Below are 56,103 nucleotides of genomic sequence, written 5' to 3'. Positions count from 1 at the left end.
CGAGCGAACTGGACCCCGGTACTGCTCGAGAAACATCTGGTCGGGTTTGGTGTCGATCGAGATACCGATCGTCTGATCGGCACCAGCTTCCAACTGCTCCAGAGCCTCATCGAGTGCGTTCGCTTCCTCGTAGTTTCGCCGCAGCACGGTCAAGAGCGCCTCGTCCGACAGCTGGCCACTGACGTGGGCGCTCACTGCCTCGTGCTCACGGCTCTCGAGGGCGTCGACTCGAGTCTGGATTCGATCGTACGCCGCTTCGATCGCCTCCTGTCGTTCGACGGTCGAGCCGTCGGTGATCGCTCGGTCGACTACAAAGCGTTCGTTATCGATCCGTACCGCGTCGTCCTGTGCTGCGAGCGTCGCTCCGAGGTTAGGTGACGTCTCGACGTAGCTGCTTCGGACGTCACCTTCGAGAACGAGTCGGTTCGTCGTCGCATCTGCTTCGACGACCCCTCGCATCGATGCGTCGTCGACGGTTACGGGGGTCAGTTCTCGGAGCACCCCCGGCTCGCTCGTCGACCGGGACTCGTACCCAAGCCAGTCCACGGCGGTCGGTTCACCGTGATCGATGTCGGCAGCTGGCAGCGTCTCGTCTCCCGCTGGATCGACCGTGGCGAGGGCGATCGCAGGGAGAGAACAGACCAGAAGCAACGCGAGGAGGGCAGCGGAAACCGCGTTCTTCATCTTTCGATACTCTACGTTCCAGGTATAAAAACTGGTCGACAAACGATCCAGTTCCCGCTACGGCGATCGTGACGTGCAGTGACGATCGTCGCTGCGTCGACAGCCCAGACGTCGCTAGCCTGTCTCCCCTATTGCAGACAGGGATCTGGAAAATCTGTTACCGGTTGTTTTAGGATGGAAAGGGTTTTTTCCACAGAGGATACACCCTTGAGACGTATGCGGTTATCAGCCGCCATCGTCCTCGCCCTCGCAGTCCTCCTCGTCGTTGCCCCCATGGGTGTGGTCGCCGCCACACCGTCGGCCCCTCTACCGACTGGTTCGGCGTACACGCAAGTAGACACCGAAACCGCTTCGGGAGCACCCCTCGAGCCTGCCGAGCCTCGGCAGGTGATCCGAATCGCCGTCACCGACGACGGCGATGCGATCTGGACGATCGAGAGTCGATTCCACCTCCAGAGCGAAACCGACCGCGATGAGTTCGAGGCGTACGCCGACGCGATCACCGCTGGTGATCGGGACGCCGGATACGACACGGAAACGCTCGAGCAGTTCCGGCAGCTCGCAGCGGCGTCGACGGATCGGGAGATGCACCTCGAAGACGCCGGCTGGGACGATCCTCGAATCGAATCCGTCGACGACGGCGACCACGAACTCGGCGTCATCTCCTACTCCGCGACGTGGTCGAACTTCACCGTCGTCGACGGGGGGTACGTCTATCTCGGTGACGCGTTCCAGTCCGGGGACGGGACGTGGTTTCCGGAGTTGACCGAGGAGCAACGGCTCGTGATCGAACGGCCGGCGAACTCCACGTTCGAAGACGTTCCACGCGGTCTCGAGGACGGTGCACTCGTCTGGATCGGACCGTACGAATTCGACGAGAACGAACTTCAGGTCACGTTCCAGATCGGCAACAACGGAGCCGGAGGCGGCGACGGCAACGGGTCGGAGACGCCACCGACTAGCTTCTTCGACGGACTCCTGTCTCCGACGTCGATCGTCGCCGGGTTCGGTCTGCTCGTGCTCCTCGCCGTCGTCGGGATCGGTGGTTACCTTCTCGCCTCCCGTGAACGGCTAGCCGACCTGATCCGACGCGCCGGTCTCGACACAACCGCATCCGAACCGACGTCGGACGAGCCACCGACCGGCGAGGCAGCCGCTTCGTCGGTCGAGTTCGACGACTCGAGCGTCAAGGAGGCGGAGGAAGTCGACGTCGAACTCCTGAGCGACGAAGAGCGCGTCCTCCGACTGCTCCATCAGAACGGTGGCCGGATGAAACAGGCGATGATCGTCAAAGAGACCGGCTGGTCGAACGCCAAGGTGTCCCAACTGCTCTCGAAGATGGACGAAGACGACGAGATCGAAAAACTCCGGATCGGCCGCGAGAACCTCATCACGCTCCCCGAGATCGACCTGACCGAGATCGAGTGAGCGGTACGCGGTCTGTACGGCTCATATGGATTTCGATCGTCACACCCGATAATCTGGACAGTTCTCCGTCCGATCGCGAGTCGGGCTACGCGAGCGGCGTCCGCTCGACGACCTGCCACACGTACCTTTTTCTCGTCGGGTTCGCTCGCTTCACTCGCTCACCCCTCCTCGAAAAATCTACGCCAAAAAGCCGCTCGTTCGCTACGCTCACTCGCGGTTATGCCAGCGGCGTCCGCTCGACGACCTGCCCGTCATACGTCGGATACTGCTCGACGATCTCGCCGTCCGCGACGTCGCCCTCTTCGATCATCTCCTCGAGTAGCCACCAGGCAACCTCGACGTGGTTCGCCTTGACGGTGTAGAACTCCTCGGGAACGCCGAGTTCCTCGAACCGCACGGGGTCGGCGTACGTCTTTCCGTAGACGAGTGTGCCGTCGTCGGTGACGTCGTCGAACTCTCGGCGGACGATCCGGGCCATCCGCTTGAGCCGGCGACGGTGCTGGGCGGCGTCTTTGAACACCGACGTGCAAAAGTACACCCTCGGATGGTCGCCCATTACGTCGAGGAGCTCTTCGCGATCGGTCTCGACGGCGCTCATGTGGCCCTCCTTGAGTTCGTAGCCTTTCTCTTGCATCCGCCGGAAGTTGCCGTGGCTCATCTCGAACTCGTTCACGTTGCAGAAGTCCGCGGCCCCCTCGTCGAGAAAGTCGAGGAACTCGGGTTCGGGGCGGATGCCGGGGATCTCGAACGCCGGGGTGAGCCCCTCCTCACGGGCAATGTAGAGGATCTCCTCCCACTCGGTGCCGTGGAGCTCGCCCCACTGCTCGAGTGGCGGGTGGAAGCGAATTTCGTCGAGGCCGGCTTCCGAGAGCCGGCGCATGTTCTCCCGACCGCCCGTAATTCCCGTGTAGAGGTGGGTGTGGTGATCCTCGCCGAACTCGTCTTTCAACAGCGAAAGGTAGTGACAGGTCCGCTCGAGGGCCTCCTGGGGTTCGCCGCCCGTGATCGAGGTCCCGAGAGCGTCCATTCGGTGAGCTTCCGCTAAGACGTCGGCGTCGGATTCGACGAGCCGCTCGTTGGCGTAGACGTCGGTGACGTTCTTGCGAGTCTCGCCGAGCGGGCAGTAGAAGCAGTCGCGCTGGTCACAGTAACCGTAGACGAACAGGACCATCTTGCCGCCTTCCGCGCACTGCTCACAGCCCTTCGAGATCATTCGAACGTAGGTACCGGCCCGAGACCCAAAAGGCGTGCGAAAGCGATCGGCGCTACCAGGTTTCGATCCGCCCCTCGTGGACGTCCTCGACGCAACCCTCGCAGTCGGGGTGGTCGGCCTCGTAGCACGCCGGCCGATACGCCTCGTCCAGCCGCGCCGCCCGCCGTTCGGCGAACCGACGACAGACGATCTTCGCGCGATCCGCCTCGTCGGTCGGGAGCGCACGAGCGTTGCGCGCCGCCTCGTAGGCCTCGCGGGCTTCCTCGAACTGTTCGCCCGACGAGTGACGAAGCTCCTCGTACCGCTCACCGGCCTCCTGAAACTTCGATCGGAGGAAGCGCTCGAGTCGACGTCGGTCAGCCATTCGTGTCTGTCCCGTGTTCGATGGCGGCCCACATAGTCCCGTCGCCGCGAGCCGTTCGGGCTACTGTTTCGTCAGGCCGGCGAGTGTCACCAGACCCGCGGTTTCAGTCTCACCTGCGCGCGTGCGCCGGAACCCCGGTACAGCTGGCGGTTTCGACGCGATCGACGGCCGTTCACTTTCACCCCGGTTACGGCAGTTTAAATACTATCGAGCGCGAACCACGGTATGCCTCCCAGTGAAACCCAGGAGGAGGCGTGACACCATGAGCGACGTACGACAGCACGCGGAAGACATACACGACCAGTTTTCAGAGCACGTCGACGTCTCAGTCGACGACGTCGAGGAGCGCCTGACCACGCTCGTCGACGAGTACAAGGTACCGATGGGAGAGGCCCGGCGGAGCGTCACCAACCACTACCTCGAGGAGGCCGGCTTAGAGCGCGAGGACATCGCTTCGAGTTCGAGCGAAACCGTCGAGATCGAGGAGATCGACGAAGACGAACAGTGGGTTGACCTCACGGCGAAAGTGATCGAACTCTGGGAGCCCCGAAGCGACTCCATCGCACAGGTCGGGCTCCTCGGCGATCCGACGGGCACGATCAAGTTCACCAAGTGGGCGAAATCCGAACTCCCCACGCTCGACGAAGGCGGCGTCTACCGGCTTCGCAACGTCGTCACCGATGAGTACGAGGGACGGTACTCGGTCAAGCTCAACAGCACGACCGTCATCGAGGAGCTCGAGGAGGACATCGAGGTCGGCGACGACACCTCCGAAATCGAAGGCGCGATGGTCGACATGCAAAGCGGCAGCGGGCTGATCAAGCGCTGCCCGCACGAGGACTGCACCTACGTCCTCCAGAACGGTCGCTGTCCCGAGCACGGTGAGGTCGAGGGCGAGTTCGACCTCCGGATCAAGGGCGTCGTCGACGACGGGCTCGACGCCCACGAGGTCATCTTCGACGCCGAGGCGACCGAGGAACTGACGGGCATCAGCCTCGAGGAGGCCAAGGAGATGGCGATGGACGCCCTCGACACGACGGTGGTTGCGGACGAGATCGCGGATCAGGTCATCGGCACCTACTACCGCGTCGAGGGACCGACGTTCGGTCGCTACGTGCTGGCCGACGACATCGAGGAACTCGAGGCGCCGGCCGATCCGGAAGAACTGCTGATCAAAGCGAGGTCGATGTGACATGAGTCAGGCACAACTCACCCGCGAGGTCGCCCGCCGCGTCTTCGCTTCGGAATTCAACGACTCGACGTACGCGTTCAAGGAGTCCGACGACGAACGCGCACCGAACTACGCACTGCTCCCGACGGGCGACCGCGCGAACCGCGTGTACTTCGTCGGCACCCTCACCGAAACCGAGGACGTCGGTGAGGAGAGCGAGTACTGGCGCGGCCGGGTCGTCGACCCGACGGGGACCTTTTTCGTCTACGCCGGCCAGTACCAGCCCGAGGCCGCCTCGGTTCTCCGGGACACGGAACCCCCAGCGTACGTCGCCGTGGTCGGCAAGCCCCGCACCTACGAGCCCGAGGAAGGCACGATCAACGTCTCCGTTCGACCGGAGTCGATCGCCGTCGTCGACGAGGCCACCCGCGACCGCTGGGTGGTCGAGACCGCCGAACGCACCCTCGAGCGCATCGAGTCCTTCCGCGAGTGGGAGGCCGAGCAAGAAGCGCCCGAGAGCGGATCGACGGCCCCCAGCAACGAGTACGCTCAGATGGCTCACGAGCGCTACGACGCCCCCGTGGAGAACTACCGCCGGGACGTGATCCAGGCGCTCGAGAGTCTCGAGGAGATCGAAGCGGCACCGTAATCACACCGCCTCCACCGGGCACACCACCGACCGATTTTCGACGATCGTTTCTGGAGGCGAGCGACGGTTGCGCCTCACCGGGCGAACACTCGAGGCCAACCGTCTGACGAATTGTTAAGTGTCTCGGACACCGACTAGAGGCGACATGGGCAACAAGAACAAGACGATCTCCTTCCGGGTGAACGAGGACGCGTTCGAGGCACTCCAGGAGATCGCCGAGGAACGCGACATCTCGTTGTCCGCGGTCTTCCGGGACTACGTCGACATGCTCGTCGACCACGACGGCCAGGTGTCGGTCGTCCCCGAGTCCGAACTCGAGAAACTCGACCGAGCCGACGCCGACCACGCGTTCCCCCCGACCGTGGAGGTGCCAAAGAGTTTCGTCCGCGAGCACGAACGACTCGAACTCGAGGCCGAACACCTCCGCGAGCAACTCGAGGAGTACAAGGCGTACGCCACCGACCTCAGGGACCGACTCGAGGAAGATGGAGAAGAGGTGTTGCTCCTCGACGACCTCGACGAGGCCGACGAACCACGACAGTTGCGGTGAGTCGTCGCGACTCCCGGCCGGTCACCGCGAAAGATTCTGCTTCGTTCGACTGATCTCCTCACGTTTTGCCTCGGCGCCGTCGACTCGTGCCAGCCCTTCGGCCGCCTCGAGCGTCCGGACGGCATCGTCGAGAAACGAGAGGACGTCCCCGGGGTAAGCGTAGAGCATGTAGTCGTCGCTCATCACGTCCACGATGGCGTCGGGGCCGAGCCCCTGAGCACGCAACTCGAGGAGGTAGCGCATGAACTTCCGTTCTGGACAGCCACAGTAGGGGTTGTCCTGACAGTCACAGTCGAGAAAGTCCGACGCGAAGTCGAGTACTCGCTCGCGGGTGGCGTCGTCGAGTTTCTCGAGCCCGTCGCCCTGGAACAGGACGTCGAGCGTCGCGCCCTTGAACGCTCCCTTCGGGATGTTCGTCTCGAGCTGGGAGCTGATCTGGCGGTGGTTTTTGAGGTAGATCTTGTCGGTGATGGCCACGCGTTGGCAACCGTAGTCGGGCCGGTGACAAAAGCGCCACGGATAGGGACGGGCTGGCCGAACGACCGGCACAGCGTCGCACACCGGACTCGAGAACGTAACGTATTTCAGGCGTACCGATTTAGATATCCTTGCAAGCGTGTCCGGGTTGGGGTAGTGGACTATCCTTCAGCCTTGTGGAGGCTGAGACGCGGGTTCAATTCTCGCACCCGGACCTTCTGTGGCGAACAACTCCGTGAGCCACAGCAGTCCGCAGAGAATTGAACCACGCGAGACGAGCGAACGCGAGTCTCGCAGTCGGGTTCAATTCTCGCACCCGGACCTTTTCGCGACGTCATCGCTCACTCCGTTCGCGGTGGCTCGGCGCTACCTCGCTGTGCCGACGACGATACCGCGATCGCTCGATACCGGACCGGATACCGCTACAGTACTCGTTTCAACGGTTACTATAGACGCGATGGAGTCACCGCTATCGAAACAACCTGAAACAGGTGAGACACTGCCGTTCAGTGACTCCGAGAACAGTCCTCGGACAGCAGCGTCCACAGCCGGTCGCAGTCACCCTCGAGTCGCTCGAGCAGTTCCCGAACGTCGGTTCGGACGGGCGCTGCGACGCGTACGAGCACCATCCCCTCGTCGGGTTGGCCGTAGACGACGCTCGCGCCCTCGGGGGCAGCGACGATCGCCGGCAGTGCGGCGAGGTCCTCTTCCCCGTCGACGAGGATCGTCGTGGGTTCGTCGGCCTCGAGCGCGGTACAGAGTGCACGGACGAGGGCTTCGGTGATCGTCGCGGGCGGGTTTTCGACCTCGAGGCTCGCGCCCGTGGTTACGGCCTCGCGGATCTCGGCATCGACGGCCTGGCGTTTGGTTCGGCCGTCGACGACGGCGACGTCCGGTGGGTAGTCGGCCTGGAGCAGGTGATAGGTGACGACGTCGCCGACGGCAACGATCGGCGGGTCGGCGCGCTCGAGGAGCGTTTCGGCGTCGGTCTCGATAGGGCCGAATGGCTCTTTCAGCTCGCTTCGAAGCTCGTCGGGAAGAACCAGCAGCGGCTCGTCGTCCCTGCCGGCGTCGTCGGCTACGTCTCGGGACACGTCAGCGGACTTTGAGCGCGTACGCGCCCGGTTCCGTGACCTGCATCTCGGTAGCGATCTCGCTCTCTTCGGGGTGAGCGATGACGACGTAGCCGGCCCAGTCCTCGGTGAGCGACGAGGAGCCACACGACACGCAGATATCGGCGTCCGCGTCGTTCACCCGGTGACACTCGCGACAGACGAGGCGCTTTGCGGCCATCGTTACTCACCTGCGGTGGCTTCTTCGGGCTCGTCGCGCTCTTCTCGCAGCCAGCCGTGTTTGCCGAGCCCGGGCTGTTTGGCCGTGAGACCGATCTTCGAGTCGCGAGGGTTGCGCTCGTCGATGCTCTTGGTGACGATTCGCGCGCGAACGGCGTCGTCGACGTCGAGCGATCGGTCGGACTCGTTCGAGGCCAGTCGCTGGTTCTCGCCGTCGAAGGCGAGGTACTCGTTCGAGATCTGGGAGACGTGCAACAGCCCGTCGACGGGGCCGATGCCGACGAAGGCGCCGAACTCGACGACTTCGACGACGGTGCCGTCGACGACCTCCTGCATCTGGGGGTCGAACGTCACCGCGTCGAACTCCGCTTCGTAGTAGACGCCCGGCCGATTCGGCAGGACCGTCCCCTCACCGATGTCGTGGACCTCGGTGACGGAGACGACGCTTCCCACCTCCTCGTCCATCCGTCCTTCGAGTTTGTCCTGGAGCAGTCGCTTGACGAGGTCGGGCGAGACGTCGCCCAGCTCCCGCGGCGGTACTTCCACCGTGTCTTTCAATCTAACCCGTTTGTACATCTATGGTCGAGTAATCCCTAGTTTGTTTCTCCCGCGTAATGCAATTACCGGTACGTTCTCCGCGAGCACCCGGTCTCGTAGCCCGACGTCGTTGGTGGCGACGTAGTCGACGACGCCCTCGTAGGCGAGTTCGACCAGCGCATCGTCGGCGTAGGAGGCTTCGGTGTCGACGGCGAGACAGCGCTCGGTCGCCAGGTCGTGGCCGACCGACGCCGCCGTTCCCTCGGTACCGCCCTTCTCGGAGAGTCGCCGAAGCTCCTCGACGACCGGCTGTGGCGTAACCAGCTCGAGTGCACCGTCGAGTACGCGATCGAGTTCGTCGAACAGTCGCACGTCGAGTTCGACCGGCATCATGAGTGCGCTCGTATCGAGGGCTACGCGCCGCGTCATCTATTCGTTGAGCTGTCCGACGCCGATCAGTCGCCAGCGTGCGCCGATGCGGCGGTTGATCGCGATCTTCGCGCCCGGCTCGGCACAGATGGGGCGTTTGAGCCGGACCTCACACTCGTCGGCACGTGCTGACGTCACCGCGCCGACGGTCGTCGCCGTCCCGACGGTCATCATCAGCGGCTCGCCCGTGCTGATCTCGTCGACCTCGGTGGTGCCGTCAGCGCCGACGACGCGTTCGAGTAAGTCGACGTCCATGGTGAACTCCTCCCAGGTCGGGGGGAGCGTTCCCGGTGGGCCAGCCACGCGGCCGGCGAGGGCGTCACCTTTCGTGAGTGATGGATCGAGCGCCGTACCAACGCCCAGCAGTCCGCCGGGCGTGGCCGTCTCGACGCCTTCACCGCCGGCCTGGAGCGAGCGAACCGACGTCTGGATCGGCTCGTACTGGGTCTGGCCACCCGTTTCGACCTCACGGCCGGGGCGGATCTCGAGGTCGTCGCCGACCTCGAGTTGGCCCTCGACCAGGCTCCCGCCGAGGACGCCGCCGTGGAGGTTCTCCCACGTGGTGCCCGGCTTGTTGATGTCGAAGCTGCGGGCGACGTGCATCCGTGGATCGGCGTCTGAGTCGCGCTCGGGGGTCGGGATGTGCTCTTCGATCGCCGCGATGAGCAGGTCGATATTGACGTTCTGCCCCGCGCTGATCGGGACGACGGGTGCGTCTTCGGCGACGGTCCCCTCCACGAACGCCTGGATCTCTTCGTAGTTCTCCCGGGCCGTCTCGGCGTCGACTAAGTCGACTTTGTTCTGGGCGATGACGATGTTCTCGATGCCGATGATGTCGAGCGCCATCAGGTGCTCTTCGGTCTGGGGCTGGGGAACGGATTCGCTCGCGCTGACGACCAGCACGGCGCCGTCCATCAGTGCAGCCCCCGACAGCATCGTCGCCATCAAGGTCTCGTGCCCCGGCGCGTCGACGAACGAAACGGTTCGGAGCGGTTCGCTTTCGGAACCGTCCGGACACTCCTCCTCGACGGTGTAACACTCGGGCTCGTCCACGTCGGGACAGCGACGGAACGCTGCGTCAGCATAGCCCAGCCTGATGGAGATACCGCGTTTCATCTCCTCTGAGTGCTGGTCTGTCCACGAACCGCTCAGTGCCTGGACCAGCGTCGTCTTGCCGTGGTCGACGTGGCCGACGAGTCCGATGTTCACCTCCGGTTGTTGAGTTCCTGCCATAAGACGATGAGTAATCTTAGGTGATTCTTCCGCCGTGCGCTTGATAAACCTACTGTTCTGTCATCGACCCACCGGCCGGAATTCACACGGAGACGAAATGGTCGCCCGACCCGAACGATTGGCACCCACGGACGGCCGTTAGACGCGACCACCCTCGAACGTCACCCGTCGACGATTTCGGAGCCGCTTCCCGTCAGTGGCCACCTGCTCGCGGTGTGTACCCCGTTTCAGCTGGGGCGGGCGAGCAGTGACCACAATATGGTCGTTCGTGTTACAAAAATCCAGTTCTGCGAACGTTTTAGCCGGGGGGCGTGGTACATGCTTCCATGAGCAGATCCGACGTCTCGAGCGACTCGGACGGACTCTTCGAGTGCTCCGACTGTCTCGCTCCCGCCGAAGCGTTCGCGTTGATCGGCAACGAGACGCGGCTGGCGATCCTCGAGGCGCTGTGGGCGGCCGAGGAACGCCCCGTCTCGTTCTCCGACCTCCGTCGCGAGGTCGGGATGCGCGACTCCGCGCAGTTCAACTACCACCTCCAGAAGCTTTCGGGCCACTTCGTGGCCCAGGTCGAGGGCGGCTACGACTTCAAACACGCCGGGGAGAAGGTCGTCCGCTCGGTGATCGCCGGCTCGTTCAACGAGCATCCGACGCTCGAGCCTTTCCCCGTCCAGGGCGCGTGTTACTCCTGTGGGGGGCCGCTGCAGGCGGTCTACGAGGACGAGCGCCTCGCTATCGAGTGTACCGACTGCCGGGCCGGCCACGGCGAGTACTCGTTCCCACCCGGCGGGTTAAACGACCGCACGCACGAGGAGGTCGCCGAGGCGTTCGACCACCGAGTGCGCCACCTGCACTGTCTCGCCGCCGACGGCGTCTGTCCCGAGTGTGGCGGGCGCATGGAGACCCACGTCCGCGAGGAGGGCGAGTGTTGTCTCGGCGTCGCCGTCAGACTCGACCACGAGTGCCAACAGTGCGGACACACCCTCTGTTCGACCGCCAGCCTACGGCTGCTCGACCACTCCGAGACCGTGAGTTTTCACCGCGAGCGCGGCGTCCACCTCGACGAACGGCCCTACTGGACGCTCCCGTGGTGCGTCAGCGACGAATACGCGCGCGTGCTCGAGCGCGATCCGTACGTCCTCGACGTCCGCATCCCGCTCGCCGGTGACGAACTCCGCGTGACCCTCGACGACGACCTCGACGTCCTCGAGACGGCCGTCGAGCGGTCCTGATCGAGCTCGTCCTCGGTCGATCGCGGCCGACCCACCAGCCGAAACGTTCAGGCAACTCCCACCACTAGACACCGACATGTCTCCATATGACGCCATCTACTTCGATCTCGACAGTACCCTCTGCGAGCCGATCCAGGGTCGCGAGCAGCTGCTCGAGACGACGTTCGAGCGCGCCGGAATCGAGCAGTTCTGCACCGTCGGCGGCCTCCGGGTCGCCGCTCGAGAGGTGAACGACGCCGAAACCGACGAGGAGTTCTTCGAGGCGCTGTTCACCGAGGCCGCCCGCAACGCCGACGTCGATCCCACGGTCGCGCCCGACCTCGCCGAGGCGTACCTCTCGACGGTCGACCCGGCCCGCGTTCGGTTTCGCGCCGGTGCGGAGGCCGCCCTCGAGGTCGCCCGCGAGGTCGCCCCGATCGGCCTCATCACGAATGGCACCCGTGAGACACAGACCCAGAAACTCGAGGCGCTCGAGATCGTCGACGACTTCGACGTCTCCGTCTTCGTCGATCCTCGAAACGGCGTCCCGCCGAAGCCCCACGCCAAGCCGTTCGAACTGGCGCTCTCGGGACTCGGGGTCGAACCCGAGAACACGGTCCACATCGGCGACAACCTCTACGCCGACGTCGCCGGCGCGAACGCCATGGGGATGGACTCGGCCTGGATCACCCTCGGTTACGAGAACTCCTCCGAACACGAGCCGACGTACGAACTCGCCTCGCTCGAGGAGTTCGATGTCGTGGTCTGACCTTCGACGCCGTGGTCTGACCAGGGGGCCAGTGTCGTCTCCCGCCGGTCAGCGCGCAGCCGCGACGGCCTCCCGGACCTCCTCGACGAACGCCTCGAAGTCGGGGTTCTCACCCTCACGAACCCAGCGGTAGGTGACCGTCCCCTCGGCGTCGAGGACGAAGACGCTCCGCTGGGCGACCTCGATCGAGCCGTACATGTCCTCGAGGACGACGTCGTAGGCGTGGATCACCTCGTGGTCCCAGTCCGAGAGCATCGGGAACGAAAGCTCGTGGTCGTCGATCCAGACGTTCTGGGCGAACGGCAGGTCGACGCTGACGCCGTACACCTGCGCGTCGAGTTCCTCGAACGCGTCCATCGAGTCGCGAAACGCGCACATCTCCGCCGTACAGCCACTCGTGAACGCCGCGGGGAAAAAGGCGAGGACGATCGGACCGTCGCCGAGCGCGTCGGAGAGGGTGAACGCCTCGAGGTCGTTGTACGCCTCACCGCCCGCTTTCGGTACCGTGAAGTCGGGTGCTGGATCGCCAGCTCGAACCATACACCGACCCAGTGGTTCCGTGAGGAAAACGTTCCCGGCGAACGCTCGAGTCGACGCCTCCGAACGGGCGGCGACCCCTCCTGCGAGACAGGTTCGTCTCTCGTGGGCCCAGGTGGGTTCGTCGTTCCAGGGCGGTGGGGACTGACGCCAACATTTTACTGCGCGATGCCCGTGCGTTACGGGAGGTATCTTCACGTGATCGATCTCGACTACTACGACGTGGTGCTCGTAGGAATCGCGGCGAGCATGCTCGCCGGCGTTCTGATCGGGCTCGTCACGCCGGTGTCGACGGAAGCCGGCATCGTCGCCGGGACGGTCGCCGCGACCCTCTTCGTCTACGCCGGCACGTTCCGAAACCCGCCGTTGCCGGAAGCGTCTCCGAGCACCAAGACGGCGGTCGTGGCCTGGCACGCAGTTGCACTGCTCGTGATCGTCGCTCAGTACACCTGACGTCGGCCGTCCGAATCGGGCACACAGCACAAAACCCTATCTCACTGGCAGTCCACGTGCGACCATGGCCCAGGAGAACGCAGCCGCGTCGTTCGAACAGCTCTGTGAAGTCGACGCCGACGCCCCGACGCTCATCGAGGGCCTCCCCGGACACGGCCTGGTCGCGGCGATCGCCGTCGACCAGCTCACCGAACAGCTCGGGCTCACCCACTGTGGGAATATCGCGTCCGAGGAGTTTCCACCCGTCGTCACGTTCGAAGACGGACTCGTCCAGGACCTCGTGCGCGTCTACGCGGGAGGCGACTCGGGGATAATGACCCTCGAGAGCGATCTTGCCCTCCCACAGCAGGCGTTCGAACCGCTCTCCCGGTGCGTGCTCGAGGAACTCGCCGACGACTTCAGCCGAGCGATCTTCCTTGCAGGCGCGCCCGCCGAGTCCGAAGACCAGATCGGTGAGGTGACCGGCGTCGCGACGACCGAGGCGATCAGGGCAGACCTCGAGGAAGCCGGCATCGACGTGCCCGAGGAAACCGGACTCGTCGGCGGCGTCACCGGCGCACTCGTCAGGCGCTGTTACCAGCACGACGTCCCGGCGGCACTGTTGATCGTTCGCGCACACCCGTTCCTCCCCGACCCGCGGGCGGCCCAGTCGGTGATCGAGAACGCGCTGGAGCCGCTAGTCGACTTCGACATCGACACGGCGCCGCTCGAAGAACAGGCGGACGAGATCCAACAGCGGATGCACCAGATCGCCGAGCAGTACCAGCAGATGGCCGAAGGACAGCAGGCCCAACAACAGCAACAGCCGCCGGCGACGGGGATGTTCCAGTAACCGTCGGGCCAGCTCAGCTCCCGGCGATGCCGACGCCAGATACCCGACATCGCGAGCTGTAGCTCGCGGTCGACGACCGATCCGTTATAGTGGCCCGTCTTCGAACGTCGGCTATGGACGGTCAGGCGGACGAACGACGAACGACTCGTGCAGGCGGCGTCGACCGAGTGCTCGTCTGCAACCCCGCGAGCGGATCGGGCGACCACGCCGAGGAGATCCGCGCACGGGCGCTCGAGCGGGAGTTCGACGTCCGCGAAACCGAGACGGCGGGCGACGCCAGGCGACTCGCACGCGAGGCCGCGGCCGACGGCGCCTCACTGGTGGCCGTCGCTGGCGGCGACGGAACGGTCAACGAGGTCGTTCACGGACTCGTCGACGCGGACGCGCTCGAGGCGGTCGACGTCGCGGTGATCCCGACGGGTACCGCCAACCTCTTCGCGCGGCAGCTCGGGATCGACGACGTCGACCGAGGGTTCGACCTCCTCGACCAGGGACGTCGACGGCGCATCGACGTCGGGTTCGCAGACGATCGCCCGTTCGTGAACACCTGTCTGGCCGGCATCTCGGCCGAGGCGAACACGTCGACGCCGGGCGAGTTGAAACGCCGGCTGGGGCCGCTCGCGTACGTGTTGACGACGCTCCGGCTGCTCCCGGAGTACGACGGAATCCCGCTCCGAGTGACGCTCGAGCCCGGCGTGCCCGAAAGCGAGACGTGGCGTGGCGACGCCCTGCTCGTCCTGATCGGAAACGCGTTCCGGCTGCCGAGCGTCCGCCGCCGGGACCGGCCGAGTACCGAGGACGGCCTGCTCGAGGTGACGATCCTCGAGGAACGACCCGACCCCGAGACGCTCGAGGAGGGACGGCTGTCACGACTCCTCGAAGGCGACCTGACGCCTGTCACCCGACTCGAGGTGTCGTCGCTGTCGATCGAAGGACTCGAGGAAGAGCCGGTGACGTTCAGCCTCGACGGCGAACTGGTCTCGGCGACGGCACTCGAGATCGACGTCCGCGAACGGTGTCTGTCGCTGTACGTCGAGTCGACCACAGACGCCGGGGAGCTATCGTAGCCACTGAACGTCTGCCGTCGGTGATTCCCGACGATCGGGCGTTCGTCGACGTACTCGACGGGCCGGCAGGCCAGGTTCCCAACGCACCCAGCACAGTGTCGAGAGCCTTTAGTGACGCCGGTCGAATCTAGTCGATGGAATGGGAACGGACGACGCCGGGCACCCCGACGCGCGCGACGCGCCCGGGGACGCACCGATCTCGACGACGAGGGAGTACGCGGGGGTCGACGCGCACACGCTCCGCCGGGCTGTAGCACGCGCGCTGGCGGCGTTCGCCGACGGGGACGAATCGTCCTCGAAGACGACCGAGAACGCGAGCGAAGCCGATGCCACCGTCGTTACCCGCCGCGCGGCGGTCGACGCCGGGGCGATCCCCTACCGGCCCTACGGCCCGCACAGTGCGATGGTCATCGTCGTCAGCTTCGTCTTCATGATCCCCACGATTTTTCTCTCCTTGCTCGTCGCGGGGCTCGCGCTGTACTTCTACTACCGGGAGAAGCCAATGGACCTCCCGCTCGAGCGCCGTGACGTCGTTCGCGTTCTCGTGACCGACGAGGCGACCGACGAAACGCGAACGCAATCCGACGCCGACGGAGCGGGCGTCACTGTCACGTACACTGCCGACACCGTCCTGTCGGTCGACGCCGACCGGGTCGCCGACCTCTCCTGGTCGCGACGCATCGCGACGATGAACTACGTGAACTACTGGTACAACCTGGTCGCCGACGACCCGGTCGAGCGCGACGTCGACGACACCGTCATGGGCTACCTGACCGCGTGGGCGAACCGCGATCCGCAGTCCCACGCCGACACCGTTCGCTCGTTCCAGCAGTCCTTCGAGGACGACCTCGACCGCCGCCGTGAGTACACCGAACTCCTGGCAGACCAGCTCCCCGGCGTCGACGACGACCTCGAGGCAGGTCGCGAGTCGCTCCGGGCCGACCTCGAGGCGCTGGCCGACGAGGTAGCCGTCGTCGTCGAACGGGAAGAGGCGTGACGCCCGTCGAGTGACTCGAGTCGAGGCTGGTCGAGAGCTATCGTTCCTTCATTGCTGGCGGTTCGACCGATTACACAAGGGCTTAAATGGTCGTACCACCTATCATATCGGCGATGCAGGTACGCCGGCTCCCGGCTGACGACGCCGTGTCCCCCGTCGTGGGGGTTATCCTCCTCGTTGGAATTGTGGTCGCCTCGATGGCGATCATCTCGACTATGGTCCTCGGCACTCCGTTCGAGCGCACGCCGGACGCCGATCTGGTGTACAGCGAGGACGACAGTGGGAGCGATCTCGAGGTCACGATCGCCGTCGCCTCGGCAGAGGGGCTCACCGAAGCGAACACCGAAATCCGCGTCGACGGTCAGACCTGCGACGCCTGGGATGGGCGCGACGACATCGAGGCCGGCGACACTGTGACAGTTACTCGTGGCGGTTGTGGCGGAATCAGCCTGGAAGGGGAGACGATCCAGGTGATCTGGTCCAGCGGGTCACAGTCGGCGCTGGTCGATAGCTACGACGTGTCCGGCTAAGTACTCCACCAAGCGTCGACTGCAGGGTCGAACCGGCCTTCGGCGACGAATTCGACCCTGCAGACTAGGCTTGGCAAAGCACTAGGTCGTCCCAGCAGCGCCGCTCGAGTAACCGCTCTGGAGAGTTCCGGGCCACACTCGCCGAAGTCGGGTCTGAATGATCAACCATGCACGTCACGGAACGTATTTTTACCCTCAGCGGATATAGGAGTCCATGTCCCAGGGAGAGTTCGAAGGCTACGGCGGGCGATACGTCCCCGAACCGTTGCAGGACCCACTCGAGCAACTGGCCAACTCCTACGACGAGGTGAGCCAAACTGACGAGTTCCAGACCGAGTTCCGACAGTTACTCGAGGAGTACGCCGGGCGGCCGACGCCGATCACCCACGCGAAGACGCTCAGCGAGCGCTACGGGGCGGACATCTACCTCAAACGCGAGGACTTACTCCACGGCGGCGCGCACAAGATCAACAACGTGCTCGGCCAGGGCCTGCTGGCGAAAAAGGCCGGCAGGCCCCGCCTGATCGCCGAAACCGGGGCGGGCCAGCACGGCGTCGCAACGTCGATGATCGGCGCGCTGCTCGACCTCGAGACGGAGATTTACATGGGGAGAAAGGACGTCGAACGCCAGCAGATGAACGTCTTCCGCATGCGGTTGCTGGGCGCGACGGTCAACGAGGTCACCCGCGGCGGAGAGGGGCTGGCCGACGCCGTCGACGCCGCCTTAGAGGACTTCGCTCAGAACGTCGATCACACCCACTATCTGGTGGGCAGCGTCGTCGGCCCGGACCCGTTCCCGCGGATGGTCCGGGACTTCCAGAGCGTCATCGGCGAGGAAGCCCGCGAGCAGTTCAGAGCGCGGACGGGCGGGTTGCCGGACGCGGCGGTCGCCTGCGTCGGCGGCGGCTCGAACGCCATCGGGCTGTTCCACGCCTTCCGCGACGACGACGTTGCCCTGTACGGTGCCGAGGGCGGCGGGAAGGGTGCAGACTCGAGCAAACACGCCGCCCCGCTCGCGAGCGGCGAGGACGAGGTCATCCACGGGATGAAGACGCGCGTGATCGACGAGGACGTCGAGGTCCACTCGGTGTCGGCAGGCCTCGACTACCCCGGCGTCGGACCCGAGCACGCCATGTTCCGCGCCGTCGGCCGCTGTGAGTACACCGGTATTACCGACGACGAGGCGCTTGCGGCGTTCCGTGAACTCTCCGAAGCCGAGGGGATCATCCCCGCCCTCGAGTCCAGCCACGCCGTCGCGCGAGCGATCCAGCTCGCCGAGGAAGGCGAACACGAGACGATTCTCGTGAACCTCTCCGGCCGGGGCGACAAGGACATGGAGACCGCAGCCGAGAAGTTCGACCTCGCCTCGCAGTGAATCCCGGTCGCGGTCGACGCCAGCTCCCGATCGACCCCGAGCGTGCGTCGAAAGGTCGTCGTTAACTAAGGGTGGTCACTCTCGAGCGTACTCGTATGGCGAGTGACGACACAGACGCCTCGAGCGCTCCGGTCACCCCACCGAGTGCGGACGACGCGAGCGGCTACGGACTCACGCTCACGCTGGTCGCCGCCGTCCTGCTCGCGCTCGCGTACTACGGCGTCGTCGCCATCGAAGGGACCCACGAACTCGGTGGTGCGATCCCCGACCCGTTTTACTTCCTCGCGTTTGCGTTCCTGTTCGTTCTCGAGTTGCTCAACAGCCGCCGACTCGGCGCGCTCGGCGTCGCCCGCGCGCTCGCGTTCACCGCGATCTACGGCGCGCTGTTCGTCTTCGCGGTCGAGGGCGGCGCCTACCTCTGGGAGAACCCCGACGCCGCGCTCGAGGCCTACGTCGGCGTCACCGTCTTCGCCGTCGCGCTCGTGGTCTCGGCGCTCGGCTACGTGGGCTACCTGGCCGTGGTCGAAGCCGACCGGGGTGGATGAGTCCTACGCGTCCCCGCCCGGGCTCGGCGTCTGGACGTGTGAGAGGTACGCCGCGAGATCCGTCGTCGTGAGCATTCCGACGACGCGATCGTCCTCGTCGACGACGGGAACGTGGTGGAAGCCGTGTTCCATCATCACGTCCGCGACGTCCCGGATCGAGGCCCCAGCATCCGTCGTGATCACGTCTTCAGTCATGTACCGCGAGACCGTCGTCTGGGCTTTCGGCTGGCTCTTCGCGACGATTTCGACAAAGTCCGTCCGCGTGAGGATTCCCTCGAGCCCACCCTCGTCGTCGACGACGAGCACCGAGCCGACGTCGTTCTCGAGCAGCACCTGTGCAGCGTCCTCGACGAGCGTGTCGGGCGATGCGGTGTGGAGGTCCGTGGACATGAGCCGTCCCACAAAAATGTCTTCCATACGGAACCCTTCTCGAGCAGTTGCTATAATAATTGCCGCGATCTGGCGCGTCCGGTGACGATTCGACGTGAGGTCCCCTCGTGGAATCGTCCCCGTTCGAATCGCTCGGCGCACCGTTCGTGACACGGCGTTCGAACCGACTGCAGAACCCGACGGGGACCGAACGGTGGGGCGAACGGACTCGACACTGCTCGAACGGCAGAAGGGGACGGACTCGACACTGCTCGCACGAAACACGAATGCGTCCGCCCGTTCTCGTGCGGCCCTCGCGGGCGCACGGCTCCTCACGGAGCCGTCCGCGTCGCTCGAGCCCCACTCGAGGAGGGCCACCACGCCTCCCCGGCGACGCAGTGCGTGCGCGACGCGCCGGCGCGAGACGCCGGCACGTCTCGCGATGGCGTCGCCGCGACCCGTGGTCGGGTCAGATCGCAACGGTCCGTAGTTGGATCAGACCGCAACAGTGTCCCCAAGTCGGGTTGCAACGGTTCGTGGTCCCCGTGCTCGCCGTCGCGGCCGGACCCCGAACAATCACGCGAGCCACACCGTCCAGCTTCGCCACAGGTTTAAATACAGGATCGTCACATACTCTACGACATCCCGATGACCGCCGCCCCGGACCTCGAGGGGACCCTCAAACTCCTCCCCGAGCCCAGCCCCGACCTCCTCGAGGTCGTCGCCGCCGAGTACGCCACCCTCGTCGACGAGTACGATCCGCGGAACGTGCTCGTCCTGAAACGCCACCCGGCCGGTCTCGAGCGGGTTCGCGAGGCACTCGCCGGCTGTGAATCCACGAACGGAACCCCGCTCTCGCCGCGGCTCGAGTCCCTGCCCGAACACGCCTCGAAGGTGCTCGAGGAGTACGATCCGACGCTCGATCGACTGGCCTACGAGGAACGGATCGAGCTGCTCTCGCTGGTGATCGCGGGAGCGAAACGCGATATCCCGCCCTACCTCGAGCGGGCGCGCGAGCACGACAGCTTCGCCCGCGACGTGGGTCAGCTGTTGCTCGAGGCGACGCGCCAGGCGATCCGTCACGAGGATCTCGAGGATCCCCACGAGTGTCTCGACTTCCTCTACGCGATGAACGACCGATTCCACGAGGAACTCAGAACGCGGGGACTCCTCGAGCGCGCCGACGTGATCCCGCGAGCGACGGCGCTGCTCGAGGCCGACGCCGACGGCCTCCGCTCGCGCGTCTGTTCGTCGTTCGACGCCGTCTTCGTCCTCGAGTTCGAGGAGTGTCGCCGGCTCGACCGGCGCTACCTCGCCGCGCTGACCGCCGACGCGGAACTGGTCTGTCTCGGCGAGCGCCACGCCAGCGTCGAGCGAACCCGCGTCGAACCCGGATCGGTCGACGACCTCGCAGCGGGCCTCGAAATGACGGTCCTCGAAGGCCCCCACCCGGCTTCCGACCGGGACGTCGACCGCACGGCCCCCAACTCCGACCACCGGGCGATCACCCGGTGGCTCGCGACCGGCGAACCGGCCGAGGAGTCGTCCACCGAGACTGCGACCGCACGTCGCATCCGCTCGACGACGACCCGCGAGCAGGAACGGCAGGTCGCGACGGAGATCCAGGCGTTACTCGACCGGAACGAGGGGTGGCGATACGACGACGTTGCGGTCGCCGTCCCGACCGTCGAGCGCGTTCCCACCGTTCGAGACCGCCTCCGCAACGCGGGCGTGCCCACGGCGACGATCGGAACCGCCGCGCTCGCAGACGACCCCGCGGTCGCCGAACTCTACGCGTTCGTCGCCTACAACGGCGATGGGGACCACGAGGTCGCCCGCAACCGGCTGGCCGCTCGCGTTCCCGACTTCTCCCCCGCCCTCGTCGAATCGTGTACCGGCTCGAGCGTCCGGCGCTCGCTCGAGCGCTGGATCCTTCGAACCGACCTCAAGAGTCGGATCGTCACCGAGCAAGCGCCCGTCGACGCCCGCGAGAGCTTCGACGGCGTCCGGCGCGTGCTCGAGATCGCCCGGTTCGTCGAGGAGACCGACGTCGTCGCCCCCAACTGGGAGGGACTGGCCAGAATGCTCCGCCGGACGATCGAATACGACGCACCGTACGTCCACGAGGTCGAGACCCGGCCCGAGCGCGGCGGCGTGACGGTCTGTGCGATCGCGGACCTGAAGTACGACAGCCGCGAAGCCGTCTTCCTGCTCGATCTGGTCGAGCGACAGTACCCCGGAGAGCACCACCTCACCCGACTCTTTCCGGAAACGTGGCTCGAGTCGATGCCGAACTATCCGGCCGTCACCGACCCTTCGCCGGTCGACGTCGAACGGACGTTCGCGCCCGCGCCACCGGCGGCCGAACTCGGAACCGCCTTCGAGGCCTACCACGCCGAGCGGGCCCGCCGGAAACTCGCCATCGGAACTCGGGCGGCCCGCTCGCGGTTGTACTGCTGTTCGTACGAGCGCGAGGCAGGCGGGCTCCGGCGCACGCACGCGGAGTCACGGTATCTGAAGGGACTCGAGCGACGGCGGGACGTGAGCCTCGAGGACGTCGATGCGCGCGGTCGGGACGCGAGGATCTACGGCGAAGCGAACGCACTCGAGGCAGCCCTCGCCCAGCCGTGGGGCGAACTCGAGCGCGTCCTCGGGGAGGCAAGCACCGGCGGCGAGGTCGACCTCGTCGAGACGGAAGCGCTGTTCGAGGAGCTCGCCGTCGTCCTCGACGGTGACGTCGACGAGGACCTGCGCGAGGCCGTCAGGTCGCAGTTCGAGTTCGCCGCCGGGGAGGTTCGCCGATGACCGGACGTCGACTCCCGGTCGACGGCCTCGGGGCCTACCTGCACTGCCCCCGGCAGTACGAGTTCGCCCACGTCCACGGTCTCGCAGGCGACGACGAGGAGGCCGTCGAGACCCGTCAGGTCGAACTCCTCCGAACAGTGATCTGTGACGCGCTCCGAACCGGCGAGACGGAGCCACGCCCCCTCGCGAACGCGGCCATCGCCCGCCTCGCGGAGCGGTGGCCCGAACGCGACGACCGATTCCACTCGATGGCCCAGCGACGACACGAGCGACGCGCGCTCGAGGCGACGATCCGGGCGTACGTCGAGGCGGTCGGGCCAACCCACGCGAGGGGCGTCACGCAACTCCGGAACGCGGCCGACGGAGACGTGATCGGGCCGGCACTTTCGCTCTCGGCGACGGTTTCGCTGCCTGACGCAGGTGAGGACGAGAACGCCGCGGTCACGGTCGACGCCACGGTGGACTACGTCTTCGAGGACGGCCCGTCGATCACGGGGGTTCGGTTCGTGCCGACGCTCGCGCCGCTTGGCCCCCTCCGATACCGCTCGAAGTGGGATGGCGACGTGGCCGAACTGTTCGTCGACCACTTCGACCCCGACGCAGACCGGTTCGAGCCCGACGCCGTCGCCTCCCTCCTCGAGACGGCGGTCGTCCTCGAGGGGTTGCGCGACCTCCGCGACCGGCTGGAACTCGAGGCGTCGACCTGTCGGTACGTTCTCGCCCCCCTCGCAGACCGGTCGAACGACGCGGTCGACTGGGTCCGGGAGACCGTCGAGACGAGCCTCGAGGTCGTCGACCTGACGGACGTCTTCCTCGACCACCACACCTTCGGCCTGACTCACGAGCACCGAAACCGGACGGTCGAACGACGACTACGTGAGGTGCTCGCCGCGATCGTCCCGGGCGAGTTCGATCCGGGCCCGGCCTGGGATCGAATTTCGGCTCGGAGCTGTCCGGGCTGTGCGTACGCCGTCGGCTGTGCGGACCACGTGGCCGCGGAGGTGCGGTTCGATGGCTGACGACGGGGACCGAGACCCGATCGAGCCGCGAGGAAACCAGCCGGCCGCCCTCGAGAGCCGGGCCGCCTGCATCTCCGTCGACGCCGGGGCGGGGACGGGAAAGACGACGACGATGATCCTGCGGATCGAGCGCGCCATCGAGCGCGGCGACGTCGACCCCGAGGACGTGCTCGTGTTGACGTTCGCGAACGAGGCGGCGTCAAACGTCCGCGAGGCGATCGCCGACCGCCTCGGACCCGACGAGGCTGCCGAGATCGACGTCCACACCTACCACTCCTTCTGTCACCGGCTCGTCCGCGAGTACGCCTACTATCTCGGCCGCTCCCCCGAGTTCGACGTCGTCACCGAACGGGCCCGCCGACGGCTCGTCCGCCGACTGCTCGAGGAGAACGACTACGGCTTCGCCTCGACACAGGGCGACGGCACCGCGGCCGACCTCGCCGCCGACGTCGACCGATTCGTCGCCACGATGAGTCGAACGGACGTCGACCCCGAGACGCTCGACGACCGGCTCCCCGACGCGCGAACGCTCGAACTCCTCGGTGGGCTCGTCCTCCGGCTCAGGCGGCGGGCGGACGAGCAGCTGTCGTTCGACAACGAGGCCCTCCGATACTTCAACCGGCCCGAACACCTCAAGTCGGCCCGCGAGTCGCTCGTCGAGTACGGAAAACTGCTCACCTACTGCCGAGAGAAAGTCGCCGAGGCACCCGACGAGTTCCACGACGACCCCGTCGTCCGGGACGTCTCGAGCTACTTCCGGACGCTGCAACGGTGTGTGACGAACGTCCACGAGGCGCTCTCGCTCGAGGAACCGACGACGAAACACCTCCCACGGGCGCTCTTTTGCAACGAGATCCGGGGCGGCGCGACCGGACGGATCGAGCAGACGCCCGTTGGCCGGCTCGATCACTCCCTCGAGTTTCTCCGGCTGGCGCGCCACTACACCGACGTCTACGCCGACTACCGGGCGATGCTCGAGCGCGACCGGACCGTCGACTTCGACGAACTCGTGCGGACGGCGACCCGGTTGCTCGAGGACGACCGCGTCGCCGACGAACTCACGGGCCGCTGGGAGCAGGTCTACTGCGACGAGTTCCAGGACACCGATCCGACGCAGTTTTCCCTCGTGACGCGCCTGACCGCGGGCCCGGACCGCCCGGACCTGTTCGCGATCGGCGACACCGACCAGGCGATCTACGGCTGGCGTGGCACCGACCACGAGGGACTCGAGCGCCTCGCCAGATACGATGACCACGAATCGGTCGCGCTCGAGCTGAACTTCCGATCCCGCCAGGAGATCCTCGATCTCACCAATCACTGTGCGTACGCCGGCCAGTCGTCGAAGACGCTCCGAGAGTTCGACCGATCCCCGAACGTGTCCGATGGGGACGAGACACCGCTGCGTGTCGGGAAGGTAGAGACCGACGAGGTCGGCTTCTCGACTGCCGAAGCGGTCGCAACGACCGTCTCGCGGCTCGTCAACGGCGAACTCGAGGGAGTCCCCGCCAGGTCGCTCTCCGATCTGGCGGTGATCGTCCGCACGAATCGCCACGCAGCGGCGGTCGCCGCCGAGCTCGAGCGCGCGCAGATCCCCTACGAACGCTCCGGGTCGACCCACGGCGAGCTCTCGCCGGGGATCCAGACGGTACTCTCGTATCTGCGAGTGCTGGTCGATCCGGAGGCCGACGTCCACCTCAGACGAGTGCTCGTCTACCGGTACCGACTGTCGGAATCGGACCTCGAACGTCTCCACGTTCGGGATCGATCGCTGTACGGCGTGCTGGTCGCCGCCGACGCGAACGACTTCGACGACCCCGACCGGCTCGAACGAGCTCGAACCCACCTCGAGACGCTCACGTCGGTGTACAATGGGCTCCCGCTCTCGGTGTTCGTCCGTCGATTCCTCGAGGTCACGCGCCTCGAGTGGTTCCTGACGGGCGAGGAGCGCTCGACGCTCGAACGGGTCGAACGATTCGCTGACTCCTACGACGCCAATTCGGTCCTGACGGCACTCACCACCGAGTTCGTCGACGCGCTCGAGCACGCACTCGCGGGCAGTTCGACCACGGACGGACGCGGGACGCAGTCGACCGGTCGCGTCGACGTGATGACGGTCCATCAGGCGAAGGGGCTGCAGTTCGACACGGTGCTCGTCCCGTACCTCTCCGACGAGGAGTGGTGTGTCGAAACCGATTACGTCGAGCGCGTTCGGTACCGACTGCTCGCGGCGACGATCGACGACGAGGTCGACTCGCCGCTGCTCGCCGACCTCGCTGCAGAGACCGTCGCCGAGGAGTGGCGGGTGTTACACGTCGCACTCACCCGCGCCGAGAACCACCTCCTCCTGTTCGGGTCGGCGTACGACTACGACGGTGCCGACGGAGAATTGTCGACGTCGACCGCTGAGGCGTGCCTGGCGTCGGAGATCGACTGGTGCGTCGCTGGCCGACGGATGGATCTCTGGGAGACGCTCACCGACGCGTTCGACCGCGTTCAAGACGACTACCCCGACGCCGTCGCCGACTGTACCGAGGAGATTGCACGCTCTGCGAGCCGGACCCCGGGAACGATCACCTACTACGGCGGCTACGAGGACCGCTCACTCGAGCCGCTCGAGACGCGGGCGGCGATCGAGACGGTCCACCGACTCGGCCGCCAGCTCCGGCGCAGAACCCTCCTCCCCGCGGCGGACGCAGCCGACCACGCTGACGAAGGCATCCACACGCCTGCTGGACGAAGCCCCAGCGCACTCTCGAGCGACACCGTCCGGTTTCCCGTCGAGACGCTCTCGGCCGTGACTCCGCTCCCGGTGGCAGTTCGCCACAGCTACACCGCGATGCGTACCCACGAGGAGTGTGCCAGGAAACACTACCTCGACCACGCCGTGGGTGCAGTCGACGATCCGATCACGAACGGCGGCGATCCGGGCGCGCGGATCGTCGGGACGATCTTCCACGACGTCGCCGAGGAGGCGTTTTACCGGGAGTACCGCACACGAGCAGCGTGGCGAGAGGCCGCGACCAGACACCTGACCGCCCGTGGTCACACCGCCTACCGCGAGCCAGTCCTCGACTGCGTCGGCCGCTACTTCGAGGCCTGCGCGCCGGGGATCGACGCGCCAGTCCACGAGTGGGAGCCCCTGGCCGCGGAACTCCCGTTCGTCCTCGACTCCCTCGAGGGCGTCGACGGCGAGGTCGTCGGCTCCATCGACTCGATCCGACGGACGCCCCGCGGCGAGCTCGTCGTCCTCGACTACAAGACGACGGCCAACCGGATCGATCCCGCCGACGCGACCCAGCTCCTGCTCTACGTCGAGGCCGCCGCGCGCCGGTTCGACGAACCGATCTCGAGCGCCGGCTACGTCTACGTCGGCGACGCCGGACCGCGGGTCGAGCTGCTGTCTCGCGAGGCGCTCCCCTCGTGGGGGTCGGCCCGCGAGACGCTCCTGGCTGTCGACGACCCGTCCTTCGAGGACGTCACCCCTGGTGATCACTGTCGGTACTGTCCGCACCGCTCGCTCGGCTGTGCGCCGGGCCCAGCGGCCGTCGAGGGCGCGACCCTCGACGACGACTGACCTCCGCTCGAGCGTCGCCGCCTCGAGCTCGCGAGCCCGTCGGTACAAAATTAGATTATCGCGCTCGAGGTCGACGATGGCCGACTGCGGTGTGCGCGTTGCAACCGCCAATACGTTGTTACCGAACGCGCAGTCCCAGCGCTGTCGCTCGAGCAGACCGGTTTATGACTTATGTGTGATAAGAACGGACGGCGGAGAGACGTCTCTCGAGGGTGGGCGGGGACGACAGGACGGCCCTGATCGGGCCGTCCGTAAATACAGCCACCCCCCGGAGCGGTTGCTCTCGGGGGGTGATGATAGTATGAGTGGAGGCGACGAACCGACGTTCCCAGAGGGTCTCCCACTCCAGTACTGGCCGGTACGCAGGCGGGCTTATCTGCCGTGTTCGGGATGGGTACGGGAGGAACCCCGCCGCTGTGGCCGCCTTAACGCCGACTCGCGGACTCGAACCGCGATTTCGTCCAACGTCGGTGGTCTGAAACCGTATGTTACGTGTAGTCCAGTTTGCGCCTGGACCCGTTCAAACGGGTCACAGTGCAGATCCATGAATATGATTAGTGGCTCGATCGGTTAGTGCTCGCGGGCTCAACACCTCGTTGCCTCGGTGCGTACACCCCGAGTCTATCGAACTCGTCTTCTACGAGTGATCTCGGTGGCTCCTCTTTTCCAGGTGGGTTTCGAGCTTAGATGCGTTCAGCTCTTACCCCGTGGTGCGTAGCTGCCCGGCACGTGCTCTTTCGAACAACCGGTACACCAGTGGCACCCATTCGTAGTTCCTCTCGTACTATACGAACGTTCCCGTCAGGAACCATAACACCCCCAATAGATAGCAGCCGACCTGTCTCACGACGGTCTAAACCCAGCTCACGACCTCCTTTAATAGGCGAACAACCTCACCCTTGCCCGCTTCTGCACGGGCAGGATGGAGGGAACCGACATCGAGGTAGCAAGCCACCCGGTCGATATGTGCTCTTGCGGGTGACGACTCTGTTATCCCTAAGGTAGCTTTTCTGTCAGCAATTGCCCGCATCAAGCAGGCTAATTGGTTCGCTAGACCACGCTTTCGCGTCAGCGTCCGTTGTTGTGCCGGACACTGTCAGGCTCCCGTATGCTCTTGCGCTCTCTTCCGGGTCTCCGTCCCGGATGAGGGAACCTTGGGGCGCGCTCGATATCTTTTCAAGCGCGTACCGCCCCAGTCAAACTGCCCGGCTACCGGTGTCCTCCGCCAGGAGTGAGAGTCACAGTCACCATCGGGTAGTATTTCAAGGATGACTCGGTGGCCCGCTGGCGCGGGTACCTGTGTAATGTCTTCTACCTATGCTGCACAATGGCGGCCATGTCTCAGCGACAGCCTGCAGTAAAGCTCTATAGGGTCTTCGCTTCCCCTTGGGGGTCTCCAGACTCCGCACTGGAACGTACAGTTCACCGGGCCCAACGTTGGGACAGTGGCGCTCTCGTTGATCCATTCATGCAAGCCGCTACTGAAGCGGCAAGGTACTACGCTACCTTAAGAGGGTCATAGTTACCCCCGCCGTTAACAGGTCCTTCGTCCCCTTGTACGGGGTGTTCAGATACCTGCACTGGGCAGGATTCAGTGACTGTACTCGTCTTTGCAGATTTGCAGTCACCTGTGTTGTTACTAGACAGTCGGAGCGCCCGAGTCACTGCGGCCTGCCGCTTTCCGCGGCAGGCATCCCTTCTTCCGAAGGTACGGGACTAACTTGCCGAATTCCCTAACGTCGGTTGCTCCCGACAGACCTTGGCTTTCGCCGCCACGAGTACCTGTGTCGGTTCTCGGTACGGACAGTGTGCTCGTCTTTTCACGGGCTCTAGGTTGACCCAGCTTGCGATATCCCACCATTCATCCGCTTCGTACCATTACGGTTTCCACGGATTTCGATGGTTCTACCGGGCGATGGCCCGGCCTGGGCGGCCCCAAAGCGTCGACTTTTACTGCACACTGGCATAGGAATATTAACCTATCTCCCTTTCAACAGTCTCGAGTTACGGACTGATTTAGGACCGGCTAACCCTCAGCTGATAAGCATTGCTGAGGAACCCTTACTCGTTCGGCCGTCGGGGTTCTCACCCGACTCACGCTGCTACTTTGACCAGGATTTTCGTTTCCGCACGGTCCACACGACCTCTCGGCCGTGCTTCCACCCGAACGGAACGCCAACCTACGGGATCACACTCGAAAGTGTGCCGCCAGGTCTCGGTGGTGGACTTGAGCCCCGATCATTTTCGGCGCCTCGAACCATCGGCCGGTAAGCTGTTACGCTTTTCTTAGAGGGTAGCTGCTTCTAAGCTCACCTCCCGGCTGTCTAGGGCTCGAGACCACCTTCGATCGCACTTAGTCCACACTTGGGGACCTTAACCCAGCTCTGGGTTGTCTCCCTCACGGTACACAGGCTTACCCCGCGCACCGGACTCCCCACGTCAACGGCGTCTGTAGGTTCGGAGTTGGACAGCGAGGCGAACTCCTCTCGGAGTCCGATCTCCCAATCCGTCGCTCTACCCCACAGACTACCTCGGTGGAGGTCATGCTTCGACATGTTTCGGTTGGAACCAGCTGTTTCCGAGCTCGATGGGCCTTTCACCCCTAGACGCAGATCACGCGAGGGTATTGTAGGACACCAACGCTAACGGGCCTCCACGTGCCTTTCGGCACGCTTCACCCTGCCCACGCCTAGATCGCCCGGTTTCGGGTTGTGCCCGATTGACTCCCCGCCCTTGAAGACGGCGGCCCTCACGCAAAGCGCTGCGGCCATGTCGGTTTCCCTATGCCTTCCCCGATACTCGGGTTAGACTCGCCAATCAGGCACACTCCCTGGTTCGTTTTTCAAAACGTACGACGGAACTTCGGCTCCCTGAGATTCTTACTGCAGGTTCGCACCTGGGTCATTTCTCTCAGGGCCTTGTAAGCCCCGTCGCTCTATCGCCAACTGATTTCACGCACTATTTCACCTCCCTTTTTGGGGTGGTTTTCAGCGTTCGCTCACGCTACTTGTTCGCTATCGGTCTCGAGGAGTGTTTAGTCTTCGCGGTCGATGCCCGCGAGATTCACGAGGGAAATCCAACCCCCGTTACTCTGGAGCTGACGCACATCGTACTCGCCTGCAATACGGGGCTGTCACCCTGTATCGCGCTCCGTTCCAGAAGACTTCTTGCAGGTTTTCTGATGATGAGAGTCAGTCCGAACACCACATTGCCCGTGAGGGCTTCGGTTTGGACTGCGTCGGGTTCACTCGCCGTTACTAACGACATCGCGTTTGCTTTCTTTTCCTGCCGGTACTGAGATGTTTCAATTTCCGGCGTTCCCCATTGCGCAAGGCAATTGCTGTGGGGATTCCCATTCGGAGATCCTGAGTTCTTCCCCTCCATGCGGGTCCCTCAGGCTTATCGCAGCTTGGCACGTCCTTTGTCGGCTCTCGAGCCGAGCGATCCACCAGCTGGCACAGTAGCCACGTTCGTCGGATCTGTAATTGTGACCCGGGAACGGGTCCAGTGGACGCCTGGACTACACGTACACACGGTCTCATTTGCAGCGCTGTAGACGCAGCGTGCATTGACCCTTCCCACCCGCACTTGCGCGGGGTGGTGCATCGGTTTCTTCCGGTTTGATCGTAGCGCCGTCCCCCACTTAAGGGGCACGGTTCGATCGCACCGTGTCATGGACCCACTGGGATTCGAACCCAGGGCATCCTCCTTGCAAAGGAGGCACTCTCCCACTGAGCTATGGGCCCATCCCCGTTCCAGCATCGGAGCTGGGACGGAGAGTAAACGTTAGCCTCGACAGTTCAAAGGTGCCCGATCGGCCTGATCGGCGGTCGGTCGGACGCGGACGTGGTGGGCCACCCTCGTCGGGGTGGTCCCGTTCTGTGGAGGTGATCCAGCCGCAGATTCCCCTACGGCTACCTTGTTACGACTTAAGCCCCCTTGCGAAGCCCAGATTCGACCTGGGAATCCAGGCCTCATCCGGACCTCACTCGGGTGCTTTGACGGGCGGTGTGTGCAAGGAGCAGGGACGTATTCACCGCGCCTTGCTGAGGCGCGATTACTACCGAATCCAGCTTCATGTGGGCGAGTTTCAGCCCACAATCCGAACTACGACCGAGTTTCGGAGATTAGCGCCCCCTTTCGGGGTGGCATCCCACTGTCTCGGCCATTGTAGCCCGCGTGTCGCCCAGCACATTCGGGGCATACTGACCTACCGTTGCCCGTTCCTTCCTCCAGTTTGGCACTGGCAGTCTCCCTAATGTACCCATCCGACTCACGTCGATGCTGGCAATTAAGGATGCGGGTCTCGCTCGTTGCCTGACTTAACAGGACGCCTCACGGTACGAGCTGACGGCGGCCATGCACCTCCTCTCAGTAGCTCCACTAAGCTCGTCACACTGAGCTTCACAGCATACTGTCGGTGCTGGTGAGATGTCCGGCGTTGAGTCCAATTAAACCGCAGGCTCCTCCGGTTGTAGTGCTCCCCCGCCAATTCCTTTAAGTTTCATCCTTGCGGACGTACTTCCCAGGCGGTCTGCTTCACGGCTTCCCTACGGCACAGCACAGGCTCGTAGCCTGTGCCACACCTAGCAGACATCGTTTACGGCTAGGACTACCCGGGTATCTAATCCGGTTCGTGACCCTAGCTTTCGTCCCTCACCGTCGGATCCGTCCTTCCAGAGCGCTTTCGCCACCGGTGGTCCGTCCAGGATTACAGGATTTCACTCCTACCCCAGACGTACCCTCTGGATCTTCCGGTCCCAAGCCAGGCAGTTTCCACCGGACGCCCGCGCGTTAGGCGCGCGGATTTCCCGACGGACTTACTTGGCCGGCTACGGACGCTTTAGGCCCAATAATAGCGGTCATCACTCGGGCTGCCGGTATTACCGCGGCGGCTGGCACCGGTCTTGCCCAGCCCTTATTCGCCGACCACCTTACGGTCGGAAAAAGCGAGGACTGTATGCCCTCGCACTTGGAGTCCCCTTATCGCACTGTCGTGCAGTGTAAAGGTTTCGCGCCTGCTGCGCCCCGTAGGGCCCGGTATCTTGTCTCAGATACCGTCTCCGGGCTCTTGCTCTCACAACCCGTACCGATTATCGGCACGGTGGGCCGTTACCCCACCGTCTACCTAATCGGCCGCAGCCACATCCTGTCGCGCCGTAGCGTTTCGAGCTCGAGCCAGTTCCAGGCATCGAGCCGTATGCGGAATTAGCCTCAGTTTCCCGAGGTTATGCCGCTCGACAGGGTAGTTTGGCCACGTGTTACTGAGCTATTCGCCACGAATCTAAGTTCGTACGACTAGCATGGCTAAATCGAACTCCAATAGCAATGACCTCCGGCAGGATCAACCGGAATGCTATTCCCTCCGGATGGAGGGAGGTGTTGGCGGTGAATATCGTAATACTCACACGTAATGTTGGGTCCGCGTTCGACGACGACCGAATCGATCGACCGATTGGGCGTCACCGAACTGTCGAGGCTAACATCAGATCCCTTCTGTACGGAAGACCGCAGGGGAGGGATCCTCACTTCGTCTTCATTCAATCATAGTCGCCGGGTAGTACTTAAGTCCTCTTAATCGATCGTCCACTGCTACTGACTCTCACCAGCCATCAATTGTTATATTGTCCAGTATAGAGGTCTCCACTCGAGGACGGACACCGTCGTGGTCGTTCGCGCGCACACGCGTACGTCGAGACGTTTTATTCGGTGGCGTCCGAACCCCGTCCAATGATCGAAGCGACACTGTGTTTCGTCGTTCGCGACGACGAAGTGCTGTTGATCGAGAAGCGCCGCGGACTCGGTGCAGGCTGGTACAACGGCCCCGGTGGAAAGCTCGAGGACGGCGAGACGCCGCTCGAGTGTGCGAAACGCGAAGTCCGCGAGGAGGTCGGGCTCGAGGTGTCCGACCTCGAGCGCGCTGGCGAGCTGACGTTCACCCTCGACGGTGCGGTCCACACGGTCTGTCACGTTTTTCGAACCGACGAGTTCGCGGGCGAGCCGACGGCCTCACCCGAGGCGCGCCCCGAGTGGATTCCGATCGAGGAGGTCCCCTACGACCGGATGTGGGAGGACGATCGCCTCTGGCTGCCGGGCGTCCTCGAGGGCGAGACTGTCGTCGGCGAGTTTCACTTCGAGGGTGGGCGGCCGCTCGACGAAGCGACGTTCGTCGGCCACGACCTCGAGTGGGACGCGCTGTAGCTCACTCGAGGACGGCCGCGAGCTGGTTGCGAAACTCCCCGGGAACCTCGACGTGAGGGGTGTGGCCGACGCCCTGGAGGACGACCTCGTCGTACTCGCCGCCAGCGTCGGCGTAGGACTTGAGCACGGCGCGCGTCTGGTCGACCATCGGCTGGGGTGGGAAGACGTCGTCGCCGGGCCAGCCGGGAAGTTCGTCCATCCGGCCGAGCGTGCCGACGTCGAACAGCGACTCGTTCGAGATGATGGCGTCGTTCGCGCCGCGGAGCCAGCGAATTGGTGGTTTGGGCTCGATCTCGACGAGGCCGGTGAGGTCGCAGTACTTCGGCGAAATGGCGTTGTTCACGCCCGTCTCGCCAGGGGCGACGCCGGGCCAGTGTTCGCTCTCGACCGCCGACCCCGGGTAGTTTCCCTCACCGGTGGCGGTGTCGAGCATCCCGGACAGGTACGACTCCTCGCGCGCGGGATCGAAGTCGTAGGTCGGGTCGACGTAGAACGAGCGCAGGACCGTTCGCGGCGCCCCCGGCACGTCGTCCTCCCGAACGCGGTCGGCGAGAGCGTCGACGAAGTCGTCGGTGGCGACACCGCCGCCGGAGCCAGCGTAATCCGGGAAACACGGCGTTCCGTCGACGTCTTTCGTCCCGCCGAAGCCGTACGGCGAGAGCGGGTTGACGAGCACGAGGGCGTCGACCAGCCCGGGAGCGGAGATGGTGTAGTCCATCGCCACGCCGCCGCCGTTCGACCAGCCGACGAGCGTTATCGGTGCCTCGAGTTCGAGTTCCTCGAGCAGTGCCGCGAGGTCCGCGGAGAAGTCTCCGAGTCCCTGCGTAGCATCGACCGATTTCGTCTCGCTGTCGCCGTAGCCGCGCAAGTCCGGGGCGAGCGCGTAGTACTCGTCGTCGAGAGCAGCGAGGGAATCCTCCCAGAACCGCGAGGAGGAGACGTTGCCGTGTAAGAAGGCGATCGGCTGGCCGTCTCGATCACCGGACTCGAGGACGTGCGTCTCGAGGCGGTCGGTCGAAACGAGTCGGGAGTCGACGCCGGAGAGCGTGTCGTCGCGAGGCATGTCACCCCGTACGACGACCGCGAGTAAAATCCTCCGGCGAGAATCAGTTCGAGAGTCGATCGACGACCGCGCTCGTCACGTCCTCCGTCGAGGCGTCGCCACCGAGGTCGGGCGTCCGAGGGCCGTTCTCGAGGACGTCCTCGACGGCGGTCCGGACGGCTGCACCCTCCTCGTCGTGGCCGAGATACTCGACCATCAAAGCGGCCGAGAGAATCGCTGCGGCCGGGTTGGCCATCCCTTCGCCCGCGATGTCGGGTGCGGTGCCGTGGACGGGCTCGAACAGCCCGCGGTCGGGGCCAACGTTCGCGCTCGGCAGGAGGCCGAGGCCGCCGACGAGCCCCGCGGCGAGATCAGAGAGGACGTCTCCTGCGAGGTTCGGACAGACGACGACGTCGAACTGTTCGGGGTCGAGACAGACGTGGGTCGCGAACGCGTCCATCAGTACCTCGTCGGTCTCGACGCCGTGGTCGTCGGCGACCGCCGTGACGGTGTCACGAAAGAGGCCGTCAGTCTCGCGCATCACGTTCGCCTTGTGGACGACGGTGAAGCCGTCGGTCTCGCGCTCGTCGACGAACTCACAGGCGTACTCGGCGAGCTGTCGGGAGGCCGACTCCGTAACGACGCGGGTGAGCGTCGAAACGTCTTCCGTGAGGCGATCCTCGTGGCCAGAGTAGACGCCTTCGGTGTTCTCCCGGAGGAAGACCAGATCCGTCTCGGGGCGGACGGCCTCGACGCCGGGGTAGGCTTTCGCGGGGCGGACGTTGACGAACGAGCCGACGGCTTCGCGCAGCGGGAGGATGACGTCGGCGGCCGTCTCGCCCGCGGCACCGAACAGCGTCGCGTCCGTCGACGCGGCGAGCTCGTACGTCTCCTGGGGGAGCGCCTCGCCAGTTTCTGCGTTCACGTGGTCGCCCGCGTCGGCCTCGTGGAACTCGAAGTCGACGTCGAGGGTCTCGAGGACCCGAATCGCCGCTGGGACGACCTCCTGGCCGATACCATCGCCGGGGATGACGGTGAGCTCGTAACTCATACGCGCTTCCCGTCCTCCACGTACGGCAGCGACTCGGCGGTTTCCTCGACCGCCTGCGCGTTCGATTTCATCAGCGCCGTGGTGTCCCAGACGCCCTCGACGAGCGCCTTTCGCTGGGCGTCGTCGACCTCGACGTCGATCGACGTCCCGTCGTAGGTGACCGTCTCTTCGGCGACGTCGATCTCGAGTTCACCGTCGGGGTTCGCCTCGACCCAGTCCTGGAGCGCCTCGATCGTTTCGGTGTCGGCCGTGACCGTCGGGATGCCGAGTGCGAGGCAGTTCCCCGCGAAGATCTCGGCGAACGACTCGCCGATCACCGCGTCGATCCCCCAGCGCATCAGCGCCTGCGGGGCGTGTTCGCGCGAGGAGCCACAGCCGAAGTTGGCGTTGACGACCATCACCGAGGCGTCCTGGTGGGCTGGCTCGTTCATCGGGTGGGCTTTTTGCTCGTCGTCTTCAGTGAACCGCTGGTCGAAGAAGGCGAACTGCCCGAGGCCGTCGAAGGTGACGACCTTCATGAATCGGGCCGGGATGATCTGGTCGGTGTCGATGTCGTTGCCGCGGATCGCGACGCCGGTGCCCGAAGCCTCCTCGACGCTCGGAATCTCGACCTCGTCGCTCATGCCAGCGTCACCTCCTCGAGTTCGCGGACGTCAGTGACCTCGCCGTGGATCGCCGCCGCGGCGACCATCCGCGGGTTCATCAAGACGGTGCGACCGTCCTTGCTCCCCTGTCGGCCGACGAAGTTCCGGTTCGAGGAGGAGGCCGACGCCTCGTCGCCCTCGAGCTGGTCCTCGTTCATTCCCAGACACATCGAACAGCCGGCACCGCGCCAGTCGAAGCCGGCCTCGGTGAAGATCTCGTCGAGGCCTTCTTCCTCGGCGGCGGCTTTGACCTGCTGGCTGCCGGGGACGACCATCGCGCGGACGTCCGGGTGGACCTCCCGACCCTTGACGATCCGCGCGGCTCGCCGGAGGTCCGGCAGGCGCGCGTTCGTACACGAGCCGATGAACGCGACGTCGATCGGGTATCCTTCCATCGTCTCGCCGGGCTCGACGCGCATGTGTTCCTGGGCGCGTCGAGCCGTCGCCTGTTTGTCAGCGGGCAGGTCGTCGGGGTCCGGGATCGGCTCGGTGACGCCGACGCCCTGTCCTGGCGTGGTGCCCCAGGTGACGACGGGCTCGAGTTCGTTCGCGTCGATCTCGACGACGTCGTCGTACGCCGCGTCGGCGTCCGAGCGGATCGACTCCCAGTACGCCTTGCGCTCCTCGAATGCCTCGCCCTCGGGGACCTCGTCGCGGCCCTCGAGCCACTCGTAGGTGGTCTCGTCGGGGTTGACGTAGCCGGCGCGGGCGCCGCCCTCGATCGACATGTTACAGATCGACATGCGACCTTCCATGTCCATGTTCTCGATGGCGTCGCCGGCGTACTCGTAGACGTAGCCGACGCCGCCCTCGACGCCGAGCCGGCGGATGATCTCGAGGATGACGTCTTTGGCCTCGACGCCCTCGCCGAGTTCGCCGTTGACCTCGATTCGGCGGACCTTCAGCTTCTCCATGGCGACGGTGCCCGTCGCGAGCACGTCCCGGATCTGGCTCGTCCCGATCCCGAACGCGAGCGCGCCGAACGCGCCGTGGGTGCTCGTGTGGCTGTCACCGCAGACGATCGTCATCCCCGGCTGGGTCAGCCCCAGCTCCGGGCCGATGACGTGAACGATCCCCTGCTCGCCCGTCTCCGGGTGCGAGAAGTCGATCCCCGCCTCGCGGACGTTCCGCTCGAGTGCGGACATCATCTCTTCGGCGGCCTCGTCGCTGTAGGGCCGCTCGGTGCTCGAGGTCGGCAGGATGTGGTCGACCGTCGCGTGCGTGAGGTCGGGATAGGCGACCTCGAGGTCGCGTTCCTCGAGCATCCCGAACGCCTGTGGGCTCGTGACCTCGTGGATGAGGTGGAGGCCGACGAACAGCTGATCCTGTCCGGTCGGCAGGGTCGTCACCTTGTGGCGATCCCAGACCTTGTCGTACAGCGTTCCCTCGCTCATTCGTCCTCCGCTACCGGTCCCCGCTCGAAGACGCGGTTCGCGTCGTCGGCGTCGTGTGGTGGGGTGTGGCTGACGTCTTTCATCGTTCGGGTCGGCCGGGGGTCGTCGGCGGCCGTCGTCCCCGCCGACTGCGCGTTCGATCGCGACGGATCGTGACCGCCGTCGGCGGCGACGATCGGGCCACGGCTAAACACCTGCCCGAGCGTCTCGCCGGTGTAGGGGTTCGCGTGGCTGATCGCTTTCATCGGCTCTCGGTTCCGTGTGGTGTCCTCTGTCATCAGTCTGCCTGGACGCGCGTTCGTTCGTCGTCTTCCGATTCTTCCTCCGGTTCTTCGGCCCAGGCGAACAGCGCGCGGAGCCGTTCGCCGACGGCTTCGACCTCGTGGGCCTTCTCGGCCTCGCGAAGCTGGGTGTAGACCGGCCGGTTCGCCTGGTTCTCGGCGATCCACTCGCGAGCGAACTCGCCGTTCTGGACCTCGGCGAGGATCTCTCTCATGTTCTCGCGTGCGTGATCGTCGACGACGGCCCGTCCGCGGGTCAGTCCGCCGTACTCGGCCGTGTCGCTGACGGAGTCGTACATCGCGCCGATGCCGCCCTCATACATCAGGTCGACGATGAGCTTCATCTCGTTGAGACACTCGAAGTAGGCCATCTCCGGGGAGTAGCCCGCCTCGACGAGCGTCTCGTAGCCGGCCTTGATGAGTTCGGCGATGCCACCACAGAGGACGGCCTGTTCGCCGAAGAGGTCGGTCTCGGTCTCCTCGCGGAACGTCGTCTCGACGACGCCCGCGCGGGTGCAGCCGATCGCCTTCCCGTACGCCAGCGCCTTCGGCTTCGCCTCGCCGGTCGCATCCTGGTAGACCGCGAGCAGCCCCGGCGTCCCCTCGCCGCTCTCGTAGTTGCGTCGGACGAGGTGGCCGGGCGACTTGGGCGCGATCATCGTCACGTCGACGTTCTCCGGCGGCGCGATCTGGTTGTAGTGGATGTTGAAGCCGTGGGCGAACTGGAGCGTGTTTCCGTCCTCGAGGTGGGGTTTGATCTCCTCGAACACCGCCGGCTGGATCGTGTCCGGCACGAGCACGGAGACGTACTCGGCCTGTGCGGCGGCCTCGGCGGGGGTGGCGACCTCGAGGCCGTCTTCGTTCACCGCCGCACGCGTCGAAGAGTCCTCACGCAGCCCGACGATCACGTCGACCCCGCTGTCGGCGAGGTTCTGTGCGTGGGCGTGGCCCTGGCTACCGTAGCCGAGAACGGCTACCGTCACGTCTGCGAGGAGCGATTCGTCTGCGTCGTCGTCGTAGTAGATGTCGGTCGTGAAGTCTGCGTCAGTCATCGTTTGCTGTTGGGTGTGGGGAAGTAGTCTGCTGGCGATTCACCTGCTGTTCGACCGGCGCTTCCGAGGCGGTGTCCTCGGTGTCCCGGGCGAGCGCGGTCGTGCCCGTCCGCGACAGTTCGCGGATGCCGAACTGGCCGAACGTCTCGATCGCGGCGTCGATCTTCTGGCGGCTGCCGGTGATCTCGAACGTCGCGGTCTCCGGGCTGGCGTCGACGGCTTTCGCGCCGTACATGTCGGCGACGGCGGCGACCCGGTCGGGTTGCGTCGCGTTCACCTTGATCAGCGCGAGTTCCCGGCGCATCGCGTCGCCGGGGAGCTCACGAACCGAGATCACGGGGATCAGCTTTCGCAGCTGCTTTTTCACCTGCGCGATCCCCGGGTCGGGCTCTTCGACGACGAGCGTGATCCGCGCCTGGCTCTCGTCTTCGGTCGGCCCGACGGTCAGGCTCTCGATGTTGAACTGCCGTCTCGAGAACAGCCCCGAGACGTCAGAGAGCACGCCGGGTTCGTGTTTCACGAGCGCAGAGATCACCGTCCGTCGGGGCTCGTGTTCGGCTTCGACCTCGGGGTCGATTCGAATCCCCTGTGGGGTTCGTCGTCCCTGTGGCGCCGGTCGATCCTCGGGTGCGGGTCCCTCGAGTCCGTACGTCATAGCTGGTCCTCCGTCAGTGCGAACTGGCTGTTGTCGCCGCCGCTCGGCACCATCGGGTAGACGTTCTCTCTGGGATCGATGTGGACGTCGATCACCGAGGGGCCGTCGTAGGCGAGTGCGGCCTCGATCGTGTCGGCGACCTCGTCGTACTCGTCGATCCGGAAGCCCTTTGCGCCGAACGCTTCGGCGAGCTTGTCGAACTCCGGACACCAGCCGTACTCCGACGCCGAGTGGCGGCCCTCGAAGAAGGCGTCCTGCCACTGGCGAACCATGCCGATGTACTCGTTGTTGAGCACGGCGACGGTGATGTCCATGTTTTCGCGAACGGCCACCGACAGTTCCTGGATCGTCATCAGGAACGAGGCGTCGCCGTCGATGCAGACGACCTCCTGGTCGTCGTCGGCGGCGAGTCGGGCGCCGATCGCGGCCGGCACGCCGTAGCCCATCGTCCCGAGTCCGTGACTCGAGACCCAGGTCCGGGGTTCCGTGTACGTCCAGTACTGGCAGGCCCACATCTGGTGCTGGCCGACGCCGGTGGTCACGATCGCCTGGTCGCTCGTGGCCTCGTCTAAGGCCTCGACGACGAACTGCGGTTTGACCGGTTCGTCCTCGGGTGCCTGGTAGGCCATCGAGTACTCCGACTTCCACTGCTGACACTGGGCGCGCCACTTTTTGGCCTCGGGCGAGGCGTCGACTTCGTCGGCGAGTTGCTCCATCACGGTCGCGGCATCCCCGACCAGCGGGTACTCCGCGTGGATGTTCTTGCTGATCTCGGCCGGGTCGATGTCGACGTGGATGACCTCGGCGTCCGGGGCGAACGTCTCGATGCCGCCGGTCAGGCGGTCGTCGAACCGGGTCCCGACGCCGATCAGCGTGTCACACAGTGAGATGGCCATGTTCGCGTAGCCCGTGCCGTGCATCCCCGCCATCTCGAGGGAGAGGTCGTGGTCCTCGGGGAACGAGCCGAGGCCGGGCATCGTCGTGATGACCGGAATCTCGTGTTCGATGGCGAACGCGCGACACTCCTCGGCGGCGTCGGCTTTGATGACGCCGCCACCGAGCAGCATGACGGGTCGGCTGGACGCCTCGATCCGTCGGGCCGCGTCCCGAACGATCTCGGGGTCGGCCTCCTCTTGCACCTCGTAGGTGTCGGGTGGCGTCAGCTCGTCCGGAACGCGGTCGGTCTCGCCGTTGGTCACGTCCTTCGGGAGGTCGACCAGCGTCGGTCCGGGCCGGCCCTCGCGGGCGAGTGCGAACGCCTCGGCGACGTCCTGGCCGACTCGCGCCGAGTCGCTCGAGAACGTGTTGTCTTTGGTGATCGGCGCCGTGACGCCCGTGGTATCGGTCTCCTGGAAGGCGTCGTTCCCGACGAACGCCGTCGGGACCTGGCCCGTCAGCGCGAGCATCGGGTCCGAATCCATGTCGGCGTCCGCGATGCCGGTGACGAGATTCGTCGCCCCCGGCCCCGACGTCGCCAGACAGAGTCCCGGTTCGCCCGAGACGATGCCGTAGGCGTCGGCGGCGTGAGCCGCCCCCTGCTCGTGGGCCATCGTTACGTGGTAGATCTCCGAGTCGTACAGCGCGTCGTAGACGGGCATGATCGCCCCGCCCTGGACGCCGAAGGCGTACTCGACGCCCGCGTTCTCGAGCGTGCGGACGACCGCCTCGGCGCCGGTCGTGACCGGCGGTCGGTCGGTCTCGGTGCTCGAGTCGTCCGGTCGCGTCTCGGCGGGCTGTTCGTCGGTCTCTCGGGTGATCGGTGCGGCGCGTTCGCTCATCGGTCTCTCCTCGCTGGGTCTCGCCAGCGCCTTTGCATACGGTGTCGTGTCATCTGGGGGTGAACTGGTCGCTCGGAAAACGGTGCGGATCCGGGTCGGGGAGAGGAGGGTATAGGGGCTAGGCAGCCCCTACAATAATGAGCGTCGCGACGGCGTCGCTGTCGGCCGTGCGAGCCGGCGATGCGACGCGTCGCGTCATTATATGCTCGATAGCGTTCGCTCCCATTATAACGTTTTCGAGAGCGGACGGGCAGCCGCGCCTCCCGTCGCTTCGACAGCGGGTGCTCGCCGCCGGGAGAAAACGGGAGGCACATACTCAGGCGCGCACCTCCTCTTGCTGGCGCGTGACGTCCTCGTCCTCGGCGAAGCGCTCGAGGTCTGTGACCGTCACGTCGCGCTTTTCTGCGCCGTAATCCTTGACGCGGCGGGTGACCGCGCGGACCTCGTCGTCGGAGGGGGCAAAGCCCTGCTCCTCCAAGCGCTTTCGGACGGAGTGGGTACCCGTGTGTTTGCCCAGGACGAGTCGGCGCCGGGCGCCGATCATCTCGGGGGTCATCACGCCCGGCTCGAACGTATCGGAGTTCTCGATGACGCCAGCGGCGTGGATGCCGCTCTCGTGGGAGAACGCGTTCGTGCCGACGACGGGTTTGTTCCCGGGAACGTCCATGCCGCTTTTGGCTTCGACGAGCTGGGACAGTTCGCTGATGCGCGTCGTGTCGATGCCGGTGTCGGCCTGGTAGAGCGACTCGACGGCCATCACGAACTCCTCGTAAGCGGCGTTGCCCGCGCGCTCGCCGATCGAGTTGACCGAGACCTGCGCCTGGGCGGCGCCGGCTTCGATCCCCGAGAGGGCGTTCGCGGTCGCCAGCCCGAAGTCGTCGTGGGTGTGGACGTCGATCCGCGCGTCGGTGTGTGCACAGACCTTCTCGATCAGGTCGTAGTACCGACGCGGCGTGGCGACGCCACAGGTGTCCGGAATGTTGATCCAGTCGGTTCCGGCCTCGGTGACCGCTTCGATCACCTCGATCAGGAACGCCTCGTCCGTGCGCGTCGCATCCATCGGCGAGAACATGCAGATCGCTCCCGCCTCGACGATGCGCTCGACCGACTCGACTGCTCGCTGTACAACTTCCTCTCGCGTGGCGTGCATCGAGTCCTCGATCTGGACGTCGCTGGTGCTCACGAACGTGTGCACCATCTCGACGCCAGAATCCAGTGCCGCTTCGATGTCCCCGTCGACGACGCGGGCCAGCCCGCAGGTCGTCGAGGACGTGCTCTCGGCGATGTCGCGCACCGCCTCGAACTCCGCGTCGGAGTTGACGGGGAACCCGGCCTCGATGACGTGGGTGCCCATCTCGTCCAGCACGGCGGCTATCTGTCGTTTATCTTCGTAGGAAAACGACGTGCCCGGGGACTGTTCGCCGTCCCGCAGCGTGGTATCGAAGACTCGTGCCGTTTCGATCTCTTCAGTGGAATCTAACGTGCCCTGGAAGAACTCGACCGCCCTGACTGGTATCAGAGCCGGCAGTGTCTGGTGAAGACATTGTATCGAGACTCGAGGCACGGGGTGATATATAAAACTGGCGCTGCGACAGCCGATCGAGGGCAGCTCGCCATCGCAACCGTGACCCCAGTTCGGAAATCGCACGACATAAACAGCTATTAGGTAATTATACACATTCTATTCGTCCAGTGTGATACCTATTGTTGCCCACCAGGGCGTTGACACGCGATGTAAATTTTTCTCTAAAATCTTCGTATCTATACTCACGGCGGCTGGCGCGCACCCTCGAGTGGACGTTCGTCCGGTGGGGTCGGTCCGGACGCAGTTCTCACGGGGCAGGTGGGCATTATACGTCGGCCCGTCGTACTACGAGTCGCAATGACGTCGGACGAAGTCATCGACCTGCTCACGGAAGCGTACGTCGACGAACTCGAGACCGTAATGAACTACCTCACCAATTCGATCGTCCTCGATGGGGTCCACGCCGAAGAGGTGAAAGAGAGCCTCGCCGAGGACGTCGAGGAGGAACTCGAGCACGCCCGGTTGCTCGGTCAGCGACTGAAACAACTCGACGAGTCGCCGCCGGGCTCGGAGGGGTTCGAAGCCCGCCAGTCGAGCCTCCAGCCGCCGGCTGATACGACCGACGTCCAGTCGGTCATCGAGGGCGTTCTCGAGGCCGAGGAGAACGCGATGGAGACCTATCGCGCGCTCTACGAGGCCGCAGGAGAGGCGAACGACCCGGTCACTGAGGACGTAGCGGTCACTGTCCTCGCCGACGAGGAAGCACACCACACCGAGTTCAGGGGGTTCCAGAAGGAGTTTCCCACGGATTGATCAGCCGGAGAGCTATAGTACTCGTTGAAACGATTTACACCCGTTCGGCTGTGATCGGCGTGCAACGACGGGTCCCCGCTACGATATAGTACTCGTTGAAACGATTTACACCCGGTCACAGCCGAGCGGGCAGCCTCGGTCTCGTTGGCGAGGGTGCCCGCCAACGGTCGTGACCGGGTGTGTAATGACTTTCAACGGTTACTATACCGCCACGAACCGAACTGGGATCGATCCGGCCGAGGCTTCCTTCTCGCGGACGTATAAGACGAGTACCTAAAAGGACTAAAGGGGAGTCCGTGGTGGTGAGTGGTGCCGATGTCAGACAGTGACAAACCTCACGCCAGCGGCAGCATCTCACCCGGCGACACCAGCCAGCGCGTCGGGATGGAAGTGCTGCGCGAACGTGGCGTCGAACCCGAGGAACTCCGCGAGAAGTTGATCGACGCGATCGGCGCCGAGTTCACGACGTACTACTACTACACCAACCTCCGGATGCACATGGCGGGGAACGAAGACTACAAGGAGATCACCGAGGACGCCCGCCTCGAGGACCGCGCCCACTTCGAACTCGTCGTCCCGCGGGTGTACGAGCTGGGCGGCGCGCTCCCGAACGACATTCGGGACTTCGCCGACCGCGCCTCGTGTCCGGACGCGGAAGTACCGACACCGATGGACGACGAGGGCGGCTTCGACACGTCTGGACTGGACGCCGAGGGCATCCTCGAGGTGTTGCTCGAGGCCGAGCGCTGTGCGATCCGTACGTGGTCGGAAATCTGTGACATGACCGCTAACGGGAAAGACCCGCGAACGTACGACATGGCCTCGAGAATCCTCCAGGAGGAGATCGAACACGAGGCGTGGTTCATCGAGTTGCTCTCGATGGAGCGCGACGGCGAGATCAACCCGGCCGGTCACTTCGTCCGGGGCGAACCGGGCGACGCGCCGTACTCGACGAACCGGCGGTTCAACGAGAGCGCTTGATTAGCCCTGAAGACGCTTCTTTCGGAAAACGGCTGAACGAACCCGGTCTGCTCGTCAGAACGCGGTGAAGCCGGTACGGGCGACGCAGGGAGAACCGGCCACGCTCCCCATCGACCGCTCGGAGCGACGAGGAATTTCGACTGCTCTGGCTACTCGAATCCAGTCGTTTTCAACGGCAATCACAACACTGATCCTCGGCGGATGGAAGGTCGACGTATGTCAGCGTCGTTCCCGTGGGCAGCTCTCGACTCCGACGAGGAGGTCGTCTGGTCGGGAGGCCCCCGTCCGCACGTCGTACTCTGGATCGCCATCCCAACCCTCGCCATTCCGGTGGTGCTGGGGGCGGTCTGGTCGACGCTTCCCGGCGTCGTCCTCGGCGGGCTCGCGTGGGCCGCCGTCAGCTACCTGGGGTACGTGTACGTGACGAATATCGACTACGTCGTTTCGACGAAGTACGTCTACGCCAAGTACGGCATACTCGGCCGATCGGTCACGCAGATCGGCCTCCACAACATCCAGGACACCACACTCACTCAGGGAATCCTCGGAACGCGCGCCGGCTACGGGACGATCTCGTTCAGTACCGCCGGCGGAGAAGGGGCGACGCTCGCGTTTCACCTGGTCGACGATCCGTCGACGGTGACGGTCGAGGTCGATAGACAGGTCGCGAAGGCCCGCAAGGGGACAGCTGGCAGGGACGGTCCCTCGAGTACTGACACCGTCGACGAGCTGCTCACGGAACTCCGCACGATGCGGGCGGCCGCAGAGCGCATCGACCGGGCACTCGAGCAGGGAGGTGAGTTGTCGTGAGCGCCGAGTACGACTGGCTGACACTCGAGGACGACGAGGAACTCATCTGGTCGGGCGAGCCGTCGTTACTGGGGTACGCGTGGGCGTTCGCCGTCGGGTTCGCGCTGATTCCCCTATTCGGGCTCGGACTGGTGATCATCGCCTCGACGTACCTGCACCTGAAGAACACGGCGTACGTGATCACGACCGACAGCGTGTTCAAAAAGACCGGCGTGCTCTCCCGAACGGTCACCGACATCGGCCACGAGAATATCCAGGACACCGGCTACCGACAGGGGGTCCTCGGTCGCTACGCTGGGTTCGGAACCGTCCAGATCAGCACCGCCGGCGGCAGCGGCGTCGAGATGACCCTCGACCACGTGCCCGATCCGCTGTCGGTCCAGTCGCGACTCGACAGCGCGGCGACGAAGCGGGCGCCCACGGACGATCGAACCGACCGGGGCGGGCGCCAGCCGGTCACGATCGACGACGCCGCGCTCGAGGAACTCCTCGAGGAGTTGCGGGCGACCCGGGAAGCGATGGAGTCGATCGAACGGCGACTGAGCGAGGAGTGACACCTCGCTTTCGACCCGGCTGGATCTCGAGAACGTCGCGGACTCGACTCGAAACGTTATAGCGCGCGCTGGCGCTACGACCGCTATGCTCACCTTCATCGGCCTCGGCCTCTACGACGAGCGGTCGATCACGGTCGAGGGCCAGGAAGCCCTCCGCGCGGCCGACCGCGCCTACGCCGAGTTCTACACCAGCAAGCTGATCGGGACCACGGTCGAGTCCCTCGAGGACCACCACGGGATCGAGATCGAGGTCCGGGACCGGCCGGGCGTCGAACAGCACCCCGAGGACGTACTCGAGGCTGCCGAAACCGAAGACGTGGCCTTTCTCACCGCGGGCGATACGATGATCTCGACGACCCACGTCGACCTCCGCCTGCGCGCCCACGAGCGGGGGATCGAGACGCGAGTGATCCACGGGGTGACCGCACAGACGGCCACGAGTTCGCTCACCGGCCTCCAGAACTACCGCTTCGGCAAGGCGACGACGCTGCCGTTCCCCTACGCCCACGGCGCGGAGGGGCTGCCCGCGAGCGTCACCGAGACCATCGAGGAGAACCGCGAGCGCGGTGTCCACACCGTCATCTACCTCGACATAAAAGTCGGCCACGAGCGAGCCGAGGGCGACGAGTACATGACCGCCGACGTCGGCGCCGAGCTCCTGGCCGAGGCGTACCCCGACCTCGTGGGCGTCGTCGTCGCCCGCGCGGGGAGCCCGGAGCCCCTGATCGAGGCTGGAACGATGTCCGCCCTCGCCGATCGGGACTTCGGCGAGCCGCTGCACCTGCTCGTGATCCCCGCCGAGTTGCACCTGCTCGAGGCCGACGCGCTGGTCGAACTCGCCGGGGCGGATCGCGAGACGCTCGAGGTCGCCTGAAACCGGCTCGAGTGTGGCGTGTGACTCGACGCTGAAGTGACGCGGAACGCGCTTTCGCGAAGGAGCGGCCCAGACGGAGCGAACGGTGAACCGACGAGCGACGGGGCGGTCACGTCGCCACCGCCCGAACGAACACGCACCCGGCTACGATCGAACGATCGCCTGCAGCTCGCGGGCGATTCCCGGCGGGACGACGAGCCGCCGTGGGCCCTGAACGTACTGTCCGTTCGGTTGCTCGTAGGCGAGTTTTACCATCGCCGCGTCGCCGACGTGACGAACCGAGACGTCCTCGATCAGGTCGAGATCGACCGAGACCTCGGGCTCGTAGAGGTAGAGGCGCCCCTCCTCGAGGTCGAGTGCACCGACCGACTGGAGAAACGAAGAGAGCATGATCAACACGACCGCGAAGGGGATGGTGGCGGTTGCCAGCCCGAAGCCGATGCCGGGGCCGACGAAGAGCACGAGCGCGAAGATGATCGCGCCCATCACGACCGCGCCGGCGGCGGCGTCGAGTGCCTGCCTGAAGCTGCCCCCGCTCGGCGTCCAGAACGGGACGTACCGGCCCAGTCGCTCGAGTCGGTCGTCGGCCTGACCGGCGAGGACGACGGCGACGATCGCGACGGCAGCGGCGGCGAGCGTGGCGACGACGATCGATTGGCCGCCGGTCTCGGCCGTCAGTCCGTAGAACCGACCGAAGACGATGAGTGCAATCGCGGCGAGGAACGTCCCGACCCCGAGCGCCCAGAGTACGCGAACGGTCCGGGAGGTCGAGGCGTCCCGTCGCCAGTGAACCGTTCGGGAGTCGTCCATAATCGAACTCGCTTCCGGGCGAATAAAGGCCGTTCGATCCGTCGTCAGGGCGACGATCAGCCGAGCAGCCAGGTGAACGCGAGAAAGCCCGCGTAGGTGACGACGATCGCGCCCGCGAGCGAGAGCACCCACGCGAGGACCGTGTAGCCCATCTTCCGGCCGCTGACGCCCCCGCCGGCGCCCGCCGCGGCGTAGCCGCTGCCGATGATCGCGCTGACGACGATCTGGTTGAACGAGACCGGGATGCCGTAGAGGATGGCGACCTGGGCGATAGCGAACGAGGGAATGAGCGCGGCGATCGATCGCCGGGGTCCGAGCGAGGAGTAGTCCTGGGAGATTGCCTTGATCATCCGGGTGGCGCCAGTCCAGGCCCCGACGAGCAGGCCGACGCCGCCGCCCAGCAGCAACGCCGTGATCGTCAGCCCGACGTCGTCCGAGAGGGGAACGAGCGGCCCGACGGCGAGGCCGACCTGGCTCCCGCCGGCGGAGAAGGCCACGAGCCCGCCCATCACGAGCAGGAAGTGGCGTTCGGCGACGCTCGTGCCGTTACGCATGTCGAGGCGGAGTGCTCCAGCGCAAGCGACGGCGATCACGAGCGTGACGGCGACGACGGCGACGGACGGCGACGCCGGGACCGCGTTCGAGACGGTGACGGCGATGGACGCGCCCCCGTCGGGCGGCCCGAGCATCGCGAACTCGATGTTCGCGAGCAACGCGCCGACGATGCCAGCCAGGACGAGCACGACCTTCCGTTCGGGGATCGGCTCCTCGCGAAGCGCCCGGGCGGTGACGTACGCGATGGCGCCGCCGACGAACGGCGTCAGCAGCCAGAGGGCGGCGATCTCCCGGTACTTCCACCACGCCGGATCGCCGCCCATCGCGAACCCGGCACCGATCACGGCCCCCGTCACGGTGAACGCCGTGGCGATCGGGTAGCCCGTGAAGACGCCGATGGCGACCAGCACCGCGGCGATCGTCAGCCCGATCGTCGCCGCCTCCGCCGAGAGCGTCACCCCCTCGATGAGGTCGCCACCGACTGCCTCGGAGACGCTCGCCCCCTGAAAGACCGCCCCCAGAAAGCAGAGGATTCCGACGAGAAAGCCCGCTCGCATCACCGAGATCGCGTTCGCCCCGACCGCCGGCGCGAACGGCGTCGACCCGCTCGAGCCGGCGCCGATCGTCCAGGCCATAAAGAAGCTCGCTATCGCGGCCACGGCGAACGTTCCGAGCGTCGCGATGTCGACCATCTAGGGGACCCTATCGGCGGCCACTACAAGTGTGTGGCGACCTGAGACGATCGTCCGCTTATCGGCGTTGCGGATCGGCAAGCGCGATCACGGTCGATCAGTTCGTCGTCGACCGAGAGTTGTCCTCGGGCTCCGGCGGTGCCTCGACGCCCTCGATGGCTTCGACGGTCTCGGTATCTTTCTCGGTCTCGACGTGCCAGCGGTCGACCTCGTCTTCGTACGCGGCGAGCCGATCGGAGACGTCGCCTTTGAGCCGATCGTCGTTGACGTTCACCTCGAAGACGAATCCCTCGCCGTTGCCCCGACCCGACTGCTGGATGTTCGCGCTGACGAGTTCGTTGTCGAAGTAGTACGGCGCGAGCTGGGTCATCACGCGCTGGTAGACCGTGTCCTCGACCCGACGGAGTGCCTTCCGTCCCGCGGTGTCGGCCGCGCGGGCGACGTAGTCGACGGACTCCTTCCAGGTGTCGACCGCGTTTCCGGCGTCGTCGTCCTCGAGCGCCTCGTAGGACTCAGAGAGCTTCTCGCCGGCGGTCTTGATATCCTCGTCGGGACCCTTGCCGGCCTTCTCGCCCTTCCCTTCCTCGACGTGGGCCTGTTCGGCGGTCTTCTCGCTGACGTCGCTCTCGAGCGTCTCGTGGGCCTTGGGGCGCCACTCCTCCCACTCCTCGAACGCGCGGGCGAAGCGAGCGCCCGTATCGCTGTCGGGGTCGTGTACCCCGGCGTCCCGAAGCGCGTGTGTGATGCGCTCGCCGTGTTCGACGACGTCGCTCCAGTCACCGCGGACCTTGAACCCCGAGATGCTCTCTTCCATCCGATTGAACGGGGCTATGACGCCGCCTGGTATAAACTTCTTCGCTGCGTCAGTACTGGCGGCGACCGGTCATCGACCGCGCCGACCCGACGTCGCGCCCTGGCAGCGGCCGTAAACGATCGAAAACAAAGTCTCGTCGAGGCGACGCTTGAGCCGGCCGAGACAGCCGCCGACGAACGCGAAGTTCAACGTCCTCGAGTCCGATCCGCTCGCGAACGTCACCGAGTTCACCCACTCACCGAACTCACTCGACGTCCGCGGCCAGCTCGGCCAGCGCACGTTTCAGCTCCCCCTTTCGCTTCCAGGCGGCGATCCGGTCGGCGAGCCCCACCGGTCGAACGCCCATGTGGACCGTCGACGTGGCGCTGACGCGCGTCCCCTCGTTCTCCGGCGCGATCGAGAGGGTCGTCTCCATCACCTCGAGCGGGCCGTCCTCGCCCTCGAGTTCGTAGTAGAAGCCGGGTTCGTCCTCGAGCGCTTCGAACCGGAGCGAAAGCTGGAGTCCCCGCGAGCCGGCGGTGACGATCCAGCCGTCGTCGGTTTCGTCGATCCCTCTGACGGTGAAACTGCCCTCGTACTCGACGATCGTTTCGGGCGTGAGCAGCCGATCGACGGCAGCCGGCTGGGCACGGACCGCGCGCGAGACGTCGACCGTTCGCATCGGTGGCGATTCTCGGACCGACACCTTATACTCCCCGGCGTGCGCGTCTCCGAACGACATGCCGATCGAAGACCGAGACGAGGCCTACCTCGTCACCCACGCACTGGCCAAAGACACCCTCTCGCGGATTCGAGACGTCGAAACGGAGCAGGTGAGCTTCCGGAAGGGGCTCGTGAAACTCGGCCGGATCTGTGGCTACGAGATCATCGACGGACGGATGGAGACCGAGTACGTCGAGATCGAGACGCCGCTCGAGCAGACGATGGGCGAGCGCGTCAAGGGGCTCGACGACGTGGTGATCATCAACGTCCTGCGGGCGGCGACGCCGTTCGTCGAGGGACTGCTCAAGGCGTTCCCGCGCGCCAGACAGGGCGTCATCAGCGCGAGTCGAAACGAGGAGGCCGGCCGCAACGAGGAGGGGAAGTTCCCGATCACGGTCGACTACGTGAAACTCCCCGAGATTCACGAGGAGGATACGGTGATCGTCGCCGACCCGATGCTCGCCACCGGCAGCACGATGTGTACGGTACTCGAGCACGTCATCGAGAACTCGCCGGAGCCCGAGCACCTGATCGTCCTCTCGGCGGTGTCGGCACCCGACGGCCTGCTCCGGGTGGGCGAGGAGTTCCCCGAAGTCGACTTGCTGACCGTCTCGATCGACGAGTACCTCGACGAGAACGGCTTCATCGTCCCCGGCCTCGGTGACGCCGGCGACCGCGCGTTCCGAACGAACTAGTCTTTGGATCGAACCACGACTTCGGTCGTGGCCGGTCGCTGTCTCACGCCGCGAGCGACGGGACTCTCCCCTTCGACTCGAGCAGCAGGGCTCTTACCTGGACTCGAACGGCAAGGCTCTCCCCCGCACTCAGCGTCGGCGTTCCGGGGCCGCCTTAGAGACCGAAAATAGGGACGAACCGGAAGGTGAGGTACGCGCCGATCGTCGCGAGGACGGGGACGAAGTTCTGGATGAGGATGACCCGGGCCGTGGTCGAGGGATCGAAGAGGTCGGAGGCTTTCGGGATGTCGGCAGCCGCCTCCTCGCCGATCGCGGGCATCTCTTCGCCCTCCGCTTCGGCGGTGAGCGCCCCCACCGAGACGGTGGTCGTCTCTTCACCGCGAACGGCTTCGGAGACCGTCGTCGTCCGCGTCGCCCGTCCCCAGCCCAGCCCGACGATGCTCATCGTCGCGACGATCACGAGCTGGACGGGGATGCCGATCGCCGACAGCAGGGTGACGATCGTCGCCGAGACGGTCATGACGACGACGGCGGCGGTCAGCGGGAGGGCGGTGAGGTCGTTGCCCATCGTGTCGAGCGTCCGCTTGGCGATCGTGAACGCGCCGATGGTGACGGCGACGCCGGCGATGATGACGCCCCACTCCATGTTGGAGAACGTGGCGAGGAACCCCTCGTCGAACTCGAGCGCGCCGCTACCGACCAACGGGGCGACCGCGTTGGCGACGTTCGATGCACCCGAACTGAACGCCATGTAACAGCCGATGGCGACCACGATCAGCGAGCCCGTGAGCTCGCGACGGCCCGTCCCCTCCGCCGCGCGAACGGTGGGGACGAGCGAGTTCCGTTCGACGACCCAGAGGTGGGTTTCGCGTCGAGAGATGGCGACCCACTCGTTGATCGTCGGATAGAAGTACCGGCCGATGACGCCGCTAATCCAGAAGGCGACGACGGGTGCGACGAGCCACCACGAGACGATCTGCCCCATCGTGCCCCAGTTGAGCGTCCCCGTCGCCAGCCCCAGGCCAGCGATCGCCCCGACGGCCGTCATCGACGTCGAGGCGGGGACGCCGAAGACGTTGCCGATGAACAGCGCCAGTCCGATGAAAAACAGGATGGCGATGCCCGTCTCGAGCGTCATGACGGCTCCCGGAACGATTCCCTCGCCGAGCGTCTCGACGACGGCCGGGCCGATCAGCCAGCCGCCGAGGAAGAAGAAAATCGACATCAACGCGGCTGCGCCGAGCTTCGAGAGGACCTTCGCGCCAACCGCCGGGCCAAAGGAGACGCCCGTGGTCGCGCCGCCGATGTTGTACCCGACGAAGATCGCGACGAGCACCCCGATCAGTAACAGTGCGTCGATCACGAATGGGGTAACGAAACGGCGCGGGATAAGTTATTCTGGTTCACCGAACGATCACGACTGGAACCGGCGCTCGTTTGGACACCGTTTCGGCCACGTTCCCGACGAGAAACTGGCGCGTCGCCCGGCTCCAGTCTTCGCCGTGGGCGCCGAGCACGATCGTGTCGTACTCCTCGGCCCGTCCGAGGACGTTCCGGGCCGGGTGGCCAACCCCGACGATCGTGTCGATCTCCCGGTCACGTTCGTCGGCGATTTCGTGGGCCCGTTCGAAAACGGGTTCGGCGCGTTTGGCGGCGGCGTCACTGATGTCGTCTTCGAGGGCGAGTCCCACCGCCTCCCCCATCATCATCGAGGGAACCCCGACGACGTGAAAGACGGTGACGTCGGCCTCGGGGTGGTTCTCGAGGGCGTACTCGAGGGCGTGGCCGGCGTGTTCGGAGTCGTCCATCGGAACGAGGATTCGTGAAAGCATGTGTCCTACGCCGCCATCCAGCTACCTAAGTCCTCGTCAGGCGACTCCCGGAACGAGGATAAAGAAGCCGTAGGCCAGGATCGTCGACATCGACGGCCCGATGATCCACATCGAGACGTACTTGATCACTGCCTGCGGGTTGAAGAGATCGCCCGCCTCGAGCACCGCTTCCGGCTCTTCCTCGCCGATCGCTGGAGACGGTTCACCCTCCATCTCTTCGGCGGTGATCGCCCCCGTAACGATCTCGGTCTCTTCGGTGTCGCGCGTAACGGCCTCCCGGAACGTGATCGGACGGGTTGCCCGGCCCCATCCAATGCCGACGATCGTCATCACCGTCGCCATCACGAGGCTGATCGGGATGCCGATGTAGGAGAGAAATGTCGTGATCGTCGAGGCGGTCACCATGACGAATAGCGCAGCGAGCAACGGGATATCGCTCAACTCGCCACCCACAGACTCCATCGTCCGGCGAGCGATCGTGAATCCCCCGAGTCCGATCGCGAGCGTGGCGATGATGATGGCGGTATCGTCGGGGAGGCCGCCAACGCCGCCGACGAGCGGTGCGGCGGCGTTCGGCACGTTGCTCGCACCGGCGCTGAACGCCATGTAACAGCCGATAACGATCACGACTGCCGTCGTGGCGACTTCTGACCAGGTCGTGTTCGGACCGAACGCCGGCTTCGGAATCGTCCCGCTCCGGTCGAGGACGAGCAACGGGCCGTCGGACTTCTCGATCGTGACCCGTCGATTGATCTCTGGATAAATGTAGCGTCCGATGACGCCGCCGATCCAGAAGCCGATGATCGGCGTGACGACCCACCACGAGATGATTTCGGCGATCACCACGTAGTTGAGCGTCCCGGTCGCTAGCCCCAGGCCGGCGATCGCCCCGACGGTCGTCATCGAGGTCGGAACGGGGACGCCGAAGATGTTGGCGACGAGGATCCCCAGCCCGATGAAGAAGAGGACGGCGACACCAGCCGTGAGCGTCAGGTCGATCGTGATGATCTCTCCGCTCAGCGTGTCCATCACGTTTCGGCCGACGGTCCAGCCACCGAGAAAGACGAAAAACGTCATGATCGCCGCCGCCGTCGTCTTCTTCACGATACCGGCACCGACCGGCGGCCCCCACGCAATCCCGGTCGACGAACCGCCGATATTGAATCCAACGAAGATTGAGGCGACGACTCCGACGAGAAGAACAGTCTCAATCATCGACTGATAATACGAGTGAGATACTGAAATAAGTAGCGTATCGAACGGGAGCGTGCCGTCTGCCGTCTGTTTTCGTGCGCACGGCGAGCCAATCACGGTAGTTCTTCGGGAACATGTTAGTAGCCTGTGGTTTATTTCATACTCGTTCCGCCGCTCCGTCCGGCCGGCCGGGTCCCGTCACCGACTGTCTCCCCAACGATTGTTCCCCCTCGCCACGTAGTCAGCCCATGATCTCTCGCATCCTCGTCCCGATGGACGACTCCGAGATGGCAAAGAAGGCACTCGAGTACGCCCTACAGAACCACCCCGACGCCGACGTCACCGTCTTCCACGTCGTCGGCGTCCCGTCGGCGTTCATGGGTGAGGCGACGAGCCTCGCGCTCGAGGAGGACCTCGAGGACGTCGCCGAGGGACGTGCCGAGCCGGTCTTCGAGCGCGCCCGCGAGGTGGCCGCCGAGTACGACGCGGAACTCGAAACCGAGTTCGCGCTCGGCCAGCCAGGTCGGGCGATCGTCCGACGCGCCGAGGAGTTCGACACGGTCGTCCTCGGCAGTCACGGTCGGCACAGCGGCGACGTGCTCAGGCGGTATCTGGTCGGCAACGTCGCCAAAACCGTCTTCAATCGCTCACCGGTTCCAGTGACGGTCGTCAGGTGACGAACGCGGTGTCGATCGTCGGCTGAGAGAGCGATGGCCGTCACCGTCGCAGTGGCTCGAGGGGCGTTGTCTCGAGCCGGCAGCGTTGGCCCCACCGGCGGTCAAAAGCGTTGGACCGATCAGATATCGGCTTCCTGGATGATGATCCGATTCTCACGAACGCGTACCAGCACCTGCTCGCCGATTTCGAGCCCTGCCACGGTGAGTTCGTCCTCGTGGAGGTTGATGTGGGCGTTCCGGTAGTTGTCATTTTCGTCCCTGGGGCCGCACGGGCTGAGGGTCTTCTTTCGAACCATCGCGGTTAGTGTCGCTCGTATATCGGGGTCAGTTATAATCCTATCGGCCTGACCCGCTCCCGGTGGCGGCAAGTCCACTCGAGTGAGCGAGCGCGCGGCCGTTCGTATCTCTGATTCAACAACATCGAGGAGAGTCACCACGAACTCAATGATAAACGATCCGAAACGGAACAGCAAGCTATACCAGTCCGGCCCTCGAATCGCCGAACGATGCCCACGGTAGAATACCTCAACTACGAAGTGCTCGACGACCACGGCTGGGACATGGACGACGACGACCTGTTCGAGAAGGCCGCCGACGCCGACCTCGGCGATGAAGACTACGGCTCCCTCGAGGTCGCCGAAGGTGAGTACATCCTCGAGTCCGCGGAGGCTCAGGGCTACGACTGGCCCTTCTCGTGCCGCGCCGGTGCCTGTGCGAACTGTGCCGCCATCGTCACGGAAGGCGACATCGAGATGGACATGCAGCAGATCCTCAGCGACGAGGAAGTCGACGAGAAGATGGTCCGCCTGACCTGCATCGGTCACGCCATCACCGACGAGGTCCAGATCGTCTACAACGCGAAGCACCTCGACTACCTCCAGAACCGCGTCATCTAACTGACGAAGCCGGTCACGCAGTCGACGACCGTCCCGGATACCCGGGACCACTTTTCAACCGGCTCGAGCGAGCGTCCGAGCCGACGCTCCCGACCCCGGCCCCGACCCGAGTATCCAGCGAGCGCGGCTCATCCGGATCGATTTGCGACCAGTTGTCTGACGTCGAACAACGCCAGGAGCTGACAGGCGAGGAGCCAGATTCCGACGCCGACCGTGATTCCAACCGCGACCGCGGCGGCCCCGGTGAGGTAGGTCGTCGACGTGTAAACGGCGAGTGACATACCGACCGTGATCGCGGACATTTTCGAGAAACAGACGGCGACGGACCGGAGGTCGAACCGGAGCTCGGCGTACATGATGGACAGGCAGACGAGCGCGTAACAGGCAGTCGTCACCGAGGTGGCGACGGCTGCACCCGCGACGCCGATCGCCGGGATCAACGCGACGGTGAGGGCGACGTTGACCGCGGAGGTGCCGGCGTTTGCGATCGCCCGGATGCGTGCTCTCCCGAGGTAATCGAGCCCGGGCGCGGAGATGTTGACGAGCGTGTGGAAGAAGACAAACACCGCCAGGATCTGGACGACGACGACGGCGCCGGCGTACTCGAGGCCGAAGACGGTCAGGATCGCCGGCTCCGCGATGATGATCAGTCCTGCGGCAGCGGGGACGTACAGGATCAACGTCGTCGTGAGGCTCTCCTCGAAGAGCTCGGTGGCGGTGTCGAGTTCGCCGCTCGTTTTGCGGGCCCCGTAGGTCGGCGCGAGAGCGAATCCGAGCGAGGCGGCCGGAACCCTGACGAAGTCTGCAATCTGCTTTCCGAGCGCGTAGAAGCCGGCGTTGGCCGCGGTGAGGAAGTAGCCGACGAGCAAGACGCCGACCTGCCGATCGACGACGTTCGACAGCCGGGTGGCGGTCAGCGGGACGTTGTATCGGAGGACCTGCCAGCGGATCGTCGACCGGTCGATGAACGTCGCCGATCCGATCGCTCCCGTCCTGTAGACGGCGACGAGTCCGACGGCGGTGGCACAGGCGTAGGCGAGGACGTATCCGACGACTGCGGCGAGCGCCGTCGGTCGGTACAGGACGAATCCGGCGACGAACGCGAGCGTCAGCACGCCCTCGATCGAGTGCACCGTCGCGCTCCCGCGGATGTCCTCGTACCCCTGGAGGATGTGTCTGTTGTAGCGATGGATGGAGTAACAGAAGACGACGCCCGAACCCGCGGCCAGCAGCGGCGAGAGCCGCGGCTCCCCGATCAGCGACGCCAGCGGAGCCGAGAGGAGGAAGAGTGAGAGCGAGACCAGCGTCGATGCGCCGACGACCAGCAGTCCGGACTCGAGGACGACCGTCGCCGCCCTGTCGGGGCGGTCGGTTTTGAACTCCGCGATGTACCTCGCCGCCGACCAGTGGAGGCCGGACTCGCTCAGCAACCTCGCGAACGTGAAGACCGCGATCGCGAGGGCGAGCAGCCCGT

At 65.2% G+C, this 56,103-nt stretch carries 55 protein-coding genes, 2 tRNA genes and 3 rRNA genes (2 of these 60 only partly in view); 27 read left to right on the top strand and 33 right to left on the bottom strand.

Annotation, left to right across the window (positions count from 1 at the left end; genetic code table 11):
* Positions 1–684, bottom strand: the 5' portion of a protein-coding gene (locus tag NMQ09_RS05985; protein ID WP_255193528.1) for a DUF7096 domain-containing protein. The gene continues 657 nt to the left of window position 1, outside the view; 684 of the gene's 1,341 nt are visible here — the first part of the coding sequence; it begins with the start codon at positions 682–684; the stop codon falls past the left edge of the window.
* A 216-nt stretch (positions 685–900) separates the two neighbouring features.
* Here NMQ09_RS05985 and NMQ09_RS05980 point away from each other — a divergent pair, with 216 nt between their 5' ends.
* Positions 901–2,112, top strand: a complete 1,212-nt coding sequence (locus NMQ09_RS05980) for a helix-turn-helix transcriptional regulator (protein ID WP_255193527.1) — start codon at positions 901–903, stop codon at positions 2,110–2,112.
* 217 nt (positions 2,113–2,329) lie between these two features.
* On the opposite strand, the gene NMQ09_RS05975 is transcribed toward NMQ09_RS05980, so the two are convergent.
* A complete protein-coding gene (locus NMQ09_RS05975) occupies positions 2,330–3,325 on the bottom strand; it encodes a radical SAM protein (protein WP_255193526.1) in 996 nt (331 codons plus the stop codon).
* Between the two features lie 52 nt (positions 3,326–3,377).
* A complete protein-coding gene (locus NMQ09_RS05970) occupies positions 3,378–3,689 on the bottom strand; it encodes a DUF7091 family protein (RefSeq protein ID WP_255193525.1) in 312 nt (103 codons plus the stop codon).
* Between the two features lie 262 nt (positions 3,690–3,951).
* Between NMQ09_RS05970 and NMQ09_RS05965 the strand changes: the two genes are divergently transcribed.
* The 3 genes from NMQ09_RS05965 (at position 3,952) to NMQ09_RS05955 (ending at position 6,059) form a co-directional block, all read left to right on the top strand.
* A complete protein-coding gene (locus NMQ09_RS05965; RefSeq protein ID WP_255193524.1) occupies positions 3,952–4,881 on the top strand; it encodes a replication factor A in 930 nt (309 codons plus the stop codon).
* Position 4,882: 1 nt separating this feature from the next.
* Positions 4,883–5,509: an RPA family protein gene (locus NMQ09_RS05960; RefSeq protein WP_255193523.1), complete on the top strand. Its 627-nt coding sequence runs from the start codon at positions 4,883–4,885 to the stop codon at positions 5,507–5,509.
* Between the two features lie 145 nt (positions 5,510–5,654).
* On the top strand, positions 5,655–6,059 hold the full coding sequence (locus NMQ09_RS05955) for a DUF8146 domain-containing protein (RefSeq protein ID WP_255193522.1): 405 nt from the start codon (positions 5,655–5,657) through the stop codon (positions 6,057–6,059).
* Positions 6,060–6,080: 21 nt separating this feature from the next.
* On the opposite strand, the gene NMQ09_RS05950 is transcribed toward NMQ09_RS05955, so the two are convergent.
* Positions 6,081–6,536 (bottom strand): DUF5814 domain-containing protein, encoded by a 456-nt coding sequence (locus NMQ09_RS05950; protein WP_255193521.1) that lies wholly within the window; start codon positions 6,534–6,536, stop codon positions 6,081–6,083.
* A 142-nt stretch (positions 6,537–6,678) separates the two neighbouring features.
* Here NMQ09_RS05950 and NMQ09_RS05945 point away from each other — a divergent pair.
* Positions 6,679–6,751, top strand: a tRNA-His gene (locus tag NMQ09_RS05945).
* Between the two features lie 291 nt (positions 6,752–7,042).
* On the opposite strand, the gene NMQ09_RS05940 is transcribed toward NMQ09_RS05945, so the two are convergent.
* Genes NMQ09_RS05940 through NMQ09_RS05920 form a run of 5 tightly spaced genes read right to left on the bottom strand, consistent with a single transcriptional unit; the run spans position 7,043 to position 10,027 of the window.
* Complete coding sequence (locus NMQ09_RS05940) at positions 7,043–7,630, bottom strand: GTP-dependent dephospho-CoA kinase family protein (RefSeq protein ID WP_255193520.1); 588 nt, start codon at positions 7,628–7,630, stop codon at positions 7,043–7,045.
* Position 7,631: 1 nt separating this feature from the next.
* Positions 7,632–7,829 (bottom strand): transcription elongation factor subunit Spt4, encoded by a 198-nt coding sequence (spt4, locus tag NMQ09_RS05935; RefSeq protein ID WP_255193519.1) that lies wholly within the window; start codon positions 7,827–7,829, stop codon positions 7,632–7,634.
* A gap of 2 nt (positions 7,830–7,831) precedes the next feature.
* Positions 7,832–8,404 (bottom strand): DNA-directed RNA polymerase, encoded by a 573-nt coding sequence (locus NMQ09_RS05930; RefSeq protein ID WP_255193518.1) that lies wholly within the window; start codon positions 8,402–8,404, stop codon positions 7,832–7,834.
* Positions 8,405–8,794, bottom strand: coding sequence for a type II toxin-antitoxin system VapC family toxin (locus tag NMQ09_RS05925; RefSeq protein WP_255193517.1), 390 nt, complete (start codon positions 8,792–8,794; stop codon positions 8,405–8,407).
* Positions 8,795–10,027, bottom strand: a complete 1,233-nt coding sequence (locus tag NMQ09_RS05920; RefSeq protein ID WP_255193516.1) for a translation initiation factor IF-2 subunit gamma — start codon at positions 10,025–10,027, stop codon at positions 8,795–8,797.
* 326 nt (positions 10,028–10,353) lie between these two features.
* Between NMQ09_RS05920 and NMQ09_RS05915 the strand changes: the two genes are divergently transcribed.
* Positions 10,354–11,256, top strand: coding sequence for a winged helix-turn-helix domain-containing protein (locus NMQ09_RS05915; protein WP_255193515.1), 903 nt, complete (start codon positions 10,354–10,356; stop codon positions 11,254–11,256).
* A 76-nt stretch (positions 11,257–11,332) separates the two neighbouring features.
* Positions 11,333–12,004: an HAD family hydrolase gene (locus NMQ09_RS05910; protein WP_255193514.1), complete on the top strand. Its 672-nt coding sequence runs from the start codon at positions 11,333–11,335 to the stop codon at positions 12,002–12,004.
* 48 nt (positions 12,005–12,052) lie between these two features.
* On the opposite strand, the gene NMQ09_RS05905 is transcribed toward NMQ09_RS05910, so the two are convergent.
* Positions 12,053–12,544, bottom strand: a complete 492-nt coding sequence (locus tag NMQ09_RS05905) for a redoxin domain-containing protein (RefSeq protein WP_255193513.1) — start codon at positions 12,542–12,544, stop codon at positions 12,053–12,055.
* Between the two features lie 195 nt (positions 12,545–12,739).
* Here NMQ09_RS05905 and NMQ09_RS05900 point away from each other — a divergent pair, with 195 nt between their 5' ends.
* The 7 genes from NMQ09_RS05900 (at position 12,740) to NMQ09_RS05870 (ending at position 18,340) form a co-directional block, all read left to right on the top strand.
* Positions 12,740–12,994 (top strand): DUF8015 family protein, encoded by a 255-nt coding sequence (locus NMQ09_RS05900; protein WP_255193512.1) that lies wholly within the window; start codon positions 12,740–12,742, stop codon positions 12,992–12,994.
* A gap of 64 nt (positions 12,995–13,058) precedes the next feature.
* On the top strand, positions 13,059–13,826 hold the full coding sequence (locus NMQ09_RS05895; protein WP_255193511.1) for a proteasome assembly chaperone family protein: 768 nt from the start codon (positions 13,059–13,061) through the stop codon (positions 13,824–13,826).
* Positions 13,827–13,939: 113 nt separating this feature from the next.
* Positions 13,940–14,893, top strand: a complete 954-nt coding sequence (locus NMQ09_RS05890; RefSeq protein ID WP_255193510.1) for a diacylglycerol/lipid kinase family protein — start codon at positions 13,940–13,942, stop codon at positions 14,891–14,893.
* Between the two features lie 139 nt (positions 14,894–15,032).
* The gene (locus NMQ09_RS05885; protein WP_255193509.1) at positions 15,033–15,890 is read left to right on the top strand and encodes a hypothetical protein; all 858 of its coding nucleotides are present in this window, start codon (positions 15,033–15,035) and stop codon (positions 15,888–15,890) included.
* Between the two features lie 113 nt (positions 15,891–16,003).
* Positions 16,004–16,420 (top strand): type IV pilin domain-containing protein, encoded by a 417-nt coding sequence (locus NMQ09_RS05880; protein WP_255193508.1) that lies wholly within the window; start codon positions 16,004–16,006, stop codon positions 16,418–16,420.
* Positions 16,421–16,634: 214 nt separating this feature from the next.
* The gene (gene trpB, locus NMQ09_RS05875; RefSeq protein WP_255193507.1) at positions 16,635–17,795 is read left to right on the top strand and encodes a tryptophan synthase subunit beta; all 1,161 of its coding nucleotides are present in this window, start codon (positions 16,635–16,637) and stop codon (positions 17,793–17,795) included.
* Between the two features lie 95 nt (positions 17,796–17,890).
* Positions 17,891–18,340 (top strand): hypothetical protein, encoded by a 450-nt coding sequence (locus NMQ09_RS05870; RefSeq protein ID WP_255193506.1) that lies wholly within the window; start codon positions 17,891–17,893, stop codon positions 18,338–18,340.
* 3 nt (positions 18,341–18,343) lie between these two features.
* Here NMQ09_RS05870 and NMQ09_RS05865 read toward each other — a convergent pair whose 3' ends face one another.
* Positions 18,344–18,757 (bottom strand): CBS domain-containing protein, encoded by a 414-nt coding sequence (locus tag NMQ09_RS05865; RefSeq protein WP_255193505.1) that lies wholly within the window; start codon positions 18,755–18,757, stop codon positions 18,344–18,346.
* A 600-nt stretch (positions 18,758–19,357) separates the two neighbouring features.
* Here NMQ09_RS05865 and NMQ09_RS05860 point away from each other — a divergent pair.
* The 3 genes from NMQ09_RS05860 to NMQ09_RS05850 are packed head-to-tail and all read left to right on the top strand — an operon-like array spanning position 19,358 to position 26,107.
* Positions 19,358–21,514, top strand: a complete 2,157-nt coding sequence (locus NMQ09_RS05860; RefSeq protein ID WP_255193504.1) for a hypothetical protein — start codon at positions 19,358–19,360, stop codon at positions 21,512–21,514.
* Positions 21,511–22,533 carry a hypothetical protein gene (locus NMQ09_RS05855; RefSeq protein WP_255193503.1) on the top strand — a complete coding sequence of 341 codons (1,023 nt, stop codon included), beginning with the start codon at positions 21,511–21,513 and terminating at the stop codon, positions 22,531–22,533. Before NMQ09_RS05860 ends, NMQ09_RS05855 begins: the two co-directional genes overlap by 4 nt.
* Positions 22,526–26,107: a UvrD-helicase domain-containing protein gene (locus NMQ09_RS05850; RefSeq protein ID WP_255193502.1), complete on the top strand. Its 3,582-nt coding sequence runs from the start codon at positions 22,526–22,528 to the stop codon at positions 26,105–26,107. The genes NMQ09_RS05855 and NMQ09_RS05850 overlap by 8 nt, the downstream gene beginning before the upstream one ends.
* Before the next feature lie 306 nt (positions 26,108–26,413).
* Here the strand turns inward: NMQ09_RS05850 and rrf are convergent.
* From rrf to NMQ09_RS05830, 4 genes are all read right to left on the bottom strand, one after another.
* A 5S ribosomal RNA gene (rrf, locus tag NMQ09_RS05845) occupies positions 26,414–26,535 on the bottom strand.
* Between the two features lie 124 nt (positions 26,536–26,659).
* Positions 26,660–29,580, bottom strand: a 23S ribosomal RNA gene (locus tag NMQ09_RS05840).
* A 201-nt stretch (positions 29,581–29,781) separates the two neighbouring features.
* Positions 29,782–29,853 (bottom strand) — tRNA-Ala (locus NMQ09_RS05835).
* Positions 29,854–29,989: 136 nt separating this feature from the next.
* A 16S ribosomal RNA gene (locus tag NMQ09_RS05830) occupies positions 29,990–31,462 on the bottom strand.
* Together the 16S, 23S and 5S rRNA genes with 1 tRNA gene alongside form the textbook arrangement of a ribosomal RNA operon.
* A 375-nt stretch (positions 31,463–31,837) precedes the next feature.
* Here NMQ09_RS05830 and NMQ09_RS05825 point away from each other — a divergent pair.
* Positions 31,838–32,308 carry an 8-oxo-dGTP diphosphatase gene (locus NMQ09_RS05825; protein ID WP_255193501.1) on the top strand — a complete coding sequence of 157 codons (471 nt, stop codon included), beginning with the start codon at positions 31,838–31,840 and terminating at the stop codon, positions 32,306–32,308.
* Position 32,309: 1 nt separating this feature from the next.
* On the opposite strand, the gene NMQ09_RS05820 is transcribed toward NMQ09_RS05825, so the two are convergent.
* The 9 genes from NMQ09_RS05820 to NMQ09_RS05780 form a co-directional block, all read right to left on the bottom strand.
* Complete coding sequence (locus NMQ09_RS05820) at positions 32,310–33,371, bottom strand: alpha/beta fold hydrolase (protein WP_255193500.1); 1,062 nt, start codon at positions 33,369–33,371, stop codon at positions 32,310–32,312.
* 43 nt (positions 33,372–33,414) lie between these two features.
* Complete coding sequence (locus NMQ09_RS05815) at positions 33,415–34,401, bottom strand: isocitrate/isopropylmalate dehydrogenase family protein (protein WP_255193499.1); 987 nt, start codon at positions 34,399–34,401, stop codon at positions 33,415–33,417.
* Positions 34,398–35,024 (bottom strand): 3-isopropylmalate dehydratase small subunit, encoded by a 627-nt coding sequence (gene leuD, locus NMQ09_RS05810; protein WP_255193498.1) that lies wholly within the window; start codon positions 35,022–35,024, stop codon positions 34,398–34,400. The genes NMQ09_RS05815 and leuD overlap by 4 nt, the downstream gene beginning before the upstream one ends.
* The gene (gene leuC, locus NMQ09_RS05805; protein ID WP_255193497.1) at positions 35,021–36,439 is read right to left on the bottom strand and encodes a 3-isopropylmalate dehydratase large subunit; all 1,419 of its coding nucleotides are present in this window, start codon (positions 36,437–36,439) and stop codon (positions 35,021–35,023) included. The genes leuD and leuC overlap by 4 nt, the downstream gene beginning before the upstream one ends.
* Positions 36,436–36,717, bottom strand: coding sequence for a DUF7989 family protein (locus tag NMQ09_RS05800; RefSeq protein ID WP_255193496.1), 282 nt, complete (start codon positions 36,715–36,717; stop codon positions 36,436–36,438). Before NMQ09_RS05800 ends, leuC begins: the two co-directional genes overlap by 4 nt.
* The gene (ilvC, locus tag NMQ09_RS05795) at positions 36,717–37,772 is read right to left on the bottom strand and encodes a ketol-acid reductoisomerase (RefSeq protein WP_255193495.1); all 1,056 of its coding nucleotides are present in this window, start codon (positions 37,770–37,772) and stop codon (positions 36,717–36,719) included. Before ilvC ends, NMQ09_RS05800 begins: the two co-directional genes overlap by 1 nt.
* Positions 37,765–38,427 (bottom strand): acetolactate synthase small subunit, encoded by a 663-nt coding sequence (gene ilvN, locus NMQ09_RS05790; RefSeq protein ID WP_255193494.1) that lies wholly within the window; start codon positions 38,425–38,427, stop codon positions 37,765–37,767. The genes ilvC and ilvN overlap by 8 nt, the downstream gene beginning before the upstream one ends.
* Entirely contained in the window at positions 38,424–40,205 is a 1,782-nt protein-coding gene (gene ilvB, locus NMQ09_RS05785; protein WP_255193493.1) for a biosynthetic-type acetolactate synthase large subunit, read from the bottom strand. Before ilvB ends, ilvN begins: the two co-directional genes overlap by 4 nt.
* A 316-nt stretch (positions 40,206–40,521) precedes the next feature.
* Positions 40,522–41,769 carry a LeuA family protein gene (locus NMQ09_RS05780; protein WP_345781292.1) on the bottom strand — a complete coding sequence of 416 codons (1,248 nt, stop codon included), beginning with the start codon at positions 41,767–41,769 and terminating at the stop codon, positions 40,522–40,524.
* A 318-nt stretch (positions 41,770–42,087) separates the two neighbouring features.
* Here NMQ09_RS05780 and NMQ09_RS05775 point away from each other — a divergent pair, with 318 nt between their 5' ends.
* The 5 genes from NMQ09_RS05775 (at position 42,088) to dph5 (ending at position 45,762) form a co-directional block, all read left to right on the top strand.
* Complete coding sequence (locus tag NMQ09_RS05775) at positions 42,088–42,543, top strand: ferritin-like domain-containing protein (RefSeq protein WP_255193492.1); 456 nt, start codon at positions 42,088–42,090, stop codon at positions 42,541–42,543.
* 315 nt (positions 42,544–42,858) lie between these two features.
* Entirely contained in the window at positions 42,859–43,524 is a 666-nt protein-coding gene (dps, locus tag NMQ09_RS05770; RefSeq protein ID WP_255193491.1) for a DNA protection during starvation protein, read from the top strand.
* Positions 43,525–43,740: 216 nt separating this feature from the next.
* The gene (locus tag NMQ09_RS05765) at positions 43,741–44,334 is read left to right on the top strand and encodes a PH domain-containing protein (protein WP_255193490.1); all 594 of its coding nucleotides are present in this window, start codon (positions 43,741–43,743) and stop codon (positions 44,332–44,334) included.
* Entirely contained in the window at positions 44,331–44,888 is a 558-nt protein-coding gene (locus NMQ09_RS05760) for a PH domain-containing protein (protein ID WP_255193489.1), read from the top strand. The genes NMQ09_RS05765 and NMQ09_RS05760 overlap by 4 nt, the downstream gene beginning before the upstream one ends.
* An 85-nt stretch (positions 44,889–44,973) precedes the next feature.
* Positions 44,974–45,762 carry a diphthine synthase gene (dph5, locus tag NMQ09_RS05755; protein ID WP_255193488.1) on the top strand — a complete coding sequence of 263 codons (789 nt, stop codon included), beginning with the start codon at positions 44,974–44,976 and terminating at the stop codon, positions 45,760–45,762.
* A gap of 144 nt (positions 45,763–45,906) precedes the next feature.
* On the opposite strand, the gene NMQ09_RS05750 is transcribed toward dph5, so the two are convergent.
* From NMQ09_RS05750 to NMQ09_RS05735, 4 genes are all read right to left on the bottom strand, one after another.
* The gene (locus NMQ09_RS05750) at positions 45,907–46,572 is read right to left on the bottom strand and encodes a hypothetical protein (protein WP_255193487.1); all 666 of its coding nucleotides are present in this window, start codon (positions 46,570–46,572) and stop codon (positions 45,907–45,909) included.
* A 56-nt stretch (positions 46,573–46,628) separates the two neighbouring features.
* Entirely contained in the window at positions 46,629–47,819 is a 1,191-nt protein-coding gene (locus tag NMQ09_RS05745) for an inorganic phosphate transporter (protein ID WP_255193486.1), read from the bottom strand.
* Positions 47,820–47,916: 97 nt separating this feature from the next.
* A complete protein-coding gene (locus NMQ09_RS05740; RefSeq protein WP_255193485.1) occupies positions 47,917–48,633 on the bottom strand; it encodes a DUF5828 family protein in 717 nt (238 codons plus the stop codon).
* Between the two features lie 244 nt (positions 48,634–48,877).
* Positions 48,878–49,294 (bottom strand): SRPBCC family protein, encoded by a 417-nt coding sequence (locus NMQ09_RS05735; RefSeq protein ID WP_255193484.1) that lies wholly within the window; start codon positions 49,292–49,294, stop codon positions 48,878–48,880.
* A 58-nt stretch (positions 49,295–49,352) separates the two neighbouring features.
* On the opposite strand from NMQ09_RS05735, the gene upp reads away from it, so the two are divergent.
* Complete coding sequence (gene upp / locus NMQ09_RS05730; RefSeq protein ID WP_255193483.1) at positions 49,353–50,030, top strand: uracil phosphoribosyltransferase; 678 nt, start codon at positions 49,353–49,355, stop codon at positions 50,028–50,030.
* A 154-nt stretch (positions 50,031–50,184) separates the two neighbouring features.
* Here upp and NMQ09_RS05725 read toward each other — a convergent pair whose 3' ends face one another.
* From NMQ09_RS05725 to NMQ09_RS05715, 3 genes are read right to left on the bottom strand one after another with little or no spacing between them, the layout of a single operon-like run.
* Positions 50,185–51,393, bottom strand: coding sequence for an inorganic phosphate transporter (locus NMQ09_RS05725; protein WP_255193482.1), 1,209 nt, complete (start codon positions 51,391–51,393; stop codon positions 50,185–50,187).
* Positions 51,394–51,433: 40 nt separating this feature from the next.
* On the bottom strand, positions 51,434–51,862 hold the full coding sequence (locus NMQ09_RS05720) for a universal stress protein (protein ID WP_255193481.1): 429 nt from the start codon (positions 51,860–51,862) through the stop codon (positions 51,434–51,436).
* A 36-nt stretch (positions 51,863–51,898) separates the two neighbouring features.
* Positions 51,899–52,969, bottom strand: coding sequence for an inorganic phosphate transporter (locus NMQ09_RS05715; protein WP_425607266.1), 1,071 nt, complete (start codon positions 52,967–52,969; stop codon positions 51,899–51,901).
* On the opposite strand from NMQ09_RS05715, the gene NMQ09_RS05710 reads away from it, so the two are divergent.
* On the top strand, positions 52,938–53,084 hold the full coding sequence (locus tag NMQ09_RS05710; protein WP_255194629.1) for a hypothetical protein: 147 nt from the start codon (positions 52,938–52,940) through the stop codon (positions 53,082–53,084). The two genes, NMQ09_RS05715 and NMQ09_RS05710, sit on opposite strands and share 32 nt — an antisense overlap.
* 220 nt (positions 53,085–53,304) lie before the next feature.
* Positions 53,305–53,733 carry a universal stress protein gene (locus tag NMQ09_RS05705; protein WP_255193480.1) on the top strand — a complete coding sequence of 143 codons (429 nt, stop codon included), beginning with the start codon at positions 53,305–53,307 and terminating at the stop codon, positions 53,731–53,733.
* A gap of 119 nt (positions 53,734–53,852) precedes the next feature.
* On the opposite strand, the gene NMQ09_RS05700 is transcribed toward NMQ09_RS05705, so the two are convergent.
* Positions 53,853–54,029: a type I toxin-antitoxin system SymE family toxin gene (locus tag NMQ09_RS05700; protein WP_255193479.1), complete on the bottom strand. Its 177-nt coding sequence runs from the start codon at positions 54,027–54,029 to the stop codon at positions 53,853–53,855.
* Positions 54,030–54,239: 210 nt separating this feature from the next.
* On the opposite strand from NMQ09_RS05700, the gene fer reads away from it, so the two are divergent.
* Positions 54,240–54,629: a ferredoxin Fer gene (fer, locus tag NMQ09_RS05695; RefSeq protein ID WP_255193478.1), complete on the top strand. Its 390-nt coding sequence runs from the start codon at positions 54,240–54,242 to the stop codon at positions 54,627–54,629.
* A 128-nt stretch (positions 54,630–54,757) separates the two neighbouring features.
* Here fer and NMQ09_RS05690 read toward each other — a convergent pair whose 3' ends face one another.
* Positions 54,758–56,103: the 3' portion of a flippase gene (locus NMQ09_RS05690; protein ID WP_255193477.1), read on the bottom strand. 115 nt of this gene lie beyond the right edge of the window; 1,346 of the gene's 1,461 nt are visible here — the last part of the coding sequence; the start codon falls outside the window, past its right edge; the stop codon is at positions 54,758–54,760.

Source organism: Natronobeatus ordinarius (assembly GCF_024362485.1).
In the GTDB taxonomy this organism is placed as follows: Archaea; Halobacteriota; Halobacteria; order Halobacteriales; family Natrialbaceae; genus Natronobeatus; species Natronobeatus ordinarius.
The sequence above is the reverse complement of the archived record's forward strand: the minus strand, read 5'-3'. Positions and strand labels throughout refer to the sequence as shown.

Coding starts and splice junctions, on each gene's coding strand:
- leuD (WP_255193498.1), bottom strand. CDS start 35,024: ATGAGCGACGAGGTCGAGATTCCGAGCGTCGAGGAGGCTTCGGGCACC.
- NMQ09_RS05710 (WP_255194629.1), top strand. CDS start 52,938: ATGATCGCCGCCGCCGTCGTCTTCTTCACGATACCGGCACCGACCGGC.
- fer (WP_255193478.1), top strand. CDS start 54,240: ATGCCCACGGTAGAATACCTCAACTACGAAGTGCTCGACGACCACGGC.
- NMQ09_RS05745 (WP_255193486.1), bottom strand. CDS start 47,819: ATGGTCGACATCGCGACGCTCGGAACGTTCGCCGTGGCCGCGATAGCG.
- NMQ09_RS05920 (WP_255193516.1), bottom strand. CDS start 10,027: ATGGCAGGAACTCAACAACCGGAGGTGAACATCGGACTCGTCGGCCAC.
- NMQ09_RS05925 (WP_255193517.1), bottom strand. CDS start 8,794: ATGACGCGGCGCGTAGCCCTCGATACGAGCGCACTCATGATGCCGGTC.
- NMQ09_RS05825 (WP_255193501.1), top strand. CDS start 31,838: ATGATCGAAGCGACACTGTGTTTCGTCGTTCGCGACGACGAAGTGCTG.
- NMQ09_RS05735 (WP_255193484.1), bottom strand. CDS start 49,294: ATGCGAACGGTCGACGTCTCGCGCGCGGTCCGTGCCCAGCCGGCTGCC.
- NMQ09_RS05800 (WP_255193496.1), bottom strand. CDS start 36,717: ATGACAGAGGACACCACACGGAACCGAGAGCCGATGAAAGCGATCAGC.
- NMQ09_RS05915 (WP_255193515.1), top strand. CDS start 10,354: ATGAGCAGATCCGACGTCTCGAGCGACTCGGACGGACTCTTCGAGTGC.
- NMQ09_RS05775 (WP_255193492.1), top strand. CDS start 42,088: ATGACGTCGGACGAAGTCATCGACCTGCTCACGGAAGCGTACGTCGAC.
- NMQ09_RS05930 (WP_255193518.1), bottom strand. CDS start 8,404: ATGTACAAACGGGTTAGATTGAAAGACACGGTGGAAGTACCGCCGCGG.
- NMQ09_RS05955 (WP_255193522.1), top strand. CDS start 5,655: ATGGGCAACAAGAACAAGACGATCTCCTTCCGGGTGAACGAGGACGCG.
- NMQ09_RS05700 (WP_255193479.1), bottom strand. CDS start 54,029: ATGGTTCGAAAGAAGACCCTCAGCCCGTGCGGCCCCAGGGACGAAAAT.
- NMQ09_RS05815 (WP_255193499.1), bottom strand. CDS start 34,401: ATGAGTTACGAGCTCACCGTCATCCCCGGCGATGGTATCGGCCAGGAG.
- spt4 (WP_255193519.1), bottom strand. CDS start 7,829: ATGGCCGCAAAGCGCCTCGTCTGTCGCGAGTGTCACCGGGTGAACGAC.
- ilvB (WP_255193493.1), bottom strand. CDS start 40,205: ATGAGCGAACGCGCCGCACCGATCACCCGAGAGACCGACGAACAGCCC.
- upp (WP_255193483.1), top strand. CDS start 49,353: ATGCCGATCGAAGACCGAGACGAGGCCTACCTCGTCACCCACGCACTG.
- NMQ09_RS05850 (WP_255193502.1), top strand. CDS start 22,526: ATGGCTGACGACGGGGACCGAGACCCGATCGAGCCGCGAGGAAACCAG.
- ilvC (WP_255193495.1), bottom strand. CDS start 37,772: ATGACTGACGCAGACTTCACGACCGACATCTACTACGACGACGACGCA.
- ilvN (WP_255193494.1), bottom strand. CDS start 38,427: ATGACGTACGGACTCGAGGGACCCGCACCCGAGGATCGACCGGCGCCA.
- leuC (WP_255193497.1), bottom strand. CDS start 36,439: ATGAGCGAGGGAACGCTGTACGACAAGGTCTGGGATCGCCACAAGGTG.
- NMQ09_RS05765 (WP_255193490.1), top strand. CDS start 43,741: ATGTCAGCGTCGTTCCCGTGGGCAGCTCTCGACTCCGACGAGGAGGTC.
- NMQ09_RS05890 (WP_255193510.1), top strand. CDS start 13,940: ATGGACGGTCAGGCGGACGAACGACGAACGACTCGTGCAGGCGGCGTC.
- trpB (WP_255193507.1), top strand. CDS start 16,635: ATGTCCCAGGGAGAGTTCGAAGGCTACGGCGGGCGATACGTCCCCGAA.
- NMQ09_RS05720 (WP_255193481.1), bottom strand. CDS start 51,862: ATGCTTTCACGAATCCTCGTTCCGATGGACGACTCCGAACACGCCGGC.
- NMQ09_RS05970 (WP_255193525.1), bottom strand. CDS start 3,689: ATGGCTGACCGACGTCGACTCGAGCGCTTCCTCCGATCGAAGTTTCAG.
- NMQ09_RS05905 (WP_255193513.1), bottom strand. CDS start 12,544: ATGGTTCGAGCTGGCGATCCAGCACCCGACTTCACGGTACCGAAAGCG.
- NMQ09_RS05870 (WP_255193506.1), top strand. CDS start 17,891: ATGGCGAGTGACGACACAGACGCCTCGAGCGCTCCGGTCACCCCACCG.
- NMQ09_RS05975 (WP_255193526.1), bottom strand. CDS start 3,325: ATGATCTCGAAGGGCTGTGAGCAGTGCGCGGAAGGCGGCAAGATGGTC.
- NMQ09_RS05980 (WP_255193527.1), top strand. CDS start 901: ATGCGGTTATCAGCCGCCATCGTCCTCGCCCTCGCAGTCCTCCTCGTC.
- dph5 (WP_255193488.1), top strand. CDS start 44,974: ATGCTCACCTTCATCGGCCTCGGCCTCTACGACGAGCGGTCGATCACG.
- NMQ09_RS05705 (WP_255193480.1), top strand. CDS start 53,305: ATGATCTCTCGCATCCTCGTCCCGATGGACGACTCCGAGATGGCAAAG.
- NMQ09_RS05910 (WP_255193514.1), top strand. CDS start 11,333: ATGTCTCCATATGACGCCATCTACTTCGATCTCGACAGTACCCTCTGC.
- NMQ09_RS05880 (WP_255193508.1), top strand. CDS start 16,004: ATGCAGGTACGCCGGCTCCCGGCTGACGACGCCGTGTCCCCCGTCGTG.
- NMQ09_RS05820 (WP_255193500.1), bottom strand. CDS start 33,371: ATGCCTCGCGACGACACGCTCTCCGGCGTCGACTCCCGACTCGTTTCG.
- NMQ09_RS05895 (WP_255193511.1), top strand. CDS start 13,059: ATGGCCCAGGAGAACGCAGCCGCGTCGTTCGAACAGCTCTGTGAAGTC.
- NMQ09_RS05965 (WP_255193524.1), top strand. CDS start 3,952: ATGAGCGACGTACGACAGCACGCGGAAGACATACACGACCAGTTTTCA.
- NMQ09_RS05740 (WP_255193485.1), bottom strand. CDS start 48,633: ATGGAAGAGAGCATCTCGGGGTTCAAGGTCCGCGGTGACTGGAGCGAC.
- NMQ09_RS05885 (WP_255193509.1), top strand. CDS start 15,033: ATGGGAACGGACGACGCCGGGCACCCCGACGCGCGCGACGCGCCCGGG.
- dps (WP_255193491.1), top strand. CDS start 42,859: ATGTCAGACAGTGACAAACCTCACGCCAGCGGCAGCATCTCACCCGGC.
- NMQ09_RS05865 (WP_255193505.1), bottom strand. CDS start 18,757: ATGGAAGACATTTTTGTGGGACGGCTCATGTCCACGGACCTCCACACC.
- NMQ09_RS05750 (WP_255193487.1), bottom strand. CDS start 46,572: ATGGACGACTCCCGAACGGTTCACTGGCGACGGGACGCCTCGACCTCC.
- NMQ09_RS05860 (WP_255193504.1), top strand. CDS start 19,358: ATGACCGCCGCCCCGGACCTCGAGGGGACCCTCAAACTCCTCCCCGAG.
- NMQ09_RS05855 (WP_255193503.1), top strand. CDS start 21,511: ATGACCGGACGTCGACTCCCGGTCGACGGCCTCGGGGCCTACCTGCAC.
- NMQ09_RS05960 (WP_255193523.1), top strand. CDS start 4,883: ATGAGTCAGGCACAACTCACCCGCGAGGTCGCCCGCCGCGTCTTCGCT.